The following is a 56480-nucleotide window of genomic DNA, read 5'->3' as shown; positions in this document are numbered from 1 at the left end:
GGGCAAGGGCAAGGGCAAGGGCAAGGGCAAGGGCAAGGGCAAGGGCAAGGGCAAGGGCAAGGGCAAGGGCAAGGGCAAGGGCAAGGGCAAGGGCACGGGCAAGGGCACGGGCGCGCCTGCAGCGCGGAACCCGGCACTCCGCACGTCGGCGCACCACGGCATCTGCACGACGGGCAAGCGTCTAAAACGGGCCTCGGGCAGCCAGAGCGCGCTTCCCGCCGCGAGATTTGCTCTGCGTCCACTTACTGCGTTGCAGTAAAATGGCTGCAGACCCCTCTACAGACGATGATGAACGCCGACCTCCACTGTCACTCCACCGTTTCCGACGGCCAGTTTGCGCCGGCCGATGTCGCGCGCCGTGCGCATGCGGGGGGCGTGACGTTGTGGGCCCTCACCGATCACGACGAACTCGGCGGCCAGCACGAAGCCCGTCAAACCGCCGAGGCTCTCGGCATGGGCTATCTGAGCGGCGTTGAAATCTCGGTGACATGGGCGGCGCGTACGGTGCACATCGTCGGGCTCGGTATCGACCCTACCAGTTCCGTGCTGATCGACGGCCTCGCGCGCACGCGCAACGGGCGCGCCGCACGCGCGGAGGCAATCGGCGAGCAGCTGGCCACGCTCGGCATTCCCGACGCGTATGAAGGCGCGCTCAAGTACGTGTCGAACCCCGACATGATTTCGCGTACGCATTTCGCGCGTTTTCTGGTCGAAAGCGGTCATGCCAGTTCCACGCAAGACGTCTTCAACCGTTATCTCGGCGACGGCAAGCCCGGCTATGTGCCGCATCGCTGGTCGAAGCTGGCGGACGCCGTCGGCTGGATCAAGGCGGCGGGAGGCGAGGCGATCATCGCGCATCCGGGCCGCTATGCCTACTCGCCGACGGAGTTCGACGCGTTTTTCGCGGAGTTCATCGATCTGGGCGGCAAGGCGATCGAAGTCGTGACCGGCAGCCACACGCCGGATCAATATCGCGAGTACGCGGAGGTCGCGCGCCGTTTTGGCTTCGAGGCGTCGCGCGGTTCCGATTTCCATGCGCCTGGCGAGGGCCGCGTCGAACTCGGCGCGTTGCCGCCGCTTCCTTCCGATCTCAAGCCTGTCTGGGAACGCTGGCTGTGAGCGCCGCCCGTGCCCTTGCGGCACGTCGCGCGGGCGAGCCGGTGATTCGCCGTGCTTGCGCCTGACGTGCAGGGTCCGCGAAGTTTTGCGTCGCACCGCGCCACCAAACGTTGTTTCTCCGTAGCCACCGTTAGCCGCCATGTCCCAATACTTCCGGCTTCATCCAGATAACCCGCAGCCGCGCCTCGTCAAACAGGCCGTGCAGATCATCAACGACGGTGGCGTGGTCGCGCTGCCGACGGACTCGAGCTACGCGCTCGCCTGCCATCTCGACGACAAAAACGCGGTCGAGCGCCTGCGCCGCATCCGCGGGCTCGACGAGAAGCAGCTACTGTCGCTGCTCGTGCGCGATCTGTCGGAACTCGCGAACTTCGCGATGGTGGACAACCGCCAGTACCGGCTCATCAAGTCCGTGACGCCGGGGCCGTATGTGTTCGTGCTGCAGGCGACCAAGGAAGTGCCGCGGCGCCTGTCGCATCCGTCGCGCAAGACCATTGGCCTGCGCGTGCCGGATCACGCAATCACGCTCGCGATTCTCGGCGAACTCGGCCAGCCGCTCCTCGGCTCGACGCTGATTCTGCCGGGCGAAACCGCGCCGCTCAACGATCCCGAGGAAATCCGCGCGCGGCTCGAAAAACAACTCGATCTCGTGATCGACGGCGGCGCCTGCGTGTGCGAGCCGTCCACGGTGATCGACCTGACCGGCGAAGAGCCGGTGCTGGTGCGGGCAGGGCGCGGTTCTCTCGCGCCATTCGGTCTCGAAGAGACAGCATGAGCGAAAGCGGGCAGACGCACGCAAACGCATTGTTACAATAGCGAGCTATGGATTCTTCCCTGATACAAACCATTGCGGTTTACGCATTGCCGGTGATCTTCGCCATCACGCTGCACGAGGCCGCGCACGGTTACGTCGCGCGCTGGCTCGGCGACAACACCGCTTACGTGCTGGGCCGCGTGTCCATCAACCCGATGCGGCACATCGACCCGCTCGGCACCATCGCCATTCCATTGCTGCTCTACTTCGCCACGAGCGGCGCCTTCATGTTCGGCTATGCGAAGCCGGTGCCGGTCGCCTTCGGCAATCTGCGTAATCCGCGCTGGGGCAGCCTGTGGGTTGCCGCAGCGGGGCCCGCCTGCAACTTCGCGCAGGCGCTCATCTGGGGGCTATTCGGCGTGGCGCTGGCTGTCATGGCCGTCGACGAACCGTTTTTCACTCGTATGGCGGGCGCGGGCGTCGGCGTGAATCTGGTGCTCGGCGTGCTCAATCTGTTTCCGTTGCCGCCGCTCGACGGCGGCCGCGTGCTGATGGCGCTGCTGCCGCCGCGCCAGGCCATCGCACTGTCCCGTCTCGAACCGTATGGCTTTTTCATCGTCATGGCGCTGGTCATGACGGGCACGCTGACGCGCTATTGGCTGAGCCCGCTCGTCACCGTGGGTTACAGCGCAATCACCGCAGTTCTGACTCCACTTGTTTCGCTTTTCTAAATAACCATGTTCCCAGACCGTATCTTCTCCGGCATGCGGCCCACCGGGTCGCTGCACCTCGGCCACTATCACGGCGTGCTGAAAAACTGGGTGCGGCTGCAGTCCGAATACCCGTGCTTCTTCGCTGTCGTCGACTGGCACGCGCTCACCACGCACTACGAAACGCCCGAGGTTATCGAGAAAAACGTCTGGGAGGTGCTGATCGACTGGCTCGCCTCGGGCATCGATCCGGCCCAGGCCACGCTCTTCATCCAGAGCCGCGTGCCTGAGCACGCGGAGCTGTCGCTGCTGCTCGGCATGAGCACGCCGCTTGGCTGGCTTGAACGCGTGCCGACTTACAAGGAGCAGATCGAGAAGCTGAAGGAGAAAGATCTGTCCACTTACGGCTTCCTCGGCTATCCGGTGCTAATGGCGGCGGACATTCTGCTGTATCGCGCGTCGCTCGTGCCGGTCGGTGAAGACCAGGTGCCGCACGTCGAAATGACGCGGGAAATCGCGCGCCGTTTCAACTACCTGTACGGCCGCGAGCCTGGCTTCGAGGAAAAGGCGAACGAAGCCGCGAAAAAGCTCGGCGGCAAGCGCGCGAAGCTGTATCACGAGCTGCGCAACGCTTACCAGCAGGAAGGCGACGACGAAGCGCTCGAGCAGGCGCGCGCGATGTTGCAGGAATCGCAAAGCCTGTCGATGAGCGACCGCGAGCGCCTGTTCGGCTACCTCGAAGGCTCGCGCAAGATCATCCTGGTCGAGCCGCAGGTCATGCTGACGGAAGCTTCGCGCATGCCGGGCCTGGACGGCCAGAAAATGTCGAAGTCGTACGGCAACACGATTGGCCTGCGCGAAGACGCCGAAACGATCACGAAGAAAGTACGCACCATGCCGACCGACCCCGCACGCGTGCGCCGCACCGACCCGGGCGACCCGGACAAGTGCCCGGTGTGGCAACTGCACCAGGTCTACACAGACGAAACCACGCACGCGTGGGTTCAGAAGGGTTGTCGCTCGGCCGGCATTGGCTGTCTCGAATGCAAGCAGCCGGTCATCGAAGGCATTTTGCGCGAGCAGCAGCCGATGCTGGAGCGGGCGCAGAAGTACATGGACGATCCGTCGCTTCTGCGCGCGATCGTCGCAGACGGCTGCGACAAGGCGCGCCGCTTCGCCACGGAAACGATGCGGGACGTGCGCGAGGCGATGGGCCTCTCGTATAACTGAGGGCCGCGTCGACTTCATGAGCATTTCTGCCGCGGCCATGCATGGATTGGGCGAACCGTCGCCCTGGGTGCGCCATTGGGCGCACCTGGTCGAGGCGGGCGGCGCGGTGCTCGACGTCGCATCCGGGGCGGGGCGCCATGCGCGGTTTTTTGCGTCGCTGGGCCATCCGGTCACGGCCATCGACCGCGACGCCGCCGCGCTCAATACGCTGGCCGACGAACCGCTCGTCACGCCCGTCGTGGCCGACCTGGAGAACGCTCCGTGGCCGTTACCCGCAGAGGCGAAATTCGCCGCAGTAGTCGTCACCAACTATCTGCACCGGCCGCTTTTTGCGCCCCTCATCGAATCGCTCGCACCCGGCGGCGTACTGGTTTACGAGACGTTCGCGCAAGGAAACGAAAGGGTGGGCAAGCCCTCTAATCCCGCGTTCCTGCTCGCGCCCGGCGAACTGCTGGAGCTCGTGCGCGGCCGCTTGCGGGTGGTCGCGTTTCAGGACGGTTTTCTCGCGCAGCCACGCCCGGCTTACGTCCAGCGCATCTGCGCCATTCTGGAGGCGGACCGCTCAGGCAACCCCGCGCAGGCGGCGCCCCCGCCTTGTTACGAGTTGGCTGGCTAATCCGCTACAATCGCGGTTTACCTGATCAAATTCATGGCTTTTCATGACTAACGGCACTCAAGCAGGCACTCAAGCAGGCACCCTCGCAGGCACTCAGAGCAGCAGCGGCAGCGTCAAGATTCGCGGCAGCATTCCCGCCATCATCACCCCGATGCTTGAAGACGGCAGCCTCGATTTGCCTGCGTTTCGCAAACTGATCGACTGGCATGTCGCCGAGGGCACGAATGCGCTCGTGGTCGTCGGCACGAGCGGCGAATCGGCCACGCTGTCCGTCGAAGAGCACGTGCTGATGGTCAAGACCGCGGTGGAGCACACGGCGGGCCGGATTCCCGTGATCGCGGGCTCGGGCGGCAATTCCACGACTGAAGCTATCGAACTCACGCGTCAGGCGAAAGAGGTCGGCGCCGACGCTACCTTGCAGGTCGTGCCGTACTACAACAAGCCGACGCAGGAAGGCATCTATCGCCATTTTGTGAAGATTGCCGAAACGGTCGATCTGCCGGTGATCCTGTACAACGTGCCGGGCCGCACGGTCGCGGACATGAGCAACGAGACCATTTTGCGTTGCGCTCAGGTGCCGGGCATCATCGGCGTAAAGGAAGCGACCGGCAACATCGACCGCGCGGCGCATTTGATCAAGTCGGCGCCGGCGCACTTCGGCATTTACAGCGGCGACGATCCCACCGCCATCGCGCTGATGCTGCTGGGCGGCCACGGCAATATCTCGGTCACGGCGAACGTCGCGCCGCGTCTCATGAGCGAGCTGTGCAAGGCCGCGCTAGCGGCGGACGCGAAGACTGCGCGCGAGATTCATTTGAAGCTCCTGTCGCTGCACAAGAACCTGTTCATCGAATCGAATCCGATTCCGGCGAAGTGGGCGCTGCAGCAGTTGGGTCGTGTGCAAGGTGGCATCCGCCTGCCGCTCACGCCGCTCGACGCGCAATACCACGAAGTGGTGCGCGGCGCGCTGCGCGAAGCGGGCCTGCTCGGCTAGGCGGGCCGCCGTCGCACCCGTCAGCGCTCACCCNCCACTGGCATTCCCTTAACCGACGTCGATCCAGCCCACGTTCCCGGCACACAGAACCAGGCACCGCGTTCCAGCATCACGAAGGACCTCATGAAACGTTCCGCACTTTCCCTCCACGCAACCCGCATGGCGGCGCTGACGCTTGCCCTGGTGACGCTCGCCGGCTGTGACACTTTGAACGACTGGTTCGCTTCTGATCGCGTGAATTACAAAGCGGCGGGCAGTGCGCCGCCGCTCGCCATTCCCGGCGACCTGAACACCACCGGAACCGATCAGCGTTACGTCGCACCGCCGGCCAATCTGGCGCTGGGCGGCGCGACCAAGCGGGCAGTCACGGCGGCCGGCAATTCGACCGAAGGCCAGCCCACCGCGCAAGATCCGTACGGCATGCACATCGAGCGCGACGGCGACCGCCGCTGGCTGGTGGTCGACGGCCGCTCGCCGGAACAGCTGTGGCCGCAATTGCAGGAGTTCTGGCAGGAAAACGGCTTCGCGCTGAAAACCGACGCGCCGGCCACCGGCATCATGGTGACCGACTGGGCGGAAAACCGCGCCAATATTCCGGACGACTGGTTCCGCCGCACAGTGGGCAAAGTGATCGATTTCGCTTATTCGTCGGGTACGCGTGACAGCTTCCGTACACTCGTGTCGCGCGGTCCTTCCGACACTACGGACATTTCCGTCACGCACAGCGCGATGGAAGAAGTGCTGACTGGGCAGGACAAGACGTCGTCGCGTTGGGAAGAGCGTCCGCGCGACCCGGCACTGGAAGCGCTTTTCCTCACCAAGCTGATGCAGAAATTCGGCCTGACCGAAGCGCAATCCAAGCAATTGCTGACAGAAGCACGCCCGGCCGCTGCGCCGGCCACGCTCGGCAAGACTGCGGGCGCCTCCACGCTCGATTTGCAGGAGTCGTTCGACCGCGCGTGGCTGCGCGTGGGCCTCGCGCTCGACCGCACCAATTTCACCGTGGACAACCGCGACCGCGCGAAGGGCATTTACTACGTGCGTTACGCGGACTCGATGCAGGAACTGAAGAAGGAAGGCTTGCTCGGCAAACTGTTCTACAGCGGCAATTCCTCGAAAAAGCCTGGTCAGGAGTTCCTCGTCAACGTGCGTCCGAAGGGCGATACCTTGACGCAGGTCGCGGTGCTGGACGCGAACGGGCAGATCGACAATTCGTCAGACGCACAGCGCATCGTGACGCTGCTGCACGCGCAACTGAACTAAGCTGACTGTGCGGTTCGCAAGTCTTGGCAGCGGCAGTGAAGGCAATGCGTTGCTGGTGGAAGCGCAAAGCGGCGCAACCACCACGCGCGTGCTGCTCGATTGCGGGTTTTCTGCAAAAGAAGTGGAGCGGCGCCTGAACCGGCTCGGCTCGAGTGCCGAAGCCCTCGACGCCATTCTGATCACGCACGAACACAGCGACCACATTGGCAGCGCGCTAACCTTGGCGCGCAAGTGGTCGATCCCGCTGTTCATGAGCTGGGGCACGGCGCGCGCGGTAGGCGCCGACGAGGCCGACGTCGACCTGCGCGTGCTATGGGGCGACGAAGCGGTGGCAATCGGCGACCTCAGCGTTCTTCCCTACACGGTTCCGCACGATGCCCGTGAGCCGTTGCAATATGTGTTCTCGAATGGCGCGAGCCGGCTTGGTGTGCTGACGGACGTCGGCACGTCCACGCCGCATATCAGCGCCGTCTTGAGCGGCTGCAACGCGCTGGTGCTGGAATGCAATCACGACGTGCGTATGCTGGCCGGCAGCCGCTACCCGCAGTCGTTGAAGGCGCGCATCGGCGGCAATCATGGGCATTTGAATAACGACGCGGCGGCTGAAATTCTCGCCTCGCTCGACCGTTCGCGTTTGCGTCATCTTGTTGCTGCGCACCTGAGCCAGCAGAACAATCTGCCTGAACTCGCACAGGCCGCGATGGCCGGCGTGTTAGGTGCCGCGCCGACTGAGGTGGTGGTTGCTTCGCAGGCGGAAGGGTTCGCGTGGCTGAGCCTGTAGGCGCTGGCCCGGTCGCTTTCATATCGCCAGCAACTGCGACGCGGTGGAAATAAAAAAAGCCCATAACGAGCAGTCGTTATGGGCTTTTCTACGAGGCCGGCGCGTTCAGCACCGTGCCCGTGCTCCGGGCATGAATCTTAATTGCGGTTGCCGCCGAAAATGCCGAGCAGCGCCAGCAGGTTCACGAACACGTTGTACAGGTCCAGATAGATGGCGAGTGCTGCGGTGATGTAGTTCGTCTCGCCGCCGTTCACGACGCGCTGCACGTCGAACAGCATATAGGCCGAGAAGATCACGATGGCCATGACGGACACCGTCAGCATCAACGCCGGCAGGTGCAGGAACACGTTCGCGACGGAAGCGAGCAGCAGCACGATCACGCCCATGAACAACCACTTGCCTAGACCGGAGAAGTCGCGCTTGCTGACGGTCGCGATAGTCGCCATGGAGGCGAAGATCACACCAGTGCCACCGAAGGCGAGCATGATGAGCGACGGGCCGTTGGAGAAACCCAGCACGAAGCCCAGAATGCGCGAGAGCATCAGGCCCATGAAGAACGTGAAGCCCAGCAGCACGAACACGCCGGCGGAGCTGTTCTTGGTTTTCTCGATTGCGAACATGAAGCCGAACGCGATCGCGAAGAACGCCAGCAGGCTCATGGCGGGACTGGTGGCGGCGAAGAGCGAAAACCCGGTGGCGAGCCCCACCCACGCGCCCAGCACTGTCGGAATCATGGACAGCGCCAGCAGCCAGTAGGTGTTTCGTAGCACGCGGTTACGCGTTTCGACCGTGCTGACCGCGCCAGTGCGGCCAAAGCTATACGGATGATCGTTCATGGTCTCTCCTTACGTCAGAAGCGTGTTGCGTGATGTTGTCAGCGGTTTGTCCGGCGCTTTTGCCGTGTGCCGTGCCGCAGGCTCTCGCCGCTTGCGACGGCTACCCGTACCTAAGATTAGCGCGACAGCGGGGAGTTTCAATCCACCAGAGCGGCAAAGGTGAATTGAAAAATGCGTTGAAGCGCCCACACGGCCTACGCTACCAGTATTCACAAACTCCTGCTTGGAGTCTTTCAGTGCTGTAAGGGTTCAATCGCAATCATACACGGGAACATGCTACAATAGCGGATTCATTTGAATCTGTAACCTCTTAATTTTTTGGAGTTTTTATGGCGATCGAACGCACCCTGTCCATTATCAAGCCGGACGCAGTGGCCAAGAACGTGATCGGCCAGATCTACAGCCGTTTTGAAAACGCTGGCCTGAAGATCGTGGCTTCGCGCATGGTCCACCTGTCGCGCGCCGACGCTGAGAAGTTCTACGCCGTGCACGCCGCACGTCCGTTCTTCAAGGACCTGGTCGAATTCATGATCTCCGGCCCGGTGGTCGTGCAGGTTCTGGAAGGCGAGAACGCCATCCTGAAGCACCGCGATCTGATGGGCGCAACGGACCCGAAAAAGGCCGAAAAGGGCACGATCCGCGCCGACTTCGCCGACAGCATCGACGCCAACGCGGTGCACGGTTCGGACGCCGCCGAAACGGCTGCGGTTGAAATCGCGTTCTTCTTCCCGCAAGTGAACGTGTATTCGCGCTAATGCTGGTATCCGGCCATAAGTGCGGCAAGGTGGCTTTATTCACACCAATCCGCACCAATCGCCGGGCATAGTAGTAAGGTAACAGCAGCAGGGATGGGCGCGAACGGTTTTGCGGTCATGCAGCTTGTTGCATGAACCCAGTCTCGCACAGAAATGGCAGGATTCGATATGACGAGCAGCTCCACCGTCAACCTTCTCGACCTCGACGCCCAAGGGCTTGTCGCCTATTGCGACAGCCTGGGCGAGAAGCCGTTTCGCGCCAAGCAATTGCAGCGCTGGATCCACCAGTACAACGCTGCAGACTTCGACGGCATGACCGATCTCGCGAAGTCTTTGCGCGAAAAGCTCAAGGGGCGCGCCACGATTTCCATGCCGGGCATCGTTAGCGACCATATTTCTACCGACGGTACACGCAAGTGGCTGATCGACGTCGGCAACAGCAACGCAGTCGAAACCGTCTTCATTCCGGAAGAAACGCGTGGCACGCTGTGCGTGTCCTCGCAGGCCGGCTGCGCGGTGAACTGCCGTTTCTGCTCGACCGGCAAGCAGGGTTTCTCGCGTAATCTCACCACCGGCGAAATCATCGGCCAGCTGCGCATGGCTGAATTCGCGTTGCGCGCGTCGCTCGGAGCGGCCGGCGGCCGTGCCACGGGCGGTGAAGGCAAGGGCGAGCGCGTCGTCACGAATGTCGTGATGATGGGTATGGGCGAGCCGCTTCTGAACTACGACGCGGTCGTGCCCGCCATGCGCCTCATGCTCGACGACAACGCCTACGGCCTGTCGCGCCGGCGCGTCACACTGTCCACTTCGGGCGTCGTGCCCATGATGGACCGGCTCGGCGGCGATCTGCCGGTTGCGCTCGCTGTATCGCTGCATGCGCCAAGCGATCCGCTGCGCGACATGCTGGTGCCGCTGAATAAAAAATATCCGCTGCGCGAATTGATGGCCGCTTGCCAGCGCTATCTGAAAGTCGCGCCGCGCGATTTCATCACCTTTGAATATTGCATGCTCGACGGCGTGAACGACAGCGAAGCGCAAGCGCGCGAGCTGCTCGCGCTTACGCGCGACGTGCCGTGCAAGTTCAATCTGATTCCGTTCAATCCGTTTCCTGAGTCGGGCCTCGTGCGCTCGAAGCCGGAACAGATCAAGCGGTTCGCGCAGGTGCTGGTGGACGCGGGCGTCGTCACCACAGTGCGCAAGACGCGCGGCGACGACATCGACGCTGCCTGCGGCCAGCTAGCCGGTGCTGTGAAAGACCGCACGCGCCTCGCTGAGCGCAGCGGGAAGGCAGCGAAGGTCATCGAGGTTCGCGCCGTGTAGCGGGAAGGGCGTAAGTTGCAGGGCATTCGGCGCTGCGCACCGGAAAATGCTGAAAGACGCTTCGCGCCCCGGTAATTGAAAAGAAAGTTTGCAGAATCGATCGGAAGCGGCACAAGAGGCCGCGCATTTTGTTATAAACGGTCTGCGATTCGGACGTGAAGTTTGGACCGGTCCGGTCGCACAAGTGAAAAAAGAATCGACGCGAAAGGATTTGGGATGAGTGAGCCGCAGCACCCGCAGCCGCAGGACACAGACACGAATGAAGGCCGCTCCGCATCTGTCGCGCGGGCGGTGGTGCAGCCTGTGGCGCAGCCGGGCCTGGATTCCCTGGCGGCGGTGGGCGCGCGCTTGACGCAGCTGCGCGAATCGAGGGGCTGGTCGATCGAAGACGTCTCAGCCCGGCTCAAGGTGGCCCCCGGCAAGTTGCGCGCGCTGGAGGCGGGCGACATCAGCCATCTGCCGGACACTACGTTCGCACTCGGTGTGGTGCGCAGCTACGCCAGGATGTTGGGCGCCGATCCCACGCCGTTCACCCAGGTTCTGCGTCGCGAGAAGGGCGTCCCCGCGCCGGATCTGTCGATGCCGGCCTCGTCGGGTAGAGATTTGCCGCGCGGCCGTGTGTCGCTGTCGCTTGGCGGCGGCGCGCAAAAAAGCCGCTCGTGGTTGTGGGGTGTCGCGGCGGTGATCGTCGCGGTCATTGCGCTCGCCATGTGGCACACCAACGGCGGGGATTCGACAGCCTGGCTCGCGCGCCTGAAGGCGAGCGCGAATGGCGGTGCGGGTGACGTGAGCGGCGCATCGGGCGCCGTCGGCGCGGTTGGGCAGGGCCCGGCAGCCGGATCAGAGGCCGCCGCTCAGGATGCTGCATCGGCGTCTGAGACGCAAACCGCGGCACCGGGTGCGGCGTCCGCTACACCCATGCCTGCACCGCTTGCGGCGGGCACGGCGCCGACGTCCGCGCCGCCCGTCACGGCGATGCCGGCGGCACCTGCGACGCCGGCGCCACCTGCTGCGGCGGTCGCGAGTGCGCCTGCAGTGTCGGGTGCGGCACCGGCCGCCGGTTCGGCAATCATTGCGCTGCGCGTCAGCCAGGACAGTTGGTTCAGCGTGCGTGGCAAAGACGGCAAGGAAGTGTTCTCCGGCCTCGTGCGTGCAGGTGATACGAAAGAAGTAACGGGCGAGGCGCCTTTCAAGGTGACCGTGGGCAACAGGGCGGGTCTGGAGTCGATCACGCTCGACGGCGCCCCGGTCGATCCGTCGAAATATGCGGCGGCCAAAGGCAACGTGGCGCGTTTTGCGTTGCCCTGATACAGACGGTGTGCGCCGCGGCCAACCGGACCGCGGCGCTTTTTCAATTCAGGCGCTGCATTTGTGTGGCGCGTGCGGCGTAAATGGGTTTTTCGATGCAATCCGAAGCTCAATCCCAATCCAGTAGCAAGATCGTCTCAAACGAGCCGGTGTTCGGCGGCGAGGCGCCGCGGCGCAAGTCTCATGCAGTGGACGTCCGTTGGGGCGGCCAGCTTGTCACCATCGGCGGCGACGCGCCCGTGCGCGTCCAGTCGATGACGAACACGGACACCGCCGACGCCATCGGCACCGCCATCCAGATCAAGGAGTTGGCTCAGGCCGGTTCGGAACTGGTGCGCATCACGGTGAACACGCCGGAGGCGGCCGCGGCCGTGCCGGCAGTGCGCGATCAGCTCGACCGCATGGGCGTGTCGGTACCGCTCGTCGGCGATTTTCATTACAACGGCCACCTGCTGCTGCGCGACTATCCGGCCTGCGCGGAGGCGTTGTCGAAGTACCGGATCAATCCTGGCAACGTCGGGCACGGCGCGAAGCGCGATACGCAATTCGCGCAGATGATCGAAGCCGCCGTGAAGTACGACAAGCCGGTGCGCATTGGCGTGAACTGGGGCAGTCTCGACCAGGACCTGCTCGCGAAGATGATGGATGAAAACGCCGCGCGCTCCACGCCGTGGGAAGCGCAAAGCGTCATGTACGAAGCGCTGATCCAGTCGGCGATCGGCTCGGCCGAGCGCGCGGTCGAACTTGGCCTTGCGCGCAACAAGATCATTCTGTCGTGCAAGGTGAGCGGCGTGCAGGACCTGATCGCCGTCTACCGCGAACTCGCGCGCCGTTGCGAGTTCGCGCTGCATCTCGGCTTGACCGAAGCGGGCATGGGCTCGAAGGGTATCGTCGCGTCTACGGCTGCGTTGTCGGTGCTCCTGCAGCAGGGCATCGGCGACACGATCCGCATTTCGCTGACTCCGGAACCGGGCGCGCCGCGTACCGGCGAAGTCATCGTCGGCCAGGAAATCCTGCAGACCATGGGACTGCGCTCGTTCACGCCAATGGTGATTGCGTGCCCTGGTTGCGGCCGTACTACGAGCACGTTGTTCCAGGAACTCGCGTCGCAAATTCAGACGTACTTGCGCACGCAAATGCCTGTCTGGCGCGACCAGTATCCTGGCGTCGAAAAAATGCACGTGGCGGTGATGGGTTGCATCGTCAACGGTCCGGGCGAGTCGAAGCAGGCGAACATCGGCATCAGCCTGCCGGGCTCCGGCGAGAATCCGGCCGCGCCAGTGTTTATCGACGGCGAGAAGGTGAAGACGCTGCGCGGCGAGAACATCGCGCAGGAATTCCAGCAAATCGTGAGTGATTACGTCGAGCGCCGCTACGGCCGCGCCGAGGCGCTCAACTAAACATCGGCTATTCAAGAGATGACTGAACAGAAGAAAAAGCTCGACAAGCTGTCCGGCGTGAAGGGCATGAACGACATCCTTCCGCAGGACGCCGGGCTGTGGGACTTTTTCGAGACCACCGTCAAGTCGATGCTGCGTTCGTACGGATACCAGAATATTCGCACGCCTATCGTCGAGCATACGCAGCTGTTTACGCGCGGTATCGGCGAGGTGACCGACATCGTCGAGAAAGAGATGTACAGCTTTACCGACGCGCTGAACGGTGAAAACCTGACCATGCGTCCGGAAAACACGGCGGCAGTGGTGCGCGCGGCGATCGAGCACAACATGCTGTACGACGGCCCGAAGCGCCTGTGGTACATCGGCCCGATGTTCCGTCACGAGCGCCCGCAACGCGGCCGTTATCGCCAGTTCCATCAGGTCGGCGTGGAAGCGCTCGGCTTCGCCGGCCCTGACGCGGACGCCGAAATCATCATGATGTGCCAGCGCCTGTGGGACGATCTCGGGCTCACGGGCATCAAGCTTGAGATCAATTCGCTGGGTCTGGCGCAAGAGCGCGCGGCGCATCGCGTCGAACTGATCGCGTACCTCGAAAAGCACATGGACGTGCTCGACGAAGACGCAAAGCGCCGTCTCTACACGAACCCGCTGCGCGTGCTCGACACGAAGAACCCGGCGCTGCAGGAAGTCGCGCAGAACGCGCCGAAGCTGCTCGATTTCCTCGGCGAGGAATCGCGCGCGCACTTCGAAGGTTTGCAGCGCATTCTGAAGGCCAACAACATTCCGTTCACGATCAATCCGCGTCTGGTTCGCGGTCTCGATTACTACAATCTGACCGTGTTCGAATGGGTGACGGACAAGCTCGGCGCACAGGGCACCGTGGCCGCGGGCGGCCGCTACGATCCGCTGATCGAGCAGCTCGGCGGCAAAGCCACGGCCGCGTGTGGCTGGGCGATGGGCATCGAGCGCATTCTCGAGCTGCTGAAGGAAGAGCAGCTCGTGCCGGAAGACGAAGGTTGCGACGTCTACGTGGTCCACCAGGGCGACGCGGCGCGCGAGCAGGCTTTCATCATTGCGGAGCGGTTGCGTGACACGGGGCTCGACGTGATCCTCCATTGCAGCGCGGACGGTCAGTCGGCCAGTTTCAAATCGCAAATGAAGCGCGCCGACGCGAGCGGCGCCGCGTTCGCGGTCGTGCTCGGCGAAGACGAAATCGCCAACGGCACCGTCGGGGTCAAACCGCTGCGAGATACAAATGCTAACGGTGGTAAAAACGAGCAACACAACGTGCCCGCCGAAGACTTGACCGAATTTCTAATCAATGCGATGGTTGCAACCGCCGAAGACGGCGACGACTGATCGCGATGTCGTCGAGCCGGTTCTTTCCCGATCAGGCTTGACACACACCCGTAGCAAGAAAGAGGAAATCGCCGGGCAATGAGTTACCACGACGAACAAGAATCGATTGAAAGTCTGAAGGCTTGGTGGACGCAGTGGGGTAACGCAACCACGTGGATCGTGCTGGTGGCGCTGGTCGCCGCAGCCGGCTGGAACGGCTGGAATTTCTGGCAGCGGCGTCAGGCCACCGAAGCGGCGGTGCTGTACGACCAGGTGCAGGAGGCCGTGGCGTCGGGCGACAAGGCGAAGATCACGCGCGTCGCCGCCGACATGGAAGACAAGTTCAGCCGCACCGCGTACGCGCAAATGACTGCTCTGGCCGCCGCGAAGGCACTTTACGCCGCTGGCGACGAAGCCGGTGCGAAAGCCCAGTTGCAATGGACCATCGATCACGCGAAGGACGACGAGTTCAAGCAGATCGCCAAGCTGCGCCTCGCTTCGCTGCTGCTCGACGAAAAGGCCTACGACCAGGGGCTCGCTCTGCTCGCTGAGCCGCAGCCGGAAGCGTTCAAGGGCATCGTGGCAAACGGCCGCGGCGACCTGCTCGCCGCTCAAGGCAAGCGTGACGACGCGCGCGCGGCCTACAAGCTCGCGCTCGAGGCGCTGCCGAAGAGCGACACCTCAACGCGCCAGCTGATCCAGTTCAAACTGGACGCGCTGGGCGGCTAAGCGCCGCATGCAACGGCCAACCGGCCTTTCTATAACTTTTCCTGAATGCTTCGTCCACCGATGAATCTGCTGAAACGATACGCTGTGCCCGTTGTCTGTGCGATGACCGTCCTCGCTCTCGCGGCATGCTCATCCACGAAAGACGAGCGCCGCGTGCCGACGCCGCTCACCGAGTTCAAGCCCGTGCTGGACGTGCAGCAAGTGTGGAAGACGAGCGTCGGCAAGGCAGGCCGCTATCTGTTCTCGCCGGTCGCGGTCGGCGACGCGGTGTATGCGGCCGGCGCGAACGGCTCGGTTGCGAAGATCGACGCGCAAACTGGTAAGGACATCTGGCGAGTCAAGCTGCACGACGACATCTCCGCGGGTGTCGGCAGCGACGGCACGTTGACGGCGGTCGGCGGCCTGAAGGGCGACGTCTATGTGCTCGGCGCGGACGGCAAGCAACTGTGGACTGCGAAGGCGCCTGGCGAAATCATCTCGCCGCCGCTCGTAGGCAATGGTCTCGTGGTCGTGCGTACGGTGGACGGGCAGATCGTCGCGTTCAACGCTCAAACGGGCGAGCAGAAGTGGAACTACCGCAACCGCGCTGTGCCGCTCAATCTGCGTGTGTCGTCGGGCATGACGTTCGCGGGCGACGCCGCTGTGCTGGCCGGTTTCCCCGGCGGCGCGTTCTCGGCCATCAATCTGCAGAGCGGCGAGGCTTACTGGCAAACGCCGGTGTCTTACCCGAAAGGCGTGACGGAAGTGGAGCGCATTAACGACGTGACCGGCCCGCCTACACTGGTCGGTTCGGAAACCTGCGCCGTGACGTTCCAGGGCCAGCTGGGCTGTTTCGATGCCAACTCGGGCCGGGCGCTGTGGGAAAAGGCGTTTTCGAGCGCGAGCGGTCTCGCCCAGGACGATCGCGCGGTAGTCGCTGCGGACGACTGGTCGGTCGTGTCCGCGTTCGACGCCAATAACGGCACGCCGCTCTGGAAGAACGACAAGCTCAAGAACCGCGAACTGGGCGTGCCGTTTATTCTCGGTCATGCGGCAGTGCTGGGCGACTATCAGGGCTACGTGCACTTTCTGTCGCGCGACGACGGAACGCTGGTCGCCCGGATGAAGACCGACGGCAGTGCGATTACCGCAGCGCCCGTGCTGGCCGGCGAGACCCTCGTCGTGCAAACACGCGACGGTGACCTGTACGGCTATCGTCCGCGTTAATCGCGTCGCAGCGTGGGCAAGCGTGCAGGCCGGCTTTGCCGGCCGCGCGCTTTTTCGCGGCGCGTAACGTGCAAACGCTCCGCTGTGCGTCCCCGTGCCGTGCAACATGCAGTGCGCCGATGTATTGCCCGTGTAGCGCCGCCAAGCAGTGCCCGCAGACGGCACCGCGCAGCAGGGAAGTAAAGTTCGCCTGATTGGCTGGTCCGGCGAAGTCGTCGGAATGCGGCCGATAACAGAGATCGACACGAGTCGCGGCACCCGCAACGCACCCGGGCGGGACACGCAGGCGCTCAGCAAAAACGGCCCATGCGGCCAAGGCCTGGCCGATGCGATCCGGCGCGGCGCGACGCGGCGCGGCGTCGAATTGCACTGCGCCGCGTAACCGTTGCGTAGTCGTTGCTTAACCGTTGCGCGAGCGGCCACGCAGCAGGACGTGAACCAGGCAGCCTGATGGTGCTGCGCATACAGCCAAATCCCCGTCCGCCTCGGCGCGCATCTGGATAGCGCATCCGGGGCTGGCCGAATTCGTGATAATTTTCGTCAAACGCTGCCGTGTAGCGGCGCAATGGCGTCGCCATGCGGTCGGTCGGTTCCGATCCGCGTTTCACCGTGAACAACATCTGATGAAACCCGTTATTGCCCTCGTCGGGCGCCCCAATGTGGGGAAATCCACGCTCTTCAACCGCCTCACGCGTTCGCGTGACGCGCTCGTTGCCGACCTGCCCGGTCTCACCCGCGATCGCCACTACGGCGAAGGGCGCACCGGCGAGCGGCCCTATCTCGTGGTCGACACGGGCGGTTTCGAGCCGGTCGCGAAAGACGGCATTCTGCACGAGATGGCGCGCCAGACGCGTCAGGCAGTGGAGGAGTCGGACATCGTCGTGTTCATCGTCGACGGTCGCAATGGTCTCGCGCCGCAAGACAAGTCGATTGCCGACTATCTGCGCAAGACCGGCCGCCCGATCTTCCTCGTCGTCAACAAGGCCGAGGGCATGAAGTACAGCGCGGTCGCGGCCGACTTCTACGAACTGGGTCTAGGCGACCCGCGCGCCATTTCGGCGGCGCACGGCGACGGCGTGACCGAGATGATCAACGAGGCGCTCGGCGTCGCGTACGCGGGCCAGCCGGAAGAAAGCGACGAAGACAAGGAGGCGCGCGGCGTGAAGATCGCCATCGTCGGCCGCCCGAACGTCGGCAAGTCGACGTTGATCAACGCGCTCGTCGGCGAAGAACGCGTGATCGCATTCGATATGCCCGGCACCACGCGCGATTCGATCTACGTCGACTTCGAGCGCCAGGGCAAGCCCTACACGTTGATCGACACGGCAGGCCTGCGCCGCCGCGGCAAGGTGTTCGAGGCGATCGAGAAATTCTCGGTGGTGAAAACGCTGCAGTCGATTTCGGACGCCAATGTCGTGATTCTGCTGCTCGACGCGCGTCAGGATATTTCGGAGCAGGACGCGCATATCGCCGGCTTCGTGGTGGAGCAGGGCCGCGCGCTGGTGGTGGGCGTGAACAAGTGGGACGGGCTCGATTCGCATGTGCGCGAGCGCACGAAAGCGGATCTGGAACGCAAACTAAAATTTCTCGACTTCGCCAAATTCCATTTCATTTCCGCTGCGGAAAAGACTGGCATCGGCCCGCTGATGCGTTCTGTCGACGACGCGTACGCGGCGGCCATGTCGAAGCTGCCCACGCCGAAGCTTACGCGTGCGCTGATCGAGGCTGTCGAGTTCCAGCAGCCGCGCCGCCGCGGTCCGGTGCGGCCGAAGCTGCGGTACGCGCACCAGGGCGGCCAGAATCCGCCGATCATCGTGATTCACGGCAACGCGCTCGACGCGATCACCGAAACGTACAAACGCTACCTTGAAAACCGCTTCCGTGAAACTTTCAAGCTGACTGGGACTCCATTGCGAATAGAGTTCAGATCGTCGACGAACCCTTACGCGGACAAAGGCTGAACCCGGGCTGAAACCCGCGTGTGCGTTGGGTTTGGCCGCTTGGGCAGGGGCCCCGCGCGAAAACGAAAATCGGCTATAGTGTAGCGGTTGACGGCGGATACCTTTTTCTTCTGTCGTCAATTTAGTCAACCTGCAAAAAAATACGGAGTTTGCTATGAGCAACAAAGGGCAATTGTTACAAGACCCGTTTTTGAACGCACTGCGTAAAGAGCATGTGCCGGTGTCGATCTACCTGGTCAACGGCATCAAGCTTCAAGGGAACATCGAATCGTTCGACCAGTACGTCGTGTTGCTCCGGAATACAGTCACCCAGATGGTCTACAAGCACGCAATCTCGACTGTCGTGCCAGCCCGTCCGGTGAATTTCCACCCGGATTCCGAACAGTCCTAACCCCGTCGCGGCCGGCGCAACGTCGCCCGTTGGCGATCTTTCCGGCCGCCTCATTTTGATACCCTCCAATTTGATCAATGCAGCGCTTGTCGGCATCGACTTCGGTAAGATCGATTTCGAAGCCAGTCTCGAAGAACTCAGTCTGCTCGCGCAAAGCGCGGGTGCGAATCCTCTAGTCACTCTCACCGGGCGCCGGTCGAGCCCCGACGCGAAAATGTTCGTCGGCAGCGGCAAGGCCGAAGAACTGCGTCTTGCGTGTGAGGCGAACGACATCGAACTCGTCATTTTCAACCACGCTCTTGCGCCTGCGCAGCAGCGCAATCTGGAGCAGGCGCTTAATCGGCGCGTGGTCGACCGCACGAGTCTCATTCTCGATATTTTTGCGCAGCGTGCCCGCAGCCACGAAGGCAAGCTGCAGGTGGAACTCGCGCAACTGCAGTATCTGTCCACGCGGCTGATCCGCGCATGGACTCACCTCGAGCGTCAGAAGGGCGGTATCGGTTTGCGCGGTCCGGGCGAAACACAGCTCGAAACCGACCGCCGGCTGATCGGCGAGCGAATCAAGGCGCTCAAGTCGCGGCTCGACAAGCTGCGCCGCCAGCACGGCACGCAGCGCCGCCAGCGCTCGCGCAATCAGACCATGTCGGTGTCGCTCGTCGGCTATACGAACGCGGGCAAGTCCACGCTCTTCAATGCACTGACAAAAGCGCAGGCATACGCGGCCAATCAGCTGTTCGCCACGCTGGACACCACTTCGCGGCGCGTTTATCTCGGCGACGAAGCGGGGCAGGTGGTCGTGTCCGACACGGTCGGGTTCATTCGCGAATTGCCCCACCAGCTGGTCGCGGCATTTCGCGCCACGCTCGAGGAAACCATTCACGCCGATCTGCTCTTGCATGTCGTGGACGCGTCGAGCGCCGTGCGGCTCGACCAGATCGATCAGGTGAACGAGGTATTGCACGCAATCGGTGCAGACACGATCCGGCAGGTGCTCGTCTTCAACAAGATCGACGCGGTGCCCGAGTTGGCAGCCCGTGGCGAAGCGGTCGAGCGGGACGAGTATGGTAATATTTCGCGCGTCTTTTTGAGCGCGCGCACGGGGCAAGGGTTGGATACATTGCGCGCTGCCATCGCTGAGATCGCTACTGCCGAACCTCTTCCCGACACGCTGCTGGAAGCTTCGGAAGAAGACCGGTCGGCAGCTCCACGCGAGCACCGCAAGGTTCCAGAACTCGGGCACTGACCCATTCTGATTGCACTGACCCGCATTGACCCGCACTGACCCGCTGTCTACTCTGGTGAACGAACACAGGTGAACGATTACAACGAGCGGAGTATCTGGCTGCGCATGCGCGCCATGCTTTCACTGAACGATCCGCGCTGGGGCCGTGGCGACGGCAATGGCGAGCGCCAGCGACCGGTCGAGCCGAAGCGCCCGCAAGCCAAGGAAGGTGAAGGTCCGCCCGATCTCGACGAGATGTGGCGCGATTTCAACCGTCGTTTGAGCCGGATGTTCGGCCGCAAGGGCGGTGGCGTCGGCGGCGGGCGTCCGGACAATGGCCGTGGCGCGCGCATCGGCGTGGGCATCGTGATCGGCGTGCTGATCGCTATCTATCTCGGCAGCGGCGTATTCGTCGTGCAGGACGGCCAGGCCGGCGTGGTCATGCAGTTCGGCAAGTATCGCTACACGGCGGGCCACGGTGTGCACTGGCGCCTGCCATATCCGTTCGAAAATCACGAGCTCGTCAATATCGGCCAGGTTCGCCAGGTTGAAATCGGCCGCAACAACGTGGTGCGTCTCGCGAATGTGAAGGACGCGTCCATGCTCACGCACGACGCAGACATCGTCGACGTGCGCTTTGCCGTGCAGTATCAGGTGCGCAAGCCGACCGACTACCTGTTTCGCAGCGTCGATCCCGATCAGAGCGTGATGCAGGCCGCGCAGGCGGCGGTGCGCGGCATCGTCGGCACGCGCAGCACACAAGAGATTCTTGATCAGGATCGCGAAGCAATCCGGCAGCAGTTGCTCTCGGCCATCCAGAAATCGCTCGATCAGTTCCAGTCCGGCCTCGCCGTCACGGGCGTGACGATTCAGGCGGTGCAGGCGCCCGACCAGGTGCAGAGCGCGTTTAGCGAGGCCGCCAAGGTGCGCCAGGAGAACGAGCGCGCGAAGCGCGACGCAGAGGCTTACGCGGCGGACCTGTTGCCACGTGCGCAAGCCGACGCGGCGCGCCAGATCGACGAGGCGAAAAAGTACAGCGACAAGACGGTCGCACAGGCTCAAGGCGACGCGGACCGCTTCAAGGAAGTGTATGCGCAGTACTCGAAGGCGCCTGCTGTGATTCGCGAGCGCATGTATCTGGAAACCATGCAGCAGATCTATTCGAATACAACCAAGGTGTTCGTGGACAACCGCGGCGGCAACAACGTGCTGTATCTGCCGCTCGACAAGCTCGTCGAGCAGAACCGTCAGCGGGTGGCGGATGCCGCGGCGGCAGCCACGGCGGCCTCCGGCGCAGCCGCGTCCGGCGCGCAGCCAACGAATGCAGCTTCCGCGGCGGGATCGGCCGCTGCCGCCCCGGGCGCCGTTTCCGGGCCGGCTGTAGCAGCCACGCCCGCGAGCCGCGCGGCGGCGAGCAGCGATCCGCTGCGTTCACGCGAGTCCTTCCGCAACCGTATGCGCGAAGACGACGTTCAATAAGGAGCGCACAACATGAACAAGATCATTGCGCTCGTCGTCGCGGTTGTCATCGTGCTGTTCGCAGCATCGTCGATGGTGTTCGTGGTCGACCAACGCCATATGGCAGTGCTGTCGTCCCGCGGCGACACCGCGCCGACGCTGCTCGGGCCGGGATTGCACGTGAAATTGCCCCCGCCGTTGCAAACGGTCACGCTCGTCGATAACCGCATCCAGTCGCTCGACGCGCCCGACGAAGACCGCTACGTCACCGCAGACAAGACCGATTTGCTGGCCAACCCGGTCGTCAAGTACCGCGTGACCGATCCGCTCAAGCTGCTCGCCGAAACGAAGGGCGACGTGCAGAGCCTTCCGGAGCGCCTTGCGCTTGTCGCCCGCAGCGCTCTAGGCGACGCGTTCGGCAAGTACACCCTGTCGGATGCCCTCGCCAAACAGCAGGCGCTCGCCGACGACGCGCGCGGTGCGATGGAAAAAAGCGCGGCCTCGCTCGGCGTCACCGTGGTGGACGTGCAGTTGACGCGGGTCGATTTCCCGGCTTCGATGGCGGACTCGGTTTACAAGCGAATGATTGCGCAACGCGAGCAGATCGCGGCTGACGAACGCGCGAAGGGCGCCGCCGAGGCGGACAAGATCAAGGCGGACGCCGTCGCACAGCAGCAGGCCATTCTCGCGGACGGCTACCGCCAGGCGCAGACCATCAAGGGCGAGGGCGATGCGCAGGCAGCGCAGATCGCCGCGCAGGCGTACGGCAGCGACCCGGAGTTCTATCAGTTTTATCAAAGCATGCAGGCATACCGGAACACCTTCAAGCCGGGCGACGTGATCGTGGTCGATCCAAGCAGCGAGTTCTTCCGCTTCATGCGTAGTCCGACCGGTGGCGCAGCCCCGGACGCTTCCGCGGCCCCGCGCAAACACCAATAACCGGGAACGCCGCGGCATTTGCATCGCGGCGGCTTCTTTCGCATGGATATAGTCGGCTCGTTACTGCTCGCGATCGCGTTGATGCTGATTATCGAGGGGATGTTCCCATTCGTTTTCCCGAGCGCCTGGCGCGACACGTTCCGTAGAATAGCGGAACGGCCCGCGCATCAGATCCGCGTAGGCGGCCTGATCGTGATGCTGCTCGGACTGATTCTGCTGTATTTCGTGACCTGACGCGTTGGGCCGCGGGGGCGCGACTTAGGGCATGGGCCCGAGCGCGGTGCGCTCGCGTGAGGCGCAGTGTGTATCGAGAGGCACTGCGAAATAGCTGGCGATGCGGGCGTGCCGTGGCCGCCATCCGCAGCCGCCTTCCGCCGTCGCCGGAATCAAGCCTTGGCCCGCCATTCACACTCATTACCGGCGCACTCTGCCGCCGTCTTCAACGTCGTAGGACTGTATCGATGTCGACCTGGTTACTTCCCGAGAACATTGCCGACGTGTTGCCGTCGGAGGCCCGCAAGATCGAAGAATTGCGGCGTCGTCTGCTGGACCGTTTCCGCTCGTACGGCTACGAGATGGTTATGCCGCCGCTGCTCGAGTACATCGAGTCGTTGCTGACGGGCAGCGCCGAGGATCTGAGCCTGCGTACATTCAAGCTGGTCGACCAGTTGTCCGGGCGCACCCTCGGGCTGCGCGCCGACATCACGCCGCAGGTCGCGCGGATCGACGCGCACTTGCTGAACCGTCAGGGCGTCACGCGTCTGTGCTACGCCGGCAATGTCGCGCACACGCTGCCGCGAGGTCTGCACGCCACGCGCGAGCAGATTCAGATCGGCGCGGAAATCTACGGTCATGCGGGTCTGGAAGCGGATCTGGAAATCCAGCAATTGATGCTCGACGCGCTCTATCTCGCGGGGCTTGGCAAGGTGCGGCTCGACCTGTGTCACGCGGGCGTGCTAGCGGCGTTGATCGAGGCTGAGCCCGCGCCGCAGGGGCTCGTGCAAGCGCTGTACGACGCGCTAGCCGGCAAGGACGTGCCGAGTCTCGTCGATCTGACCGCCAATTTCACGGCCGTTACTCGCGATGCGTTGCGGGCGCTGCCTTCGCTTTACGGCGACGCCTCGGTGCTCGAGGAAGCACGTGCGCGTTTGCCGAACGCACCGGCCATCGCACGCGCGCTCGACGACCTCGCGTTCCTCGCGAGCCAGGTGGAAAGCGCTGAAGTGATGATCGACCTCGCCGATCTGCGTGGCTACGCGTATCACAGCGGCGTGATGTTCTCCGCGTACGTGGACGGCGTGCCCAACGCGGTTGCACGCGGCGGCCGCTACGACCACGTGGGGCAGTTCTACGGCCGTGCGCGGGCCGCAACCGGGTTCTCGCTGGATCTGCGCGAAGTGGCGCGCATTTCGCCGGTCGAAGCGCGCAGCAGCGCGATTCTCGCGCCTTGGCAACACGACGACGCTTTGCGCGTGAGCGTGGCGGCATTGCGCGATGCCGGCGAAGTCGTCATCCAGGCGCTGCCGGGTCACGAGCACGACGTGGACGAATTTGCCTTCGATCGCGTGTTGGTCGAGCGCAACGGCGCATGGACCGTCGAGCCGCGCGCGTAAGCGTGTAAGCGCGTCAGGCTAGCGCCGCCCGCGGGCTTGCGTGCGCGCGAATCTGCAGGCGCCCGCACTTGTCCTGCATGCGCCTCAATGCGCCGCCGACCCTGGCGCGGTCACTGGCCAGCAGCGGCCAGCACCGGCCGCGCTTTTTTCGCAATACCCACCATAACGTGCATACCGTTGAGCGGAAACGGAAAAATTCCGGAAGCGTCCGCGAACATAGGTAAAATACGTTTTTAACCAGCTTACGAAACAACATGTCTGCCAGCGCAGTGAATGTGAACCCCGGGCGTAACGTCGTCGTCGTGGGAACCCAATGGGGTGATGAAGGCAAGGGCAAGATCGTCGACTGGCTGACGGACCACGCTCAAGGCGTCGTTCGCTTCCAGGGCGGTCACAATGCCGGTCACACGCTTATCATCGGCGGCAAGAAAACCATCTTGCGTCTGATTCCGTCGGGCATCATGCATCCCGGCGTCGCGTGCTACATTGGCAATGGCGTCGTGTTGTCGCCGGAAGCGCTGTTCAAGGAAATCGGCGAGCTCGAAGCCGCGGGCGTCGACGTTCAGAAGCGCCTGTTCATTTCCGAAGCCACCACGCTCATCCTGCCTTATCACATCGCGATCGACCAGGGCCGCGAAGCGCGCCGTGGCGCGGGCAAGATCGGTACCACCGGCCGTGGCATTGGTCCGGCCTACGAAGACAAGGTGGCGCGCCGCGGCTTGCGCGTGCAAGACCTGTTCGAGCCGGCCGCGTTCGCCGAACGTCTGCGCGAAAACCTCGACTATCACAACTTCGTGCTCACGCAGTACCTGGGTGTCGCTGCGGTCGACTTCCAGCAGACGCTCGACACGATGCTCAGCTATGCCGACCGTCTGAAGCCTATGGTTACCGACGTGTCGCGCCGTCTGTACGACGCGAATGCTGCCGGCAGCAATCTGCTGTTCGAAGGCGCGCAAGGCACGCTGCTCGACATCGACCACGGCACCTATCCGTTCGTCACGTCGAGCAACTGCGTGGCGGGCGCGGCAACGGCCGGCGCGGGCGTCGGTCCGCAAAAGCTCAATTACATTCTCGGCATCACCAAGGCGTACTGCACGCGCGTCGGCTCGGGCCCGTTCCCGAGCGAACTGTACGATGCGGACAACGCCGCGCGTCAGGAAGCCATCGGGCTGGAACTTGCAACGGTCGGCAAGGAATTCGGCTCGGTCACCGGTCGTCCGCGCCGCACGGGTTGGCTCGACGTCGCCGCGCTGCGCCGCTCGATCCAGATCAACGGCGTGTCCGGTTTGTGCATGACGAAGCTGGACGTGCTGGACGGTCTCGACGAAGTGAAGCTGTGCGTCGGCTACACGGTCGACGGTAAGCACGTCGATCTCTTGCCGCGTGGCTCCTCCGAAGTTGCGCGCTGCGAGCCGGTGTACGAAACCTTCGCGGGCTGGAAGGAGAGCACCGTCGGCATCAAGGAATGGGACAGGCTGCCGGCGAATGCGCGCGCGTACCTGTCGCGTGTCCAGGAAGTGGCGGGCATTCCGATCGACATGGTGTCCACGGGTCCGGATCGCGACGAGACCATTCTGCTTCGTCATCCGTTCAAGGCTTAAGCGATGGTGCAAGGTGTACCCATGATTGCGATGAAAGATCCGCGCAACGACGACAAGAACCTGTGGGTGGGCTGGGACGAGTATCACCGGCTGATCGAATTGCTGGCTCTCGCGGTGCACGAGTCGGGCTGGAAGTTCGACAAGATCCTGTGCCTCGCGCGCGGCGGTCTGCGCGTGGGCGACCAGCTCTCGCGCATCTACGATCTGCCGCTCGCCATTCTCGCGACGAGTTCCTATCGCGAAGCGGCCGGCACGGAGCAGGGTGAACTGGACATCGCGCAGTACATCACGATGACGCGCGGCGAACTGCACGGCAACGTGCTGCTCGTCGACGATCTGGTCGACTCCGGCGTGACGCTCGCACGCGTCCAGCAGCATCTGAAGGAGCGCTATCCGGCCATCACGGCGGTGCGTTCGGCGGTGCTCTGGTACAAGGGCTGTTCGAAGGTAAAGCCCGATTATCACGTGCAGTATCTGCCTACCAATCCCTGGATTCATCAGCCGTTCGAGGAGTGGGACACGGTTCGCCCGCACAACCTCGGCGCGTGGATCAAGCGCGGCATGGCGCAAGCGCAGGAGTCCTCGGAAAAGTGATGCGCATGCAGCGCGTCCAGAGCGGAGCCCGACGGGGCTCCGTTTTTTTATCCGCGTGCAGTCGCGCAATGACATTGAGCGCGTCGCAATTCGCACAGCAGACGCGCACATATCGCAGTGCTACACTGCGCGGACCATCCACGTGGTGTATCCACAACAAGCCGGGCGGCTTCAGGCAGGCAGTTTAGAATAGCGGTCGTTTTTTCCGCCCAGGAAACGGATTTCCTCGCGTTTATGACAGATAACAATCACGAGCACAAACAGCCCCTGCCTGCGCTTGCGCTGGCCGCGATCGGAGTGGTGTTCGGCGACATCGGCACGAGCCCGCTGTATGCGCTCAAGGAAGCGTTCAGTCCGTCGCACGGTATTGCGCTGACCGAGCAATCCATTCTCGGCGTGATTTCGCTGCTGTTCTGGGCGATCGTCATTGTGGTCGGCATCAAGTACGTGTTGTTCGTGATGCGCGCGGACAATAACGGCGAGGGCGGCGTGCTCGCGCTGATGGCGTTGGCGCTGCGTTCGCTGGATGAAAAATCGAAAATGGCCGGCTTGCTGATGATGCTCGGCATCTTCGGCGCCTGCATGTTTTATGGCGACGCGGTGATTACACCGGCCATATCGGTGATCTCCGCGGTCGAGGGGCTCGAGATCGCGGCGCCTCATCTTTCCCATCTGGTGTTGCCACTCACCATCCTCATTCTCGTGCTGCTGTTCTGGATTCAGCGGCACGGTACCGCGACGGTCGGCCGGCTGTTCGGTCCGATCATGCTGCTGTGGTTTGCGGTGCTCGCCGCGCTCGGGATCTGGCATATCGTGCAATCGCCGAGTGTGATCCGCGCGCTGAATCCCTATTACGCGTACTCCTTCATGGCTGCGCATGTGCTGCAAGCCTACGTCGTGCTGGGTTCGGTCGTGCTGGTGCTCACGGGTGCCGAGGCGCTTTACGCGGACATGGGCCACTTCGGCGCGAAGCCTATCCGCATGGGCTGGTACTGCCTCGTCATGCCTTCGCTCGTGCTGAACTATTTCGGCCAGGGTGCGTTGCTGATGCACGATGCGAAAGCAATCGAGAATCCCTTCTTCCTGCTGGCGCCGCAGTGGGCATTGCTGCCGCTGATCGTACTGTCCACCATCGCGACCGTGATTGCTTCGCAGGCCGTGATATCAGGCGCGTATTCGTTGACGAGCCAGGCGATCCAGCTCGGCTACGTGCCGCGCATGAAGATCCTGCACACGTCGGAGCTGGCCATCGGCCAGATCTATGTGCCGGTGGTGAACTGGATGCTGCTCTTCATCATTCTGTGCATCGTGATTGCGTTCAAGAGTTCAGATAACCTCGCCGCCGCATACGGCATCGCCGTGACGGCGACCATGGTGATCACCACGATCCTCGCCTGCGTCGTGATGGTGAAGGTATGGAACTGGAACAAGATCCTCGTCGCGCTGATCATCGGCGTGTTCATGACGATCGACATCGGCTTCTTCGGCGCGAATCTACTCAAGGTCGAAGAGGGCGGCTGGCTGCCGCTCGGTATTGGCGCGTTGCTGTTCTTCCTGCTGATGACCTGGTTCAAGGGCAGGATGATCGTAAAGGAGCGCACGGCGGCCGACGGTATTCCGCTCATGCCGTTCCTGCAAGGGCTGCTCGCGCATCCGCCGCATCGCGTATCAGGCACCGCCATCTACCTGACGGGCAGCGAATCGCTCGTGCCGGTCAGCTTGCTGCATAACCTCAAGCACAACAAGGTGCTGCATGAGCGCACCATCTTCCTGACCTTCATTACGCGCGACATTCCGTATGTGAACGACGCGGAGCGTTTGACGGTGAGGAATATCGAAGGCGGTCTGTATCTTGTCAAGGCCGCTTACGGCTTTAACGAAACGCCGGACGTGAAGGCCGTGCTGGCTGAAATCAGCCGCACGCACGACATGACGTTCGAGCTGATGGATACGTCGTTCTTCCTCGCCCGCGAAACGGTCGTGCCTACGCAATTGCCCGGCATGTCGGTGTGGCGTGAACGTGTGTTCGCGTGGATGCATCAGAACGCCGCGAAACCAACCGACTTCTTCAGCATTCCCGCCAATCGCGTCGTGGAGCTGGGAACGAAGATCGAAATCTGAGCACGCGCACGTGCGCGCTGTCCGCGTGCGGTCTGCAGCGCGGCGCAGAAGCAAAAAACCCACGCCATGGCGTGGGTTTTTTATTGGATCTCGGACAAAAGCGAAGCGGTTAAACCGACACTTGAAGACAGGCACTTCAAGACAAGCGAGAAGCGCCCAAGGGGAGGAAGGGCACAACGAGAAGCGCCCAACGCGAACCGCACGTTCGGTGACGCACAAGCACTTCGCACACCGAACGCACTCGCTCCTTACTTCTGCTTGAGCTTCGCGAAGGCCGCGGCCATCGCGCCCCCCGGTTCGGGCTCGCGCGAACGCTGCGGCGCGCCGCGTCCGTTGCCGTTCGAGCGCCCAAAGCCGCCGCGATCCTGCTGGACGCCCCCGCCGCTGCGCGCTGCGGCTGCGCCGAACTCGTCGTCCAGACGCATGGTCAGCGCAATGCGTTGCCGCTTTACGTCGACTTCGAGCACCTTGACCTTGACGATCTGCCCGGCCTTGACCACTTCGTGCGGATCTTTGATGAACTTCGTCGACATGGCCGACACGTGCACGAGACCGTCCTGATGCACGCCCACGTCGATGAACGCGCCAAACGCCGCGACGTTCGTCACCACGCCTTCGAGCACCATGCCAGGCGTCAGGTCGCTGACCTTCTCGACGCCTTCGCGGAAGGTTGCGGTTTTGAACTCCGGACGCGGATCGCGGCCCGGTTTTTCGAGCTCGAGCAGAATGTCGCGAACGGTCGGCAGACCGAAACGATCGTCGACGAATTCGGCGGGCGACAGGCCGCGCAGCGCGTCGCGATTGCCGAGCACTTCGCCCACGTGCTTGTTGATCTTGGCGAGCATGCGTTCGACGACCGGATACGCTTCAGGGTGCACCGAGGAGCGGTCGAGCGGATTTTCACCATTGTTGATGCGCAGGAATCCGGCCGCCTGTTCGAACGTCTTGTCGCCAAGACGCGGCACTTTGCGCAGATGCTCGCGCGAAGGGAAGGGGCCGTTCGCATCGCGGTAGTCGACGATGTTGCGCGCCAGGGTCGCATTGAGCCCCGACACGCGCGCGAGCAACGCCACAGACGCAGTATTCGCGTCCACGCCGACTGCGTTCACGCAGTCTTCGACAACCGCGTCGAGCGAGCGCGCCAGTTCGCGCTGGTTCACGTCGTGCTGGTACTGGCCGACGCCGATTGCCTTCGGCTCGATCTTCACCAGCTCCGCGAGCGGATCTTGCAGACGGCGCGCAATCGACACCGCGCCGCGCAGCGACACGTCCATGTCCGGAAACTCCTTAGCTGCGAGTTCAGACGCTGAGTAGACCGAGGCGCCCGCCTCGGACACGACGATCTTCTGCAGCTTGAATTCCGGATGGCGTGCGATCAGCTCGCTCGCGAGCTTGTCCGTTTCGCGTGACGCCGTGCCATTGCCGATGCTGATCAGCTCGGCCTGTGTCTGCGCGCACAGGCGCGCGAGTTTCGCAATCGAGCCGTCCCAGTCGCGGCGAGGCTCGTGCGGGTAGATGGTGTCGGTGGCGAGCACCTTGCCGGTCCGGTCGACAACCGCGACCTTGACGCCCGTGCGCAGACCCGGATCCAGACCGATCACGGCCTTCGGTCCTGCGGGCGCCGCCAGCAACAGGTCTTTCAGATTGCGCGCGAACACGCGAATCGCCTCGTGCTCCGCTTCATCGCGCAGGTTGGTCAGCAATTCGTTTTCGAGGTGCGGCTGCACCTTCACGCGCCAGCACCAGCGGCACACGTCCGAGAGCCATTTGTCGGCCGGACGGTTCTGATTCGCAATGCCGAAATGACGCGCGATCAGCGCCTCGCCCGGATGCGGCACTTGCGCGTCCAGTTCTTCGCCGAGGCCGAGCTTGATCATCAGCACGCCTGCATTGCGGCCGCGGAACAACGCCAGCGCACGATGCGACGGTACGGTGCGGATCGTTTCCGCGTAGTCGTAGTAATCGCGGAATTTTTCTTCTTCCGCGGTTTCCTTGCCCTCGACCACTTTTGACGACACGACGCCCTGATTGAACAGGTAGTCGCGCAGTTTGCCGAGCAGTTCAGCCGTTTCGCCGAACTGTTCCGACAGAATGTCGCGCGCGCCGTCGAGCGCGGCTTTCACGTCGGCGACACCTTTCTCCGCGTTCACATAAGCGGCGGCTTCGGTTTGCGGGTCGAGCAGCGGATTGCCGAGCAACGCGTCGGCGAGCGGCTGCAGGCCCGCTTCGCGCGCAATCTGCGCGCGCGTACGGCGCTTTGGCTTGTACGGGAGATACAGGTCTTCGAGCACCTGCTTGCTGTCGGCGCCCTCGATGGCCGAACGCAGCTCCTCGGTGAGCTTGCCCTGTTCGTCGATGCTGGCGATGATCGCCGCGCGCCGGTCTTCGAGCTCGCGCAGATACAGTAGGCGCTCCTCGAGGTTACGCAACTGCGTGTCGTCGAGATTGTCGGTCACTTCCTTGCGGTAGCGCGCGATGAACGGAACAGTCGCTCCTTCGTCGAGGAGTTGCACCGCTGCCGCGACCTGGCGCGGCTGTACGGACAGTTCGGCGGCGATGCGCTGTACGATCTTGAGTGCTACGGTTTCCGTCATAAGCTGTTGGGTTTCCTGCGGACTCGGTCAAGGGCCGTGCGCCGCGGCGCCTCGCGGCGCCGGGCACGCAGTGCGTGCGGGCTGCGGCCAGATGGCTGGAGCGGGGCATTTTGCCACAAATGCCAAAGGGCTCAACCGCGCCGGGGTGATAGAATTTCGGCCATATCCCGTCGATCCTATTTGACGCTGTCAATCACGTTGCCTATCAAGTTGCCAATCAAGTTGCGATTGTCCTTTTTGTTCAACCGCCAGGGCTTAAGCCCGGTCTTCCGCTCGCCACACTTGCCGCCGTTCGTTGTGCGCTGGCCGTTCGCTTCACGCGCCGCGGGCGGGGCCTGTGCGGACAGAGGCGCGCCCGTGACGGACCGCACATCTTCGGCATCCTGCGCGGCATGGGTAATGGCCGCGATGCTGGCAATGCCGATGGCGGCGTCGGCGCAGTCTTCGGTGCCCGCCGTCAGTCCGTCGGCCGCGCCCGCTGTCACACCTGCTGTCACACCCGCTGTCACACCGGCCATGGCGCCTGTCCTCGCGCCCGCCACTACGCCGGCAAGCGCGGGCCCGCAAGGGGCGGGTTCAGGCGCCCAGAAGGCCGCTCCCGCCGATGCGGCGAGCGCCGCTTCTCTCGACAGCGAATTCGACGCGCGGCAGAAGGTGCTCGATCAGCGTACCGAGGAAAATAACTATCGCTTTGGCGTTGCCGAGCACAACTGTTACAGCACGTTTTTCGTCAATCACTGTCTGAACAAGGCGCACGATCAGATGCGCACAGTGCAGGCGCAGATTCGCAAGGAACAGCTCGCGCTGGACGGCGAAGAGCGCGCCGAGCGCGCCCGCAGGCGTGACGAGCAGGCAGCGCTCAGGCGTGCGCAGGAAGAGGCGAGCGCGCCGCAACGTGCCGCCGAAGACGCGCGCAACGCTCAGGCTTACGAAGAAAAGCAGCGCCAGCACGAGCTCGATCAGGCGCAGCGCAGCGCCGAGGCTCCGCAGCGCAGCGCCAACGCTGCGGCTTACGAGGAAAAGCAGCGTCAGCACGCAATCGATCAGGCACAGCGCGGAATCAGCCCGTCGCAGGCGGCGGCGAATCAGCGGGCTTATGATCAGAAGCAGGGCGACTTCCAGCGCAAACTCGAGCAAGCTCGCCAGCAGGGGGCGCAGAAAGCGCAAGAACGCGTCGAGAAGCAGAAGAGCTTCGAAAAGAAACAGGCCGACGCTGTTCAGCATAAGGCCGAGGTCGAAGCGCGCCAGAAGCAGGCCGCCGAAAAAGCCGAGGCGAAACGTCAGCAGCAGCTTGAGCAGCAGAAACAACAGCAGCAACAGAAACAGCAGCAACAGTGAGCCGCGGCTCCGGTGCAGTCGCGTGGCGCCCAACGGCACACGGCCTTGTGACGGTTCGCGGTTGTAATATCGCGGTAGGCAGGTCGGAGCGACCGTCGGCAGTGCGCAGACGGTCGCCGCAACGCGTTCTGAGCCGGACAGCAACCTCAGGCAATGGGCTGAACATGGCCAACATGCAGCCCGTGCCGCAGTCGAGCGGAGGCGGGCATGCGGGATCAACATCAGGCCATCAACGCGGAAACGCTGCGCGACCGGATTCTGCAACTGGAATCGGAGCACAGTGGGCTCGACCGTTTGATCGACCGAATGTCGGATGAACCCGGCATCGACGACTTCGAGCTGCGGCGCCTGAAAAAGCGCAAGCTCAAAGTCAAGGACACCATCATCTTGCTGCAATTGCAGCTCGAACCGGACGCACGCGCCTGAGTTCGCGGCCTGGCAGGTGCCGGGCGCGCGCCGCGCGAGCCGGACTTTGCAGGAAACGCTTGCCTTGAATTCACCGCTTGAAACCTCACCACGCGCGAATACCGCGGGCGCCACTTCACAGACCGGCACACCCGCGCCGCGTCCTGGCGCGTCCGTGCTGAGCGCATCGCTCAACCCGCGCCGCGCCGCCGAACTCGACGAGATTTTCGCCGACAACGGCCTGCTGGCACGGCAGATCGACGGCTATCGCTCGCGCGCGTCGCAGATCGAAATGTCCCGCGCGGTAGCCGCCGCGATGGAAGCGTCGGGTCGTGCAATGCCCGAGCCCGCGATGTTCGAAGCGCAAAAGCGTCCGGCGCGGCGTCTGCCAACCGCGGGCGCCGACACGCCAGGCGAGGCCGCCGAAGCCGACGAAGCACAGGCGCTCGACGGCGGCGAGAACACGCTGATCGTCGAAGCGGGTACGGGCACCGGCAAGACCTATGCATACCTGGTGCCGGCCATGTTGTGGGGAGGAAAGGTGATCGTGTCTACAGGCACCAAGCACCTGCAGGATCAGCTTTTTCAGCGCGATATTCCGACCGTTCGCGACGCGCTTGCGGTGCCTGTCTCGGTGGCTATGCTGAAGGGTCGTGCAAATTACCTTTGCCACTACTATCTGCAGCGCACGGCCGATAACGGCCGCTTGCCGTCGCGCCAGGAAACCTCGTATCTGCAGGACATCGTGCGCTTTGCGAAGATCACGCGCACCGGCGACAAGGCGGAGCTTGCGAGCGTGCCCGAAACGGCGGCGGTGTGGTCGATGGTCACGTCCACGCGCGAAAACTGTCTCGGCCAGGAGTGTCCGCACTACAAGGACTGCTTCGTGATGCAGGCGCGCCGCGAGGCACAGCAGGCCGACATCGTGGTGGTGAATCACCATCTCTTTTTCGCCGACATCATGTTGCGCGATACCGGCATGGCTGAACTGCTGCCCACCGCCAACACGATCATCTTCGACGAAGCGCATCAGCTTCCCGAGACCGCCACGCTCTTTTTCGGCGAGACGCTTTCTACCGCGCAGTTTCTCGAACTCGCGCGTGATTCGGTGGCCGAGGGTTTGGGCCATGCACGCGACGCGGTCGACTGGGTCAAGCTCGGTTCCACGTTGGAACGCGCCGCGCGCGACGTGCGGCTCGCGTTCAAGGAAGATTCGGTGCGACTGTCGATCGGCCAGTTGCCCGACGACCATCCGTTATTCGCCGCGCTCGAAGCGCTCGAGACCGAGCTGGGCGCGCTCGAGTCGGCGCTCGCGGGGCAGGCCGAGCGCGCCGAGTCGATCGGCGCATGTCTGCGCCGCGCGCGCGAGTTGCAAGCGGTGCTGGCTGGCTGGACCACGCCGCCAACGGAGCTCGAGCGTCAGGCCGCGGATGCGGCTCCCGGCGGCACGACCGAGGGCAAGGGCGAGCGCGCCGACCCCAATGAAAAGGTGCGTTGGATCGAAGTCTTCGCGCATACCGTGCAGTTACACGAGACGCCACTCTCGGTCGCGCCGATTTTCGCGAAGCAGCGTGCCGGCGTGCCCCGCGCGTGGATCTTCACGTCGGCCACCTTGTCGGTGCGTGGCGACTTCACGCACTACGCCGCGCAAATGGGCCTCAACGCGAAACGTTCGATGACCTTGCCGAGCCCGTTCGACTATCCGTCGCAGGGACTGCTGTACGTGCCGCGCAACCTGCCGCAGCCGTCGTCGCCGATGTTCACCGACGCCGTGTTCGACGCTGCGTTGCCAGCAATCGAAGCGTCGGGCGGCGGCGTCTTCATGTTGTGCACGACGTTGCGCGCGGTGGACCGCATCTCGGCGAAACTGCGCGATGTGATCGAGGCGCGCGGCTGGAACTATCCGTTGCTGGTTCAGGGCGATGCAAGCCGCACGGAATTGCTGGATCGCTTCCGTGCCTACGGTAATGCGATTCTCGTAGGCAGTCAGAGCTTCTGGGAAGGTGTCGACGTGCGGGGCGACGCTCTGTCGCTCGTCGTGATCGACAAGCTGCCATTCGCGCCGCCTGATGACCCGGTTCTGTCGGCGCGGCTCGATGCGCTTACCAAGAAAGGTTTGAGCCCGTTTGCGGTCCATCAACTACCGCAGGCCGTCATCACGCTCAAGCAGGGCGCAGGTCGCCTGATTCGCGCGGAAACCGACCGCGGCGTGCTGATGATCTGCGATACGCGTCTTGTCGATAAGCCCTATGGACGCCGGATCTGGCAAAGCCTGCCGCCGTTCAAGCGCACCCGTGAGATCGAAGTGGTGCGCGAGTTCTTTGAAGAGAGCGGCAACGTCGCGCAACAGGCGGGGCTTGACTAGCTGTGAAGGCATCTGCGCGTAGGCGCATCGTTAAACCGGCGCGATAAGTCCGCTGCTACCCGCAGCCGCATAGCAGGCCCACAGAAACGGAGCCGCAAAAGCAAAACGCCACAGACGTGAGTCTGTGGCGTTTTGCTTTACCACTCGGGAAATCGCGGTGACTTCCCGATGCAGTTTTCGCCCAAAGGCGAACCCTACGCGACAGCTTACTGGCTTGCGCCCGAAGCCGGAGCAGCAGCCGAAGCAGCAGCGCCTGCGTCCGAAGCAGCGGTCGTAGCCGAAGCAGCAGCGTCGCTCGCAGCAGCAGCCGCACCCGAAGCAGCAGCAGCCGAATCCGAAGCTGCGGCGGCAGCCGGTGCCGAAGCGGCAGCTGCGTCGCTAGCCGGGGCAGCGGCTTGGTCGTTGCTCTTGTTGCATGCAGCCAGTGCCACAGCTGCCAACAGGGATGCTACGAGGAGGGATTTCTTCATGATCACGTCCTTTTATGGTTAAAGGTAAGCAACAGCGCAAAATAATACCGGTAATGTGCTCCAACACCGACCTGGGCCGCTGGTGGAGACGCTCTTTTGACGAGCAGGAATCTTCCCTACGGCTTGGGCGGAAATTATATGCACTTTCGCACTGACAATCCATAAATCCGGGGTCAATACGTTGTCTTTCTCATACAAAATTTCAATGTACTGTGTATAACAGACACGCGAGGCTAGGCAAGCTCGCCTATCCGTATCCAGCCCGCACAATACCACTCGTGTAGCCGTGCTGTCACCGACGAATCGCGCGAGAGTGTTACAAAGCGTTTCGCACTCAGGGACCGGTGATCAGCGAGATCAAACAGCCACTTTTTTGCCCCGTCAAATACCGTTTTCTCTCCATTTACGAAGAAAAAGCGACGGTTGTACAACAGGTTAGTCTTGCGGTCCAGCCGCACACCAGATTTCGATGCCTGGCTGATAAAGCGTGCTTCGTTGAGCGGCCTTTGCGGCGGATCGAAGACGACACTCGGCTTGGGTTCGCTGAGGTACGTGCCAAGGAACGACGCAATGTCCTGCTCATTCCACGCAAGTTGAGCAAGGATTGCGCCAACCCGCTCCACGAGCGCTGCGGGCAGCTCGGCCGGGCGGTCGACGGCCGGCTGCTGCGGGTCGCGGTAGAGCGCACCGGTCTGGCCGCTCGCTTCGCCGCGTTCGGCAAGGTAATAGAGGAACTGGGCCGTCAGCTCGCCCGCCGACGCGGCGCGAAAACCAATCGAGCAGGTCATGCATTCGCCTTCGGCCACGCCGTCGTGGGCGATATGCGGCGGCAGGTAGAGCATGTCGCCGGGCTCAAGCACCCACTCTTGTTCTGCCTCAAAGTTCTGTAAAACTTTCAAGGGCATGCCGGGTTGCAGCGTCAGATCTTTCTGCGCGCTGATTCGCCAGCGCCGCTTGCCTTTTACTTGCAAAAGAAACACATCGTAGGAATCAAAGTGCGGCCCGACGCCGCCGCCGTCCGTCGCATAGGAGATCATCAGATCGTCAAGGCGTGCGTCGGGAACAAAGCGGAAGCGGTCGAGCAGGGCGCGCGCGCGGTCGTCGTGCAGGTCGACGCCTTGTACGAGCAGCGTCCACGCGCGCTGCTTCACCGTGGGCAGTTCATCGGGCGCGAACGGGCCGTGCTCCAGTTGCCACCTGTTGCGAAAGTGGGTGATGAGCCGCGATTCCACTTCGTCCTGATCTGCCAGTTCGAACAGTTCGTCGCGCGAAAGCGGCGACTCGACGTTGGGAACGGCCTGGCGAATCAGCAGGGGCTTTTTCTGCCAGTACCGGCGCATGAATTGCGACGGCGTGAGATTGCCGAGTAGCGGCGTTGGCGTGTCGGGCGGAGGCGGGAGAAGCGCGGAAGCCGGCTTTTGAGCCGACGACAAATGGGGTGCCGAAGCTGCTTCGGCCGGGTGGTGAGTGGGCCGCCTGGGCATCGTATAATGTGAGTTGTATTCTGGAGAATCGAATGAAAATCGCAAAGAACACCGTCGTGTCGGTCGCTTACAAGCTGTCGGATGCGCAAGGCAATCTGATTGAAGAGAGCGAAGAGCCGATGGTCTATCTGCACGGCGGCTATGATGGCACGTTCCCCAAGATCGAGGAAGAGCTCGACGGCCACGAGGCCGGCTTCGAGACCCAGATCCAGCTCGAGCCGCAAGACGCGTTCGGCGAGTACGATCCGGAACTCGTGAAGATCGAGCCGCGCAATCGCTTTCCGGAACCGCTCGAAGTCGGCATGCAGTTCGAAGGCACGCCGGAAGAAGGCGACGACGACCTCGATTCGCTCGTCTACGTAGTGACCGACGTGGCCGAAGACAAGGTGGTGCTCGACGGCAACCATCCGCTCGCCGGCATGGCGCTGCGCTTCGCGTTGACGGTGAAAGACGTGCGCCCGGCTACCGAAGACGAGATCCAGCACGAACACGCACATGGCGCGGACGGTCTGGAAGTGCTCGACGAAGAGGACGAGCCGGACGACGAAACCGTCAAGTCAGGGCCCACGCTGCACTGAGTTTCAGGGCGAGCCGGCAGTACCCGAGGCCCCCGGCGCACCGGGCGCTGCTGGCGCGTTCCGCTGCGCGGGCGCAACGGAGGTTGCGGGCCCGTAGCCCCCGCCGCCCTGGTCGGCGGGAATGCGCGGCAACTGTTCGAACTCCTGCGAGTCGGGTTGCGGCTGGCCTGGCGTTTGCAAAAGCGGTGGCAACTCAGAGGCGGGCCCGAGCGACGGCACCGCCGGCATAGAGGCGGCAGGCTCGTCTCTTTGCAATACAGGCGGCGTAGCAGGCATCGGCAATTGGCGCGGCACATCGCGCACGGTCACGCGAAACGGCGGCGTTCTGTCGAAATCCGCCTCTATCTCAATCCACTGGTTATGACGATCACGCGGCGCAAGCGCGATACGCGTGAGGTTCGTCACCCGATTCCCCTTGTCATTGCGTAAGGGCTGGTCGATCACGACGCCGGCGCTCGCGCGCTCGTCGTCGCAATGAATCACGAGCACCGGCCTCTGAAAGCTCTGTGCGAGCTTCACGAGGCTGCGCTTGAACTCGAGAAATCCGTCGCGGCGCGAATTGCGGCCAAAGCGCAACCATGCAAACCGCTCAGGCCGTTCGTAGCGCTCAGGTTCGGGATCGCCCTGAATGAACACGACGATCGCGCGTGCGTCGCGGCGCTTTGCATATTCGCCGGCGTGCTGGAGCCAGAATGCGTTGGCGATCACGCGGTCTTCGAACTCGCCGTTGCGGCCGCCCGCAGTCAGATAGTGATTGTTGGGGCTTGGCGCGTTCAGCGCGACGAACACCGTGTCTCCCATCTGCCAGCGGGCATTCTCGCGATAAGGGCGAAAGCGCGACACCTCGCTTTCGCGCGTCAACGGCATTGGGTTCTGGCCCATTGATTGAGCGTCGCCGAGCAGCGTCTGGCGCAACTGGTCGAGCCGCTCCACCGGATCGAAGCCGCCGGCTTGCGCGCTCGCGCAATCGACCCAGTCATGCTGGCCTGGAATGAAAAAAAGCGCGGGCCGCGAAGTTTCGAGCACGGCGTGCCGCCGTTCGTAGAGCGCGTCGCGACAGGCCTCCTTCGGGCCTTTCAGGTTGCCGTCGTAGACGATGAACGACACACCGCGCTCGCGACTGATCGCGTCGATGAGCCGCTGTGTGGGCGCTTCGTCCGCTGGACTTTGCATCGTGTTCGCGATGACCGCAAAGCGGTAGTGCGGCGCTTGTGCATAAGCCGCCGCGACCGGCCACGAGCACGCCAGGGCGAACACGGAACCGAGCACCGTGCCGCGCGATGCACGGCTAGTTGCTCGCGCAAACGCAACGGCGAGTGCTGCGCGGAATCGGCGCGACCGCTCGGCAAGCGCGCGTGCGTCAATGACCGGCATCCGGCGCAGCGGCCAACTCGTGCAGTTCATACAGCAGTTCGAGCGCTTCACGCGGGCGCAGATCGTTTGGATCGATGCCGCGCAGCCGCTCGACAAGCGCCTGGAGTGCCGGCGCTTCCTGCGCGGCCTGCGGCTCCTCGTCGTAGGCGTCTTCCAGCAGTGCCTGCGGCGGCGCGGCGAACAGATCGAGCTGCGGCGCCGGTTGTCCCGCCGATTGCTGCTCGAGATAAACGAGATGCTTGCGCGCCGAGCGGATCACCGCGTTCGGCACGCCGGCGAGCTGCGCGACCTGCAAACCGTAGCTCTGGCTTGCCGGACCTTCGTTGACCGCATGCAGAAACACAATGCTGCGCCCATGTTCAACCGCTGACAGATGCACGTTGGCCGCTTGGGGAAATTCCGCCGGCAACTGCGTCAGTTCGAAGTAGTGCGTTGCGAAGAGGGTATGGCAACCGTTGTGCGCGAGCAGATGCCGCGCGATGGCCCACGCGAGCGCGAGGCCGTCGAACGTCGAGGTGCCGCGGCCGATTTCGTCCATCAGCACGAGGCTTTGCGGCGTAGCGTCGTTCAGGATCGCGGCCGCTTCGGTCATCTCCACCATGAAGGTCGAACGGCCGCCCGCGAGATCGTCGGCGGCGCCGATGCGCGTGAAAATACGGTCGACCGGGCCGAATGCCGCGCGCCGCGCCGGCACGTAGCTGCCCACGTACGCGAGCAGCGTGATCAGCGCCGTCTGCCGCATGAAGGTCGATTTACCGCCCATGTTCGGGCCGGTGATCAGCAGCAGTTTGCGCTCCGGTGTGAGCGTGCAGTCGTTCGCGGTGAACTGTTCCACCTGGGCTTCGACAACGGGATGCCGGCCCTGCTCGATGTCGATGCCCGCGTCCGGCGAAAAGCGCGGCGCAACCCAGTCGAGCGCGCGAGCACGTTCGGCGAAAGCTGCGAGAAGATCGAGCTCCGCGAGCGCCGAGGCAACGCGCTGGCAGTCCGGAATGAACGGCAACAGCGCCTGCAGCAACGCTTCATAAAGCGAGCGCTCGCGGGCCAGTGCGCGTTCCTGCGCCGACAACGCCTTGTCTTCGAACGTCTTGAGTTCCGGCGTGATGTAGCGCTCGGCATTCTTCAACGTCTGACGGCGGCGATAATCGTCCGGTACCTTGTCGGTCTGGCCGCGCGTGACTTCGATATAGAAGCCGTGCACCTTGTTGTATTCGACGCGCAGGTTGCCGATGCCTGTGCGTGCGCGCTCGCGCGTTTCCAGATCGATCAGGAACTGTCCGCAGTTCTCCGAAATATCCCTGAGTTCGTCCAGCTCCGCATCGTAGCCGCGGGCGATCACGCCGCCGTCGCGCACCATGGCGGCGGGTTCGGGCGCGATGGCCCGCACGAGCAGCTCGACACATGCTTGCGGAGGCTCGAGCGACGTGTCGATGCGCGCCAGCGACTGCGCATTCGACGTGACGGCAGCCAGCTTTGCGCGCAGTTCCGGCAACGCGATAAAGGTATCGCGCAAGCTCGACAGATCGCGAGGGCGCGCCGACAGCAGCGCGAGACGGCCAGTGATCCGCTCGATATCCGAGATATGGCGCAGCGCGCCGCGCAGCGCGTCGACGTCCGCGCCGGCGGGCGCCTCGAGCAGCGCGCCGATAGCCTGCTGGCGCGATTGGGCATGCACCGGATCGCGCGGCGGATGATGCAGCCAGTGACGCAGCAAGCGGCTGCCCATGGTCGTGCAACAGGTGTCGAGCAACGAGCACAGCGTGGGCGATTCGGTGCCGCGCAGCGTTTGTGTGATTTCGAGGTTGCGCCGCGTGGCGGGGTCGAGGCCGATATATTCGGATTCGTGCTCGACCTTCAGGCTGCGCACATGCCGCAGTTGCTGGCCTTGCGTGGCCGCAGCGTACAGCAGCAGCGCGCCCGCCGCGCCGCACGCGCAGGTGAGCGAATGGGCGCCGAAGCCGTCGAGCCCGGCCACTTCCAATTGGTCGCACAGACGCTGCGTACCCGAGGCGACGTCGAAATGCCACGCCGGCACGCGGGTCAACGCGCGATTGCCCGTGGGCGGCGCAGAGCCGGCGGTGTCGGCGTCGGTATCGGCAACCAGAATTTCCGCCGGGCCGATCCGTTCGAGCGCGGCGGCCACCTGGTCTGGTGCGACTTCGGCGAGCCGCAACGCGCCGCTCGCGAGATTCAGCCAGGCGAGCCCGACGCTCGTCGCGACGCCGCGGCGATTGTGCGCAACGCACATCGCCATGAGGAAAACGTCGTTCTTGTCGGACAGCAGTGCGGCGTCCGTGAGCGTGCCCGGCGTGACGACGCGCACCACCTTGCGCTCCACGGGACCCTTCGACGTGGCCGGATCGCCGATCTGCTCGCAAATGGCCACTGACTCGCCGAGCTTCACCAGCTTCGCCAGATACTGTTCGACCGCGTGATGCGGCACGCCCGCCATCTTGATAGGATTGCCCGCCGACGCGCCGCGCTGCGTGAGCGTGAGATCGAGCAGGCGCGCGGCTTTTTCCGCGTCGTCGAAGAAGAGTTCGTAGAAGTCGCCCATCCGGTAAAACACCAGCGTGCCCGGGTGCTCCGCCTTGATGCGCAGATATTGCTGCATCATCGGCGTGTGTTGTGCGACGTCGCTGGCCGCTGCGGTTTGAGTGCCCATCCTCGGTGTCTTTCTGCTTTAGCTGTACAGGGCGTGAGTTTAACCCGCCGGCGAGGCGAGCGGACCCTGGCCGGATGGCCAAAGCGCGCCGCTATGGTGTGTGGCTCGGCCACGCGCGCTCCGCTCCCGCCGCCATTACTCTTCCAGAAGCACATGCATATTGGCCGTGCGTTCGTTCGCCGCGCTGCGCCGTTTTGCGAGCCACATCATGAACGTGATGAAAACGCCGAACACGACGATGATCCACTGCGCCGGCATCTTCGCCGTCAGCAACAGCGCGTACACGCCGAGCATCAGCAGCACGGCGAGATTCTGATTGAAGTTCTGCACCGCGATAGAATGTCCCGCGGACAGCAACGTCGCGCCGCGATGCTGGAGAATCGCATTCATCGGCACGATGAAGAAACCGGACAACCCGCCAAGCAGGATCATCAGCGGATAGGCGAACACGATATACAGCGGCGCCACGTACGAACCTATGTGTATGCCCGCGTCCGCGGGAAAAAGGTTCTTGTTGTAGAAGGCCATCGCAATGGCCACCGCGCCGGTGACAATGCCGACCGGCAGCACGCGAAGCGAGCGGCGCAGCGGAATGAGCGCAGCGGCCGCGGCCGCGCCGACGGCAATACCGAGGCCCGTCACGCCCTGCATCACGGCCGCCTTCGAAAGCGACAAGCCGAGGTTCACGTTGGCCCATTTCAGCACCAGCAATTGCAACGTCACGGCGCCGCCCCACATGAGCGTCGTGACCCACAACGCGATTTGCGCGAGCTTGTCGGCCCACAGCACGTTAAAGCAGTGATAGAAGTCGCCGACGAGCTTCGTCGGTTCCGAGAGCCGGTTCGGGTAGCGCGCGCCGGTGTCGGGAATGAAGACGTTGATAGCGGCCGCGATCGCGTAGGTGAGCATGACCGCGAACATCGCAAGATCGGCCGATGAACGGATCAGCGGCAGATGCGCATGGGCGACGAATCTGTCGGCGAACGTGCTGATTAGCGCGCCGCCCACCATCGTGCCGACGATAGTCGACAGCACGGTGGCCGACTCGAGCCACGCGTTGGCCTTGACGAGTTTTTCGGCGGGCAGCAGCTCGGTGAGAATCCCGTACTTCGCCGGGGAATAGGCGGCGGCGCCGAAGCCCACCACGCCGTAGGCGATCATCGGATGCACGCCTGCGATCATCATCATGCAGCCGCTTGCCTTCAGCGCATTGGAGATGAACATGACGTGGCGCTTTTGCAGAGCGTCCGCGAACGCGCCGACAAAGGGTGCAAGCAGCACGTATGAAATGGTGAAGAAGATCTGCAGCAGCGGCGTGACCCACGCGGCGGAACGGATCACGGACAACAACGCAATGGCGGCGATCAGCAGGGCATTGTCCGCCAGCGACGAGATGAACTGCGCCGCGATAATTGTGTAGAAGCCTTTTTTCATGAAGCGGATGGGAAGCTGCGCGCAAGACGAGGCGCGAAGAACGCACGCATGCGATTGCTGGGGCGGCTCACGCGGAACGCTCGGCGCAGCGTTTGAGCAAGCTCGATAGCAGCGCTTTGCAAAGCATGCAGGATCGCCTGGCGGAGCCTGCAGGTATGCGCAGCAAAGCCCGCAGCAAGCGCTCGCCCTAGCTCCTACAAAGCGCATACGGAGCGCAGGTGGCGCTCACCAGCCCGCACAGGCAGGCGCGCAGCATGGAACGCGAAATGCAACCGGCGAAGACATCATGCCGGCGCGGCTCCACGCTTTGTAGCACGAATGTCCGCACGATGCAGGCGAGCCAGCAAAAAAGCGGCCGAAGCCGCTCGTGTCGAGTATGCGCCGTGCCCGGCGATTCGCGGCGACCCGCGGCGCTCACAGTGCTCACGGCGCTCGCGCTGCACGCGGCGCCGTCGCGTACGTTCAAGCCGCTTGCTGACGCGTGCGGCTGTAGCGCGAAAGGATCGGCACCATTTGCGCATAAATCTTCGGATTGCCGGCGACAACCTCGCCCACGTGCAGGAAGTCCGAGTCGCCGGTGTAGTTGCCCACGAGTCCGCCCGCTTCGGTAATCAGCAGGCTGCCTGCTGCGACGTCCCACGGATTCAGGCCCTGCTCGAAGAAGCCGTCCATGCGGCCCGCGGCCACGTTGGCCAGATCCAGCGCGGCTGCGCCGGGACGGCGCAGGCCGGCGCACGCTTGCGTCATTTCGGCAAACTGGCGGCCGTATGCTTCGAGGCCGTCCGTTTCGCGGAACGGAAAGCCGGTGCCGATCAGGCCGTCGGCAAGACGGTCGCGCTTGGCGACGCGAATGCGGCGGTCGTTCAGGAAAGCGCCGCGGCCGCGCGAAGCCGTAAACAGGTCATTGCGAGTCGGGTCGTACACCACGGCCTGCGTCACGATACCTTTGTGAGCGAGCGCGATCGACACGCAGTAGTACGGAAAGCCGTGAATGAAGTTGGTCGTGCCGTCGAGCGGGTCGATGATCCACTGGTATTCGGACTCGTTGTCCGACTGGCCGGATTCTTCCGCGAGGATCGCGTGGTCGGGATAGGCGGTCTTCAGCGTGTCGATGATGGCCGCTTCAGACGCCTTGTCGATCTCCGTGACGAAATCGTTGTGCTGCTTCTTGCTGACCTGGATCAGGTCGAGGTCGAGCGAAGCGCGGTTGATGATCTGGGCTGCGCGGCGCGCGGCCTTTACAGCGATATTGAGCATGGGATGCATGGACGGATCCTTGTGCCGGGGCAGCACGGCTGCTTGCCGGTAAATGAGCGCTAACAGGCGCCCTCGATGAGGCGCGGAAACAGCACGGAAAGCTTGCCCGGTACGGGACCGGCGCGCATTCCGCCAACGGAGACGAATTGAATAAGAACGAAGCGCCCGGCTTTGCCTGACTGCATGCACTCGTGAGAGTTGACTCAGGGTGCAGCGCAGTGTGGTGTAGGCCGGACGCGAATTTGCGTATTTTACCTGAGTCGGCGGCTCGCGGCAGCGCTCGCATCGGGTAGGGCGGTCGGGTTGGCGCTACCATACGCGTTCTCCGACTAGCAGAACCTCATCGTGGACCACACCCACCATTCTTCCGATCCCGCCGTGGCCGATTTGCGCGGCGGCTTCACATCGACACGCTTCGTACTCGTCGAGCCGAGCCATCCAGGTAACGTCGGCGCTGCGGCGCGCGCGCTCAAGACCATGGGTTTTTCGCGGCTCGTGCTGGTTTCGCCGCGCGTGGCGAACGTGCAGGGCGACCCGGAAGCCATTGCAATGGCGAGCGGCGCGGACGACGTGCTCGCCTGCGCCCACATCGTGCCGACGCTGGCCGACGCGCTCTCAGGCGTGCACTGGTCAGTCGCGCTGACCGCGCGGCAGCGCGAATACGGCCCGCCGCAATGGACGCCGCGCGCGGCCGCCAGTCTCGCGCGCGACGAAGCCCTGCACGGCGAGATCGCGCTTGTGTTCGGCAACGAGCGCACGGGTTTGTCGAACGAAGATGTCGAGCGCTGTAGCGCGCTCGCGCATATTCCGGCCAATCCCGCCTACAGTTCGCTGAATCTCGCCCAGGCGGTGCAGGTGCTCGCCTATGAGTTGCGCATGATCTATCTGACGAGCGGCGCAGAGGCCGACGCCAACGCCAACGCAGCGTCAGGCCGTGCGCCGCACACGGCGGGCGCGGTGCCCGCAGGCTCCGCCACTGAACCGGCAGGGCCGCGCGCCGCGAGCGACGACATCGAAAGCATGTTCGCGCATCTCGAGAGCGCGCTCGTTGCGCTCGAGTTTCTCGATCCCGCTAACCCGAAGAAGCTGATGTCGCGCCTGCGGCGGCTTTTCGCCCGTTCGGGCCTCGAGCGTGAGGAGGTGAACATCGTGCGCGGCATCGCCAAGCACATCCTGCTCGCGACCAGCCGCAAAGACGACGGCGCGCGCTAACGCGCCCCGCTAGGCAGTCCGACAGCGAGCTGGCGGACGCCGACTAACACGACGACCTTTTGCGCTACATGGACTTCCGGCAGGTTTTAGGGAACCGTCCTACAATCCTCGAAACGTTCTAAGCAAAGCTGCCGACCTGCTATACGGCAGCCCTGCACGCGCGCATGCCGTCGTCCGCATGCGGCCTTTTTCCCCACAACACATCGTCCCTGCCATGTTCACGAGACTTCGCGAAGACATTGCCACGATCCGCGAGCGCGATCCCGCCGCTCGCAGTGCCTGGGAAGTGCTCACGTGTTATCCGGGCCTGCATGCGCTGGTGCTGCACAGGTTCGCGCATGCATGCTGGCAGGCGCGGCGCCGCTGGCTCGCGCGGTTCATTTCGCAGATGGCGCGCTTCATGACCGGCATCGAAATTCATCCGGGCGCGACGCTCGGGCGGCGCGTGTTCATCGATCACGGAATGGGTGTCGTGATTGGCGAGACCGCGCAGATCGGCGACGATTGCACGATCTACCAGGGCGTGACGCTTGGCGGCACGTCGCTCACGCGCGGCGCGAAGCGGCACCCGACGCTCGAGCGCGGCGTGATCGTCGGCGCGGGCGCAAAGGTGCTCGGCGGTTTCACGATCGGCGCGGATGCGAAGATCGGCTCCAATGCCGTGGTGACGAAGCCTGTGCCGGCCGGCGGCACGGCGGTCGGCAATCCCGCGCGGATCATCGTGCCTGCGGCGGCCTCCGGTGTCGGTTCGGCTGCCGGTGCCGGAGCCGCTTTGGCTTCGGCGTCAGGAGCCGCGTCACGGGCCGCGCCGGGCTCCGTGGCGGCTGCTGCGGCGGTTTCGGCTGCCACGGTCGTGGCAAAAGCCGCAGCGGTTGCCAATGGCCGCGCGAGCGCAGCGTCCGAGGGCGCTGCGGTGGAATGCCCGTCGTCCACTGGCGAAACGCGCGAGAGTGAGGGCGGCAAGGCCGCAAGCGAGCGGCGCAGCACGTTCTGCGCATACGGCATTACACCAAATGCGGACGACCCTGTGTCGCTGGCTATCCACGGGCTGATCGATCATGCGGCGACGCAAGCAAAGCGCATCGACGAGATCGTGATGGCACTCGAGCATCTGGGCACGAGTCTCGAGGGACTGCAAGGCGCCGACGCAGCGCTGCTCGATTTGCGGCGTCTGTCCGCGGCGATCGCGGGCAAGGTGGACGGGGCCGTGACGGCGCGTTGAATGCATGAAGCGGGCGCATTGCCGCGTGCGATGAAGGCGCGTGGCACACCGTCGCGGCAGATCACATCGGAGCGCCTCGACGCTGAATGATGCTTAGCGAGCATCCCGCTCAATCGAGCGGCAACGCCCTGATCCCTTCAGCGTCGATACGCAGGTAGCCGCCGCGCCGTTCGCCGTGATCGAGGTCCCAGTCGGGCAGCACCCAGCGTATGCCGCCGGGTTCCCGATGACGCGCGGGGCGGTGTGTGTGCCCGTGAATTATCGTGGCCGCTTTCGACCACTTGAACAAAGCTGCGACGCCTTTGGGCGTCACGTCGTACTTCAGCGAAACAGGACGCATTCGGCCGTCCTCGCTCTTTGCCCGCATGTTCTCCGCGAGCGCCTGACGCCACGAAAGCGGCGAAGCGAGAAACAGCAACTGCGCAAGACGAATGCGCGCGAATCGGCGGAATAGCTGATAACCGCGATCGGCGGTGCACAGGCGGTCGCCGTGTGCGAGCGCGACCCGCGTACCGAATGCGGTAATCACAATCGGGTCGGGCAGCCAGATCGCGCCGGCCGCTTTCATAAAGCGCTTGCCCAGCAAAAAATCCCGGTTGCCGTGCATGATGTAAAGCGCAATGCCGCGCTCGGTGAGCGTATGCAGCAGCGCGGCCATACGCGCTGCGAACGGCTCGGCCAGCATGTCGTCGCCAATCCAGTACTCGAACAGGTCGCCGAGAATGAAAACGGAGTCGGCCTGGTCTGCGGTGACGCGAATGAAGTGTTCGAACGCGGCGACCGTGCGCGGGATCGCCTCGCTCAAATGAATGTCGGAGAGGAACAAAAACGGGCGTGCGGCGTGCGGGCGTTGGCCCTCGCCAGGCACGCCCGCAGCGACGCTTCGCAGCGGCGTTTCTTGCAGCATTGAAGGTGCCTGTCTTTCAGCTTTTAGTGAAGGCGCGTGCGCGATCAGTCGACGATCACGGCTTTTTCGATCACGACGTCGTCAACCGGCACGTCCTGATGGAAGCCCTTCGAACCCGTTTTGACCTTCTTGATCTTCTCGACGATGTCCATGCCTTCGACGACCTTGCCGAACACCGCATAGCCCCAGCCTTGCGGCGTGGGCGACGAGTGGTTCAGGAAGTCGTTGTCGTTCACGTTGATGAAGAACTGCGCCGTCGCCGAATGCGGGTCGTTGGTGCGCGCCATCGCGATGGAGCCGTTCACGTTCTTCAGACCGTTGTTCGCTTCGTTGTTGATCGGCTCGGCCGTCGGCTTCTGCTTCATGCCGGGCTCAAAGCCGCCGCCCTGAATCATGAAGCCGTCGATCACGCGGTGAAACACCGTGTTGTCGTAATAGCCGGCCTTCACGTAGTTGAGGAAGTTCTCAACCGACTTCGGTGCCTTCTCGGCGTCCAGTTCGAGTTTGATGACGCCGTGATTCGTATGCAGTTCAACCATGATGGAATCCTTTGATGAACGGGTGGGTGGAGAGAACGCGGCACGCCGTCGTGCGCTGATGGAACGTTCCGCGCACTGTCATGCGGGTGACGGCGGCCGCGCGGGGGCGTGAGTGTGACGCTTCTACGCTTGCGTTACCTGTTCCTTTCTTGTTCTCGACCTGTGCTTCACTTGCTGCCGACCACGCTAGCCGATTCGATCACGATCGGCTTTTGCGGCACGTCGCCCATCGGTCCGCGCGTGGTGGTCGGCGCAGCTTCGATCTTCTTGACGACGTCCATGCCGCTCGTGACCTTGCCGAACACCGCGTAGCCGTTGCCGTCCGGATTCGGATAGTCGAGGCCCGCGTTGTCCACGGTGTTGATGAAGAATTGCGCGGTGGCCGAGTTCGGGTCACTCGTGCGTGCCATCGCGAGCGTACCCACGCTGTTCTTCAGACCGTTGCGGCTTTCGAGCGGAATCGGCGCGCGCGTGGGCTTCTCGGCGAAGCTCTGCGTGTAGCCGCCGCCCTGAATCATGAAGCCGCGAATCACGCGATGAAAGATCGTGCCGCTGTACTGCCCAGACTTCACGTAGTCGAGAAAGTTCGCAACCGTCCTGGGCGCTTTCTCAGGATACAGCTCGACGCGAATATCGCCTTCCGACGTCTTGAGGAGGACGGACGGATGCGCGGCTTGCGAACCGGACTGGGCGAACGCGGGAGCGTTCGCGATCAGGGCGGCGCTGCCGAGCGCCAACATCAACCATTTCATGAAAATCCTCAGGGTTGGAAAAAACGTATGACAGCAACAGGGCGGCGTCAGTGGCCGCGTTACCGCGTTATTGCGAGGGCGCCATGTAAGGCGGCATGGCGAGCGAGCCGTTTGCGCCGCCGTACTGGAAGCTCGGCGTTTGCGTCATGTTGGCGGTCGTGCCGGGCGTGTAGTTTTCGGGTGCGGCAGCGGCCCGTTTAGGCGCCTTGCCCGGCTTGGGCGGTGCCACGATCTTCTGGATGTCGGCAATCCGCTGCGTGGTCGCCGCGCTCGTCTTGCCGAGGCTCTGCGCGCGCCGGTAGGCTTCGTTGGCCATGCGCAGATAGAGATCGCCCAGATTCTCGTAAGCGAGACCGTAGCCGGGGTTGACCTTGGTTGCGGTTTCGAGCGCGGCACGCGCTTCGACATAGCGGCCATGTTTCGCGTACAGCGCGGCCAGATTGTTGTACGGCTCCGGCAACTCCGGATACAGCTGCGTGAGTTCGGTGAACGCGCTGATCGCTTCGTCGTCGCGGTTCAGATGCGCAAGCACGGTAGCGCGTTTAAACTTTGCCTGGGCGTCGCGCGGATTCGACGCGATGCGCGCATCGAGCTGCGTCAAGGACGCTTGCCAGTCTTTCTGTGCAATGGACGCGTCGATTTCCGGCGTGTTGTCGCGCACCGCAGGGCCTTGTGGCATGGTGGGCGTTTTTTGCGCAAAGGCAGCGGCGCCTGGCAGCATGCCGAGCGCGAGCGCCATGGCGACGGCGCGCACAAGCCTGCGCGCAATGGTGCTGCGCGCGCCTTGCGTGAAGCCGTGCATCGAGCCGCCCGCTGAGGCATTGAAGCGGGCGTCGGATGAAGCAACAGCGGAGGCAACAGCAGAGGCAACAGCGGAGGCAACAGCAGAGGCAGCAGGCGAGGCACCGGACGGTGCACGATTCGATGCGCCGGACGAGGCATCGCGCGAGGCTCGATTCAACGCACCCGCAAGTGCGCCTGACAGTGCACCTGTGGAGGCGCCTTTGGATGCACCTGAGGGGGCTCCGGAGGGGGCGCCGGCGGGGCCACCAAACGCCGTCGCGGCGAGGGTCGCAGCGCTGCGCGCGCGGCCGCTGGAAGGTTTCATAGGCTCGGGTCTGGATGTTATACTCCGAGCCATTCTAACAAAAGGTCTGCGCGTTCCGTCGAACCGCCGGCTGTCTTTTCGCCACTCGTGGTCGTCTCCGCCGTGATTGCAGTCTGACCGCCGCACGAGGTGCATCGGTTCGCTGCTGTGCGTGTTTCAACAGTCGCTGTTGTGCGTGTGTCGACTGCCGGGCAATATTCTGTACAAAGCCCGGCCGAGTCAGCCAACAGTACGTCTGCGCCTTCCGGTTCAGAAGGCGGCACGCATGAAATATGGCGGATTTCTTTCGGCCCACGCACCGTTCTCTATGGAATCACTGCGCATCTACAACACGCTCGCGCGTGACAAGCAAATCTTCGTGCCCCTCCAACCCGGCGTCGTGCGGATGTACGTGTGCGGGATGACCGTGTACGACTATTGTCACGTCGGTCATGCGCGTGTCATGGTCGTGTTCGACATCGTGCAGCGGTGGCTGCGCGCGCTCGGCTATCAGGTGACGTACGTGCGCAATATCACGGACATCGAAGACAAGATCATCCGTCGCGCTGTCGAAAACGGCGAGACTATCAAGTCGCTGACCGACCGCTTCATCCATGCCTTGCATGAAGACGCGGACGCGCTCGGCATCGCGCGGCCCGACCTCGAGCCACGCGCGACCGACTTCATCCCGCAGATGCTCGGCATGATCGAGAAGCTCGAGGCGAACGGCTACGCGTATCAGGCCAAAGACGGCGACGTGAACTACTCGGTGCGCAAGTTCGCAGGCTACGGCAAGCTCTCCGGCAAATCGCTCGAAGACCTGCGCGCGGGCGAGCGCGTCGCCGCGAACGACGCAAAAGAAGACCCGCTCGACTTCGTGCTGTGGAAGCAGTCGAAAGCCGACGAACCGGCCGACACCGGCTGGGACTCGAAGTACGGGCGCGGCCGTCCTGGTTGGCATATCGAATGCTCGGCAATGGGCTGCACGTTGCTCGGCGAACATTTCGACATTCATGGCGGCGGCCAGGATCTGCAGTTTCCGCACCACGAAAACGAAATCGCGCAAAGCGAAGCTGCGACGGGTCAACCGTTCGTGAATTACTGGATGCACAACGGCTACGTGCAGATCGACAATGAGAAGATGTCGAAGTCGTTGAATAATTTCTTTACGATTCGCGAGGTATTGGCGCAGTACGATGCCGAGGTCGTGCGATTTTTCATCGCACGCGCGCATTACCGTTCGCCGCTGAACTATAGCGACGTGCATATCGACGACGCCCGCAACGCACTGGGCCGCCTCTATACGGCGCTCAAGGACGTGACGCCGGACGGCGCCGCGCTCGACTGGAACGAAGCGCATGCGCAGCGATTCCAGGCAGCCATGAATGACGACTTCAACACGCCGGTTGCGGTCTCGGTGTTGTTCGAGTTGGCAACAGAAGTGAACCGCACGCGCGACCCCGCGCTGGCCCGTCAATTGCGCTCGCTGGGTGCAGTGCTCGGGCTGCTCGGGCGCGAGCCGCGTGCATACCTGCAGCAGGCAGCGGGCGCCGCGGTACAAGGCGCTCTCGAGCCCGCCGCGATCGAAGCGAAGATCGCCGAGCGTGTGGCCGCGAAGCAGGCGAAGGACTATGCGGCAGCAGACCGGATCCGGGCCGAATTGCTCGAGGCCGGCGTTGCACTTGAAGACAAACCCGGCGGGTTGACCGAGTGGCGGCGCGTGTGAGCGCACCTCGTACTTCCCTCTGAACGACTCGCCAGGCAGGAGGCAGGATGGCAACGGCCACGAAGACGCCGGCTAAACGAGCCACGTCTCAAACAAACGCGGCAGCCGCGGCAAAGTCGACCCGAACGTCGGCGCGTCAGGCAAGCGGCGCGGTGAAGGCAGCATCGTCGAAAGGCGTGGGAGCGGGCACGAAGAACGCGGCTGGCGCGGCGAAGAAAGCCGCCGCCAAGCGCGTGCTCAATGGCGCATCCGCACCTACGTCTCACGCCGCTGCGAAGCGCGCAAAGACATCGTCTGTGAAGACCTCGCGCGGCAAGGGCACGAGTGGCATCGGCGGCAATGGTGCATTGCCTGCGGAACTCGCGGGCGACGTGCAAGAACTCGCGCGTGTCCCGAAGACGCAAGGTGGCCAGGAAGCCGAGATCGTGCGCAAGACGCGCGCGTCGTCATCTGCGGCGGGCGGCGAGACGGCGAGCGTAAGCGAGGTCGCCGTGCCGGTGCAGATCGGCGGCCTGACGCCTGAAGCAACGCGCCCGGATTACTGGGACAAGGCGTGCGCCGACCTCGTCAAGCGCGACCGCATTTTGAAAAAGCTGATTCCGAAGTTCGGCCCCGTGCATCTGCTAAGCCGCGGCGATCCGTTCGTCACGCTCGCGCGTTCGGTGGTCGGCCAGCAGATTTCGGTGGCGTCCGCGCAGGCCGTGTGGGCGAAAGTCGCGGCTGCCTGTCCAAAGCTCGTGCCGCAGCAGTTCATCAAGCTGGGTCAGGAAAAGCTGACGGCGTGCGGTTTGTCCAGACGCAAGGCGGAGTATGTGCTCGACCTCGCGCAGCATTTCGTTTCAGGCGCGTTGCACGTAGGCAAATGGCGCTCGATGGAAGACGAGGCGGTGATTGCCGAACTCACGCAGATTCGCGGCATCGGCCGCTGGACCGCGGAGATGTTCCTCATCTTCAACCTCTCGCGTCCCGACGTGCTGCCGCTCGACGACCTCGGTCTGATCCGCGCCATCAGCGTCAATTACTTCAGCGGCGAGCCGGTCACGCGCAGCGAAGCGCGCGAGGTCGCTGCGAACTGGGAGCCGTGGCGCACGGTCGCCACCTGGTATATGTGGCGTAGCCTTGACCCGTTGCCGGTCGACTACTGACAGAACAAAGAGGCATGCCGCTTTTGAAACTATCAACTGTTCAATATTGATAGTTGAGAAGTGGTTTTGACAGCGGCGAGCGCGGTTAGAATACGCGCTGCCGGTAAGTCCAAGGATTAAAACCAATGAAGACCACGTTTCTGGATTTCGAACAGCCGATCGCTGAACTCGAAGCGAAGATCGAAGAATTGCGCTTCGTGCAGGACGATTCGGCCGTCGATATTTCGGAAGAGATCGAGCGGCTGTCCAAGAAGAGCCAGCAACTCACGAAAGATCTGTACGCGAACCTCACGCCGTGGCAGGTTTCGCAAATCGCCCGTCATCCGCAGCGCCCGTACACGTTCGACTACGTGAACGAGCTTTTCACCGACTTCCACGAACTGCACGGCGACCGCAATTATGCGGACGACCTGTCTATCGTCGGCGGTCTGGCACGGTTCAACGGCCAGGCCTGCATGGTGATCGGTCACCAGAAAGGCCGCGATACCAAGGAGCGCGCGCTGCGCAACTTCGGCATGCCGCGTCCCGAAGGCTATCGCAAGGCCGAGCGGCTCATGCGTCTGGCCGAAAAGTTCAGCTTGCCGATTTTCACGTTCATCGACACGCCCGGTGCCTACCCCGGTATCGGTGCCGAAGAGCGCGGGCAGTCGGAAGCTATCGGGCGCAATCTGTATGTGATGGCCGAACTGAAAACGCCGCTGATTGCCACGATCATCGGCGAGGGCGGTTCGGGCGGCGCGCTCGCCATTGCGGTCGGCGACAGTGTGCTGATGCTGCAATTCTCGACCTATTCGGTGATTTCGCCGGAGGGCTGCGCATCGATTCTGTGGAAGAGCGCCGCCAAGGCGCCGGAAGCGGCGGAAGCCCTCGGCCTCACCGCACATCGGCTGAAAGCGCTCGGACTGATCGACAAGATCGTCAACGAGCCGCTCGGCGGCGCGCATCGCGACCCGAAGGGCATGGCTGCGCTGCTGCGTCGGGCGCTCGCCGATTCGCTGCGTCAGTTCCAGGGCATGAGCATCAATGACTTGCGTCAACGCCGTTTCGAACGGCTGATGGCGTACGGCAAATTCAAGGAAACGACGCCGGGTGCCTGAGCCCGCGCGCGTTCTCTTTTGTCTATCGGCGCAACGCATCCCGATGCCACTGCGCTAACGACGTGACCACTTCTGCCCAATCAAGCGCCGACCGCCTCGTTCTCGAAGCGGTCGGCGTTGCTTTTGCCGCGCTGCCCTCCCACGCGCGAGTGGCGGTGGCATTCAGCGGCGGCGTCGATTCCGGCGTGCTGCTCGACGCCGCAGTGCGCGTGGCGGGTGCATCGCGTTGCATCGCGTTTCATGTTCATCACGGCCTGAGCCCGAATGCCGATGCGTGGCTCGCGCACTGCGAGGCATTCGCGCGCGAACGCAGCGTCGAGTTTGCGGCTCGTCATGTCGAGGTGTCGCGCGATGTCGGCGTGAGCGTAGAAGCCGCGGCGCGCGACGCACGTTACCAGGCGTTGGACGCGCTGTGCGCAGCGCACGGCATTCAATCGCTGTGGCTCGCGCAGCATGCGGACGATCAGGCGGAAACGGTATTGCTGCAACTGTTGCGCGGCGCCGGCCTCGCGGGTCTCGCGGCAATGCCAACGGAGTTCGCGCCCGCCGGCGCAGCGGCGGTGCGCGTGCGGCCGTTGCTCCATTTGCTGCGCGCGCAGATCGAGCAGTATGCAAACGCACGCCACCTGCGCTGGATCGACGACGAATCGAACGCCGACACGCGCTATGCACGCAATGCCTTGCGTCACGAGGTGACGCCTACGCTGGCGATTCACTTTCCCGGTTTTCGCGATGCACTTGCGCGCACCGCGTCGCATGCGGCATCAGCACAGCGGCTGCTCGACGAACTGGCGCGCATCGATCTGGAACTCGCATCACGCGACGAAGGACGCGCGCTCTCGCACCACGCGCTCATCGCACTGGACGACGAGCGCGCGCTCAACCTGCTGCGCTACTGGATGCGTTCGCAAGGCTTCATGCCGGCGTCGAGCGCGCGTCTTGGCGATGCGCTGCGGCAACTGCGCGAAGTGGGGGCGAGCGGGGAGGGGCATCGTCTGCGCGTCGATCATGCCGGGCAGGCGCTGCGCTGCTATCGCGGCGTGGTGTACTGGGAGGCGGGCGACAGCCGTGATCCCGCCGACGAAACCGCGATTCCGCAGCGCGAGGCAAGCGAGCTTGCATGGAACGGCGAAGCGACGTGGCGCGTACCGCAATGGCGTGGCACTTTCGTGTTCGAGGCGCTCGACGCGTCGCATGCCGATCCCGCCGCACGCGAAGCTGCGATTCCCGTCAGCGTGTTGCAGCGTGCGTTGCTGAGTGCTCGCTCGCGTCGCGGCGGCGAGCGCATGCGGACAAGCGACGCACCCGGCGCGCGCAGCCGCACGCTCAAGAACCTGTTTCAGGAGCGCGGCATTGCAGCGTGGAAGCGCGATGTTCCCTTGCTTTATGGCGGCGACGAATTGCTGTTCGTGCCGCTGCTTGGCCTCAATCGTGCGGCCTTGCCCTCGGACGTTGCGCCGAACGAGGCGCTGGTGTCGATTAGCTGGCACGAAGACTTGCTGATTGCCTGAACGGCCGGTCGCCGCCTGCGCAGCGAGGCAAGGGGCGGGGCTAGGGGCAGGGCAAATAGGGCGCGAGTGATCGGCTCGAAGATTCGGGCTGGACACGCCCAAACGCGGCGCGCGTTCAGTCCCAGCAACGCTTTGCAGGCATGTCCCGAGGCGCCGCCGCGGCCTTTGCGGCTTGTCTTTTTGCGTCCGATCGGGTACGTTAACTTGTTTGCCCGCCCCGCTTTTGCCGTCGCTTTTGTCGGTTTTCCGATCGTGATCCGAGTTTCCCGGTAAGCCATTAGCGATCAATCACGGGCAAATCCGCGCGTGTTGCACGCGCGCTGCATCTACGCCGCCACACACTTTGCCGCCGTTCACAAGACGTTGCGCCCCTGTGCTTTTGTGCGGTCGTCGCGAGCGCGCCAGCGCGGTTTCTCCTCCAGTTCAGAACGACAATGGCACTCATCGTACATAAATACGGCGGCACTTCGATGGGCTCGGTCGAGCGCATCAAGAACGTCGCCAAGCGCGTCGCGAAATGGCACAAGGCCGGCCACAAGATGGTGGTCGTGCCCTCGGCAATGTCCGGCGAGACCAACCGCTTGCTCGGCCTCGCGAAAGAGATTACGACGCAGCCGAGCCCGCGCGAACTCGACATGATCGCCGCAACAGGCGAGCAGGTCAGCTCAGGGCTGCTCGCCATCGCGTTGCAGGAAGCCGGCGTCGAAGCGGTCAGCTATGCCGGCTGGCAAGTGCCGGTCAAAACGGATAGCGCGTTCACCAAAGCGCGCATCAGCGAAATCGACGGCGAGCGCGTGCTGCGCGATCTCGACGCAGGCAAGGTCGTGGTGATCACGGGCTTCCAGGGCATCGACCCTGACGGCAACATCACTACGCTCGGCCGCGGCGGTTCTGACACGTCGGCGGTTGCGGTCGCGGCTGCATTGAAGGCCGACGAGTGCCTGATTTACACAGACGTCGACGGCGTGTACACCACCGACCCGCGCGTGGTCGAAGAGGCGCGCCGGCTCGATCGCGTGACGTTCGAAGAAATGCTGGAAATGGCAAGCCTGGGTTCCA

50 protein-coding genes (1 of these 50 only partly in view) are annotated in these 56480 nt (G+C 63.6%); 37 read left to right on the top strand and 13 right to left on the bottom strand.

Annotation, left to right across the window (positions count from 1 at the left end):
* The 9 genes from F757_RS36265 to F757_RS0122760 form a co-directional block, all read left to right on the top strand.
* Positions 1 to 259 (top strand): hypothetical protein (locus F757_RS36265; protein WP_198021430.1); only part of this gene is annotated, 259 nt, incomplete at its 5' end.
* A gap of 29 nt (positions 260 to 288) precedes the next feature.
* Positions 289 to 1119 (top strand): 3',5'-nucleoside bisphosphate phosphatase, encoded by an 831-nt coding sequence (locus tag F757_RS0122795; RefSeq protein WP_027213409.1) that lies wholly within the window; start codon positions 289 to 291, stop codon positions 1117 to 1119.
* A 139-nt stretch (positions 1120 to 1258) separates the two neighbouring features.
* A complete protein-coding gene (locus tag F757_RS0122790; protein ID WP_027213408.1) occupies positions 1259 to 1894 on the top strand; it encodes an L-threonylcarbamoyladenylate synthase in 636 nt (211 codons plus the stop codon).
* 47 nt (positions 1895 to 1941) lie between these two features.
* Positions 1942 to 2604, top strand: a complete 663-nt coding sequence (locus F757_RS0122785) for a site-2 protease family protein (protein ID WP_027213407.1) — start codon at positions 1942 to 1944, stop codon at positions 2602 to 2604.
* Between the two features lie 6 nt (positions 2605 to 2610).
* On the top strand, positions 2611 to 3813 hold the full coding sequence (locus F757_RS0122780; protein WP_027213406.1) for a tryptophan--tRNA ligase: 1203 nt from the start codon (positions 2611 to 2613) through the stop codon (positions 3811 to 3813).
* Between the two features lie 16 nt (positions 3814 to 3829).
* The gene (locus F757_RS0122775) at positions 3830 to 4429 is read left to right on the top strand and encodes a class I SAM-dependent methyltransferase (protein ID WP_027213405.1); all 600 of its coding nucleotides are present in this window, start codon (positions 3830 to 3832) and stop codon (positions 4427 to 4429) included.
* A gap of 43 nt (positions 4430 to 4472) precedes the next feature.
* Positions 4473 to 5423 (top strand): 4-hydroxy-tetrahydrodipicolinate synthase, encoded by a 951-nt coding sequence (gene dapA / locus F757_RS0122770; RefSeq protein WP_027213404.1) that lies wholly within the window; start codon positions 4473 to 4475, stop codon positions 5421 to 5423.
* Between the two features lie 123 nt (positions 5424 to 5546).
* On the top strand, positions 5547 to 6686 hold the full coding sequence (gene bamC, locus F757_RS0122765; RefSeq protein WP_027213403.1) for an outer membrane protein assembly factor BamC: 1140 nt from the start codon (positions 5547 to 5549) through the stop codon (positions 6684 to 6686).
* A 7-nt stretch (positions 6687 to 6693) separates the two neighbouring features.
* Positions 6694 to 7467 carry an MBL fold metallo-hydrolase gene (locus F757_RS0122760; protein WP_027213402.1) on the top strand — a complete coding sequence of 258 codons (774 nt, stop codon included), beginning with the start codon at positions 6694 to 6696 and terminating at the stop codon, positions 7465 to 7467.
* A 137-nt stretch (positions 7468 to 7604) separates the two neighbouring features.
* Here the strand turns inward: F757_RS0122760 and F757_RS0122755 are convergent, their stop codons facing one another.
* Positions 7605 to 8303, bottom strand: coding sequence for a Bax inhibitor-1/YccA family protein (locus F757_RS0122755; RefSeq protein ID WP_006051305.1), 699 nt, complete (start codon positions 8301 to 8303; stop codon positions 7605 to 7607).
* 329 nt (positions 8304 to 8632) lie between these two features.
* Between F757_RS0122755 and ndk the strand changes: the two genes are divergently transcribed.
* The 17 genes from ndk (at position 8633) to F757_RS0122660 (ending at position 28259) form a co-directional block, all read left to right on the top strand.
* Positions 8633 to 9058, top strand: coding sequence for a nucleoside-diphosphate kinase (ndk, locus tag F757_RS0122750; RefSeq protein ID WP_013338797.1), 426 nt, complete (start codon positions 8633 to 8635; stop codon positions 9056 to 9058).
* Positions 9059 to 9226: 168 nt separating this feature from the next.
* Positions 9227 to 10378, top strand: a complete 1152-nt coding sequence (rlmN, locus tag F757_RS0122745; protein WP_027213401.1) for a 23S rRNA (adenine(2503)-C(2))-methyltransferase RlmN — start codon at positions 9227 to 9229, stop codon at positions 10376 to 10378.
* Positions 10379 to 10594: 216 nt separating this feature from the next.
* Entirely contained in the window at positions 10595 to 11686 is a 1092-nt protein-coding gene (locus tag F757_RS0122740; RefSeq protein WP_027213400.1) for a helix-turn-helix domain-containing protein, read from the top strand.
* Positions 11687 to 11769: 83 nt separating this feature from the next.
* Positions 11770 to 13086, top strand: a complete 1317-nt coding sequence (ispG, locus tag F757_RS0122735) for a flavodoxin-dependent (E)-4-hydroxy-3-methylbut-2-enyl-diphosphate synthase (RefSeq protein ID WP_027213399.1) — start codon at positions 11770 to 11772, stop codon at positions 13084 to 13086.
* An 18-nt stretch (positions 13087 to 13104) separates the two neighbouring features.
* Positions 13105 to 14445, top strand: coding sequence for a histidine--tRNA ligase (gene hisS / locus F757_RS0122730; RefSeq protein WP_027213398.1), 1341 nt, complete (start codon positions 13105 to 13107; stop codon positions 14443 to 14445).
* A gap of 78 nt (positions 14446 to 14523) precedes the next feature.
* Positions 14524 to 15153 (top strand): YfgM family protein, encoded by a 630-nt coding sequence (locus tag F757_RS0122725; RefSeq protein WP_027213397.1) that lies wholly within the window; start codon positions 14524 to 14526, stop codon positions 15151 to 15153.
* Positions 15154 to 15213: 60 nt separating this feature from the next.
* Positions 15214 to 16359, top strand: coding sequence for an outer membrane protein assembly factor BamB (bamB, locus tag F757_RS0122720; RefSeq protein WP_027213396.1), 1146 nt, complete (start codon positions 15214 to 15216; stop codon positions 16357 to 16359).
* 623 nt (positions 16360 to 16982) lie between these two features.
* Positions 16983 to 18320: a ribosome biogenesis GTPase Der gene (gene der, locus F757_RS0122710; RefSeq protein WP_027213394.1), complete on the top strand. Its 1338-nt coding sequence runs from the start codon at positions 16983 to 16985 to the stop codon at positions 18318 to 18320.
* A gap of 154 nt (positions 18321 to 18474) precedes the next feature.
* Complete coding sequence (hfq, locus tag F757_RS0122705; RefSeq protein WP_006051315.1) at positions 18475 to 18711, top strand: RNA chaperone Hfq; 237 nt, start codon at positions 18475 to 18477, stop codon at positions 18709 to 18711.
* Between the two features lie 70 nt (positions 18712 to 18781).
* Positions 18782 to 19954: a GTPase HflX gene (hflX, locus tag F757_RS0122700; protein WP_013338805.1), complete on the top strand. Its 1173-nt coding sequence runs from the start codon at positions 18782 to 18784 to the stop codon at positions 19952 to 19954.
* A 69-nt stretch (positions 19955 to 20023) separates the two neighbouring features.
* The gene (gene hflK, locus F757_RS0122695; protein ID WP_027213393.1) at positions 20024 to 21412 is read left to right on the top strand and encodes an FtsH protease activity modulator HflK; all 1389 of its coding nucleotides are present in this window, start codon (positions 20024 to 20026) and stop codon (positions 21410 to 21412) included.
* Positions 21413 to 21424: 12 nt separating this feature from the next.
* Positions 21425 to 22330, top strand: coding sequence for a protease modulator HflC (gene hflC, locus F757_RS0122690; RefSeq protein WP_027213392.1), 906 nt, complete (start codon positions 21425 to 21427; stop codon positions 22328 to 22330).
* 42 nt (positions 22331 to 22372) lie between these two features.
* Complete coding sequence (locus F757_RS0122685) at positions 22373 to 22564, top strand: DUF2065 domain-containing protein (protein ID WP_027213391.1); 192 nt, start codon at positions 22373 to 22375, stop codon at positions 22562 to 22564.
* 227 nt (positions 22565 to 22791) lie between these two features.
* A complete protein-coding gene (locus tag F757_RS0122680; RefSeq protein WP_027213390.1) occupies positions 22792 to 23943 on the top strand; it encodes an ATP phosphoribosyltransferase regulatory subunit in 1152 nt (383 codons plus the stop codon).
* Between the two features lie 254 nt (positions 23944 to 24197).
* Positions 24198 to 25544 (top strand): adenylosuccinate synthase, encoded by a 1347-nt coding sequence (locus tag F757_RS0122670; RefSeq protein WP_027213389.1) that lies wholly within the window; start codon positions 24198 to 24200, stop codon positions 25542 to 25544.
* 3 nt (positions 25545 to 25547) lie between these two features.
* Complete coding sequence (locus tag F757_RS0122665; RefSeq protein ID WP_013588876.1) at positions 25548 to 26138, top strand: phosphoribosyltransferase; 591 nt, start codon at positions 25548 to 25550, stop codon at positions 26136 to 26138.
* Positions 26139 to 26372: 234 nt separating this feature from the next.
* Entirely contained in the window at positions 26373 to 28259 is a 1887-nt protein-coding gene (locus tag F757_RS0122660) for a potassium transporter Kup (protein WP_013338812.1), read from the top strand.
* Positions 28260 to 28507: 248 nt separating this feature from the next.
* Here F757_RS0122660 and F757_RS0122655 read toward each other — a convergent pair whose 3' ends face one another.
* Positions 28508 to 30853, bottom strand: coding sequence for a Tex family protein (locus F757_RS0122655; RefSeq protein WP_027213388.1), 2346 nt, complete (start codon positions 30851 to 30853; stop codon positions 28508 to 28510).
* A gap of 176 nt (positions 30854 to 31029) precedes the next feature.
* Entirely contained in the window at positions 31030 to 31371 is a 342-nt protein-coding gene (locus F757_RS35885) for a hypothetical protein (protein WP_027213387.1), read from the bottom strand.
* On the opposite strand from F757_RS35885, the gene F757_RS35360 reads away from it, so the two are divergent.
* From F757_RS35360 to F757_RS0122635, 3 genes are all read left to right on the top strand, one after another.
* The gene (locus F757_RS35360; protein ID WP_232221445.1) at positions 31253 to 32191 is read left to right on the top strand and encodes a hypothetical protein; all 939 of its coding nucleotides are present in this window, start codon (positions 31253 to 31255) and stop codon (positions 32189 to 32191) included. The genes F757_RS35885 and F757_RS35360 overlap by 119 nt on opposite strands.
* A gap of 207 nt (positions 32192 to 32398) precedes the next feature.
* A complete protein-coding gene (locus tag F757_RS0122640; protein WP_027213385.1) occupies positions 32399 to 32617 on the top strand; it encodes a DUF465 domain-containing protein in 219 nt (72 codons plus the stop codon).
* 64 nt (positions 32618 to 32681) lie between these two features.
* Entirely contained in the window at positions 32682 to 34961 is a 2280-nt protein-coding gene (locus F757_RS0122635) for an ATP-dependent DNA helicase (protein ID WP_027213384.1), read from the top strand.
* A gap of 206 nt (positions 34962 to 35167) precedes the next feature.
* On the opposite strand, the gene F757_RS36665 is transcribed toward F757_RS0122635, so the two are convergent.
* Entirely contained in the window at positions 35168 to 35431 is a 264-nt protein-coding gene (locus tag F757_RS36665; RefSeq protein ID WP_084166713.1) for a hypothetical protein, read from the bottom strand.
* A gap of 233 nt (positions 35432 to 35664) precedes the next feature.
* Positions 35665 to 36915: a cupin domain-containing protein gene (locus tag F757_RS0122625; protein ID WP_027213383.1), complete on the bottom strand. Its 1251-nt coding sequence runs from the start codon at positions 36913 to 36915 to the stop codon at positions 35665 to 35667.
* Between the two features lie 32 nt (positions 36916 to 36947).
* Between F757_RS0122625 and F757_RS0122620 the strand changes: the two genes are divergently transcribed.
* Positions 36948 to 37493 carry an FKBP-type peptidyl-prolyl cis-trans isomerase gene (locus tag F757_RS0122620; RefSeq protein ID WP_027213382.1) on the top strand — a complete coding sequence of 182 codons (546 nt, stop codon included), beginning with the start codon at positions 36948 to 36950 and terminating at the stop codon, positions 37491 to 37493.
* 3 nt (positions 37494 to 37496) lie between these two features.
* On the opposite strand, the gene F757_RS0122615 is transcribed toward F757_RS0122620, so the two are convergent.
* The 4 genes from F757_RS0122615 to F757_RS0122600 all read right to left on the bottom strand — a co-directional run bounded on the left by F757_RS0122615 (position 37497) and on the right by F757_RS0122600 (position 44232).
* Positions 37497 to 38897 carry a hypothetical protein gene (locus F757_RS0122615; protein ID WP_442856654.1) on the bottom strand — a complete coding sequence of 467 codons (1401 nt, stop codon included), beginning with the start codon at positions 38895 to 38897 and terminating at the stop codon, positions 37497 to 37499.
* Entirely contained in the window at positions 38854 to 41532 is a 2679-nt protein-coding gene (mutS, locus tag F757_RS0122610; RefSeq protein WP_027213380.1) for a DNA mismatch repair protein MutS, read from the bottom strand. The genes F757_RS0122615 and mutS overlap by 44 nt, the downstream gene beginning before the upstream one ends.
* 135 nt (positions 41533 to 41667) lie before the next feature.
* A complete protein-coding gene (lplT, locus tag F757_RS0122605; RefSeq protein WP_027213379.1) occupies positions 41668 to 42966 on the bottom strand; it encodes a lysophospholipid transporter LplT in 1299 nt (432 codons plus the stop codon).
* A 462-nt stretch (positions 42967 to 43428) separates the two neighbouring features.
* Positions 43429 to 44232, bottom strand: coding sequence for an inositol monophosphatase family protein (locus F757_RS0122600; protein ID WP_013338822.1), 804 nt, complete (start codon positions 44230 to 44232; stop codon positions 43429 to 43431).
* A gap of 336 nt (positions 44233 to 44568) precedes the next feature.
* Between F757_RS0122600 and F757_RS0122590 the strand changes: the two genes are divergently transcribed.
* Both F757_RS0122590 and cysE read left to right on the top strand, forming a co-directional pair.
* Complete coding sequence (locus tag F757_RS0122590; protein WP_027213378.1) at positions 44569 to 45435, top strand: RNA methyltransferase; 867 nt, start codon at positions 44569 to 44571, stop codon at positions 45433 to 45435.
* A gap of 214 nt (positions 45436 to 45649) precedes the next feature.
* Entirely contained in the window at positions 45650 to 46657 is a 1008-nt protein-coding gene (cysE, locus tag F757_RS0122585; protein WP_027213377.1) for a serine O-acetyltransferase, read from the top strand.
* Between the two features lie 109 nt (positions 46658 to 46766).
* Here the strand turns inward: cysE and F757_RS0122575 are convergent, their stop codons facing one another.
* The 4 genes from F757_RS0122575 to F757_RS0122560 form a co-directional block, all read right to left on the bottom strand.
* Entirely contained in the window at positions 46767 to 47564 is a 798-nt protein-coding gene (locus F757_RS0122575; RefSeq protein ID WP_027213376.1) for a UDP-2,3-diacylglucosamine diphosphatase, read from the bottom strand.
* A 44-nt stretch (positions 47565 to 47608) separates the two neighbouring features.
* Positions 47609 to 48103: a peptidylprolyl isomerase gene (locus F757_RS0122570; protein WP_027213375.1), complete on the bottom strand. Its 495-nt coding sequence runs from the start codon at positions 48101 to 48103 to the stop codon at positions 47609 to 47611.
* 167 nt (positions 48104 to 48270) lie between these two features.
* A complete protein-coding gene (locus tag F757_RS0122565) occupies positions 48271 to 48855 on the bottom strand; it encodes a peptidylprolyl isomerase (protein ID WP_027213374.1) in 585 nt (194 codons plus the stop codon).
* 67 nt (positions 48856 to 48922) lie between these two features.
* On the bottom strand, positions 48923 to 49657 hold the full coding sequence (locus F757_RS0122560; protein ID WP_051376844.1) for a tetratricopeptide repeat protein: 735 nt from the start codon (positions 49655 to 49657) through the stop codon (positions 48923 to 48925).
* Between the two features lie 613 nt (positions 49658 to 50270).
* Between F757_RS0122560 and cysS the strand changes: the two genes are divergently transcribed.
* The 5 genes from cysS to F757_RS0122535 all read left to right on the top strand — a co-directional run.
* Positions 50271 to 51668 carry a cysteine--tRNA ligase gene (gene cysS / locus F757_RS0122555; RefSeq protein WP_027213372.1) on the top strand — a complete coding sequence of 466 codons (1398 nt, stop codon included), beginning with the start codon at positions 50271 to 50273 and terminating at the stop codon, positions 51666 to 51668.
* A gap of 47 nt (positions 51669 to 51715) precedes the next feature.
* Positions 51716 to 52813, top strand: coding sequence for a DNA-3-methyladenine glycosylase family protein (locus F757_RS0122550; RefSeq protein WP_027213371.1), 1098 nt, complete (start codon positions 51716 to 51718; stop codon positions 52811 to 52813).
* A 125-nt stretch (positions 52814 to 52938) separates the two neighbouring features.
* Positions 52939 to 53910 (top strand): acetyl-CoA carboxylase carboxyltransferase subunit alpha, encoded by a 972-nt coding sequence (locus F757_RS0122545; RefSeq protein WP_027213370.1) that lies wholly within the window; start codon positions 52939 to 52941, stop codon positions 53908 to 53910.
* 62 nt (positions 53911 to 53972) lie between these two features.
* Positions 53973 to 55421, top strand: coding sequence for a tRNA lysidine(34) synthetase TilS (gene tilS, locus F757_RS0122540; protein ID WP_027213369.1), 1449 nt, complete (start codon positions 53973 to 53975; stop codon positions 55419 to 55421).
* A 434-nt stretch (positions 55422 to 55855) separates the two neighbouring features.
* Positions 55856 to 56480: the 5' end (the start) of an aspartate kinase gene (locus F757_RS0122535; protein ID WP_027213368.1), read on the top strand. It continues 626 nt past the right edge of the window; 625 of the gene's 1251 nt are visible here — the first part of the coding sequence; it begins with the start codon at positions 55856 to 55858; its stop codon lies off the right edge, out of view.

The sequence above is a fragment of the Burkholderia sp. WSM2232 genome, assembly GCF_000472545.1.
Taxonomy (GTDB): domain Bacteria; phylum Pseudomonadota; class Gammaproteobacteria; order Burkholderiales; family Burkholderiaceae; genus Paraburkholderia.
This window is presented reverse-complemented; position numbering and strand designations above follow the sequence as displayed.

What these genes read in the sequence shown, in the direction of transcription:
- F757_RS35360 (WP_232221445.1), top strand. Translation starts at nt 31,253, where the DNA reads ATGGCCGCGATGCTGGCAATGCCGATGGCGGCGTCGGCGCAGTCTTCG.
- F757_RS0122725 (WP_027213397.1), top strand. Translation starts at nt 14,524, where the DNA reads ATGAGTTACCACGACGAACAAGAATCGATTGAAAGTCTGAAGGCTTGG.
- F757_RS36665 (WP_084166713.1), bottom strand. Translation starts at nt 35,431, where the DNA reads ATGAAGAAATCCCTCCTCGTAGCATCCCTGTTGGCAGCTGTGGCACTG.
- bamC (WP_027213403.1), top strand. Translation starts at nt 5,547, where the DNA reads ATGAAACGTTCCGCACTTTCCCTCCACGCAACCCGCATGGCGGCGCTG.
- dapA (WP_027213404.1), top strand. Translation starts at nt 4,473, where the DNA reads ATGACTAACGGCACTCAAGCAGGCACTCAAGCAGGCACCCTCGCAGGC.
- lplT (WP_027213379.1), bottom strand. Translation starts at nt 42,966, where the DNA reads ATGAAAAAAGGCTTCTACACAATTATCGCGGCGCAGTTCATCTCGTCG.
- cysE (WP_027213377.1), top strand. Translation starts at nt 45,650, where the DNA reads ATGTTCACGAGACTTCGCGAAGACATTGCCACGATCCGCGAGCGCGAT.
- ndk (WP_013338797.1), top strand. Translation starts at nt 8,633, where the DNA reads ATGGCGATCGAACGCACCCTGTCCATTATCAAGCCGGACGCAGTGGCC.
- F757_RS0122575 (WP_027213376.1), bottom strand. Translation starts at nt 47,564, where the DNA reads ATGCTGCAAGAAACGCCGCTGCGAAGCGTCGCTGCGGGCGTGCCTGGC.
- F757_RS0122550 (WP_027213371.1), top strand. Translation starts at nt 51,716, where the DNA reads ATGGCAACGGCCACGAAGACGCCGGCTAAACGAGCCACGTCTCAAACA.
- hflC (WP_027213392.1), top strand. Translation starts at nt 21,425, where the DNA reads ATGAACAAGATCATTGCGCTCGTCGTCGCGGTTGTCATCGTGCTGTTC.
- F757_RS0122615 (WP_442856654.1), bottom strand. Translation starts at nt 38,897, where the DNA reads ATGAACTGCACGAGTTGGCCGCTGCGCCGGATGCCGGTCATTGACGCA.
- F757_RS0122755 (WP_006051305.1), bottom strand. Translation starts at nt 8,303, where the DNA reads ATGAACGATCATCCGTATAGCTTTGGCCGCACTGGCGCGGTCAGCACG.
- F757_RS0122660 (WP_013338812.1), top strand. Translation starts at nt 26,373, where the DNA reads ATGACAGATAACAATCACGAGCACAAACAGCCCCTGCCTGCGCTTGCG.
- F757_RS0122600 (WP_013338822.1), bottom strand. Translation starts at nt 44,232, where the DNA reads ATGCATCCCATGCTCAATATCGCTGTAAAGGCCGCGCGCCGCGCAGCC.
- F757_RS0122680 (WP_027213390.1), top strand. Translation starts at nt 22,792, where the DNA reads ATGTCGACCTGGTTACTTCCCGAGAACATTGCCGACGTGTTGCCGTCG.
- F757_RS0122560 (WP_051376844.1), bottom strand. Translation starts at nt 49,657, where the DNA reads ATGCACGGCTTCACGCAAGGCGCGCGCAGCACCATTGCGCGCAGGCTT.
- F757_RS35885 (WP_027213387.1), bottom strand. Translation starts at nt 31,371, where the DNA reads ATGGCCGGTGTGACAGCGGGTGTGACAGCAGGTGTGACAGCGGGCGCG.
- F757_RS0122790 (WP_027213408.1), top strand. Translation starts at nt 1,259, where the DNA reads ATGTCCCAATACTTCCGGCTTCATCCAGATAACCCGCAGCCGCGCCTC.
- F757_RS0122775 (WP_027213405.1), top strand. Translation starts at nt 3,830, where the DNA reads ATGAGCATTTCTGCCGCGGCCATGCATGGATTGGGCGAACCGTCGCCC.
- F757_RS0122785 (WP_027213407.1), top strand. Translation starts at nt 1,942, where the DNA reads ATGGATTCTTCCCTGATACAAACCATTGCGGTTTACGCATTGCCGGTG.
- bamB (WP_027213396.1), top strand. Translation starts at nt 15,214, where the DNA reads ATGAATCTGCTGAAACGATACGCTGTGCCCGTTGTCTGTGCGATGACC.
- F757_RS0122565 (WP_027213374.1), bottom strand. Translation starts at nt 48,855, where the DNA reads ATGAAATGGTTGATGTTGGCGCTCGGCAGCGCCGCCCTGATCGCGAAC.
- cysS (WP_027213372.1), top strand. Translation starts at nt 50,271, where the DNA reads ATGGAATCACTGCGCATCTACAACACGCTCGCGCGTGACAAGCAAATC.
- hfq (WP_006051315.1), top strand. Translation starts at nt 18,475, where the DNA reads ATGAGCAACAAAGGGCAATTGTTACAAGACCCGTTTTTGAACGCACTG.
- F757_RS0122570 (WP_027213375.1), bottom strand. Translation starts at nt 48,103, where the DNA reads ATGGTTGAACTGCATACGAATCACGGCGTCATCAAACTCGAACTGGAC.
- F757_RS0122620 (WP_027213382.1), top strand. Translation starts at nt 36,948, where the DNA reads ATGAAAATCGCAAAGAACACCGTCGTGTCGGTCGCTTACAAGCTGTCG.
- ispG (WP_027213399.1), top strand. Translation starts at nt 11,770, where the DNA reads ATGGGTTTTTCGATGCAATCCGAAGCTCAATCCCAATCCAGTAGCAAG.
- rlmN (WP_027213401.1), top strand. Translation starts at nt 9,227, where the DNA reads ATGACGAGCAGCTCCACCGTCAACCTTCTCGACCTCGACGCCCAAGGG.
- F757_RS0122665 (WP_013588876.1), top strand. Translation starts at nt 25,548, where the DNA reads ATGGTGCAAGGTGTACCCATGATTGCGATGAAAGATCCGCGCAACGAC.
- hisS (WP_027213398.1), top strand. Translation starts at nt 13,105, where the DNA reads ATGACTGAACAGAAGAAAAAGCTCGACAAGCTGTCCGGCGTGAAGGGC.
- F757_RS0122685 (WP_027213391.1), top strand. Translation starts at nt 22,373, where the DNA reads ATGGATATAGTCGGCTCGTTACTGCTCGCGATCGCGTTGATGCTGATT.
- F757_RS0122545 (WP_027213370.1), top strand. Translation starts at nt 52,939, where the DNA reads ATGAAGACCACGTTTCTGGATTTCGAACAGCCGATCGCTGAACTCGAA.
- F757_RS0122655 (WP_027213388.1), bottom strand. Translation starts at nt 30,853, where the DNA reads ATGACGGAAACCGTAGCACTCAAGATCGTACAGCGCATCGCCGCCGAA.
- F757_RS0122740 (WP_027213400.1), top strand. Translation starts at nt 10,595, where the DNA reads ATGAGTGAGCCGCAGCACCCGCAGCCGCAGGACACAGACACGAATGAA.
- F757_RS0122670 (WP_027213389.1), top strand. Translation starts at nt 24,198, where the DNA reads ATGTCTGCCAGCGCAGTGAATGTGAACCCCGGGCGTAACGTCGTCGTC.
- der (WP_027213394.1), top strand. Translation starts at nt 16,983, where the DNA reads ATGAAACCCGTTATTGCCCTCGTCGGGCGCCCCAATGTGGGGAAATCC.
- mutS (WP_027213380.1), bottom strand. Translation starts at nt 41,532, where the DNA reads ATGGGCACTCAAACCGCAGCGGCCAGCGACGTCGCACAACACACGCCG.
- F757_RS0122795 (WP_027213409.1), top strand. Translation starts at nt 289, where the DNA reads ATGAACGCCGACCTCCACTGTCACTCCACCGTTTCCGACGGCCAGTTT.
- F757_RS0122640 (WP_027213385.1), top strand. Translation starts at nt 32,399, where the DNA reads ATGCGGGATCAACATCAGGCCATCAACGCGGAAACGCTGCGCGACCGG.
- F757_RS0122625 (WP_027213383.1), bottom strand. Translation starts at nt 36,915, where the DNA reads ATGCCCAGGCGGCCCACTCACCACCCGGCCGAAGCAGCTTCGGCACCC.
- F757_RS0122780 (WP_027213406.1), top strand. Translation starts at nt 2,611, where the DNA reads ATGTTCCCAGACCGTATCTTCTCCGGCATGCGGCCCACCGGGTCGCTG.